Below are 57,671 nucleotides of genomic sequence, written 5' to 3' on the forward strand. Positions count from 1 at the left end.
TGGGGACGCTGCTCGTACCCGACCAGCTGGTCGACCGTACGAAGGCACGCGTCCACGTTCTACATCGAGACCTGGGCGGACGGCGTGGTCCCGAACGTGGTGCACCTGGGCTTCGCCGACCCGTACTGGCCCCGCGGCGGTCAGCCCTCATGGCGGCGCGCGAAGGGCTGGGAGGCGGTGGACGGCGGCACGCTGGTGGTCGTCGAGGGCCCCTGCTTCTCCACCCGCGCCGAATCGCGCTGGCACGCGGCGATGGGCTGGTCGGTGGTCGGGATGACGGGACACCCCGAGGCCGTGCTCGCCCGTGAACTGGGGCTCTTGCTACACCACGATGACGCTGGTGACGGACCTGGACGCGGGCGCGGAGGCGGGCGAGGGCGTCTCCCACGAAGAGGTGCTCAAGGTGTTCGCGGACAATGTCTCCTGCTGCGTTCGGTGCTCTTCGAGGCGGTCGCCGAGCTGCCCGCGGAGGCGGACCGCGACTGCGCGTGCCCACGCGCTCGACGGGATCGACACGGGGATCGAGCTGCCGTAGGGTGGTCGTGGGCGGCTCGGGTGGCGGTTGAACCGTCTCCGGGTGACCGTTGCGGTTTCCGGACCGCCCCACAGGGTGAGGGAGTTTTCCCATCGCCCGAGTCGTCCACAGGGCTCAGCGGGAAACGCGCGGGTGGTGGATCAGAGTGGTGTCCGCCGGTCCTCTCCGGACTGACACCACACTTCGGTTCCTCCGATTTCCCGTTCGCTGAACTCCCTGACCGCAGGCGGTGTTTGCCATGTCTCGTACGGCTCTCCCTCTCCCTCCCGCTCTTCCTCTCCCTCTCTCGGCGTCCCGCGGCCCCACCCTCCCGCCCCACCGCCGCCCCGCGGGTGCCGCCCTTCCCCTCCCGCTGCGGGTGCGCGGGGGCAGTGGGCACCGGCTGCGGAGGGCGGTGTGGCGGCAGCGGCGGGCGATGGCGGCGGGGCTGGCGCTGACGGCTGCCGCGCTGGGCCGCCTCGGGGCTCGGCGGGGGCGGGAGCGTGGGGGCTAATGACGGGGCCGGCGGCGGGCACGGGGTGCGGAGGCGACCGGTGCGGGCGGCGGAGCGGGCCTCGCCGCAGGACCGGCTGGTGTCCGCGCCCGTCCGACTGCCGACGCGGAGACCGTCCGGCTGCTGCGGCCGGGAGACCGGGTCGATGTGGTCGTGCTGCCGGCACCGCGGGGGCCGACGGCCGGGTGCTCGCCGAGGGGGCACGGGTGGACCGGGTGCCGTCGGCGCCGGCCGGGGCATCGGTGGAGAGCGGGGCGCTGATCGTGTTGTCGGTGCCGCGGTCGACGGCGGCCCTGACCGGGGGCGGGAACGTCTGCCGGACTTGCGGTGATCCTGTGTTGATTCGTACTGACGAACCATCACGTCACCTGACATCAGCCGTGAATGGGGTGGATCCTCTTGTGCTGCCGTAAGTTGCGGAACAGTTTGCTCCCTTACGGCACACACGAAGGACGGCCCCCGCGTGAGCGAGAAGAAAAAGGTCAGTCTGCTGGACGGCTTCAAGGCCTTCCGATGCGCGGCAACGTGATCGATCTGGCGATCGCCGTCGTCGGCGCCGCGTTCACGAACATCGTGAACGCGATCGTGAAAAGGCCATCAATCCTGCCTGTCGGCGCGTTCGGCAGCAAGGACCTGGAGAGCTACAGCTCCTGCCTCAAGGGCCCCTGTTGACGGACCCCAAGACGGGCGAGGTGACCGAGGGCATCCGGATCCTGTGGGGTTCGGTGCTCAGCGCCACCCTCAGCTTCCTGATCACCGCCGCCGTCGTCTACTTCCTGATGGTGCTCCCGATGGCGAAGTACCTCGCCAGGCGGCCGCCATGCAGGCGGCGAAGGAGGGCGTGCAGGAGACGATGGAGGTGAGCGAGCTGGAGGTCCTCAAGGAGATCCGCGACGCACTGGTCGCGCAGCGCCCGGCGGCAGCGGAACGAGCGGAAGCGGCAGCAGCAGCAACGACGGCCTGCTCCGCGGGGGCCTTGGCGAGGACCCGGGTCGGCCGGCAGGCGGACTAGCTGTTCTGTCCACGGAGGTTGGTGACAGTTTCACGGTGGGGTGATTCCGAACGAGTGAGGGCCTTCCGGGTTCGGTGTGGATTGCGACATCTACACGGAACGATCAGAAGGCCCTCATGCCCCACCGTAATGCACCCCTGACCGAGACCGGACGCCTGCGTCTGGCCCGCTGCGTCGTCGAGAACGGCTGGCCCCCTGCGGCGGGCCGCCGGCCGCTTCCAGGTCTCACCCACCACGGCTCAACGGTGGCCCGCTGCTACCGCGCCGGGCGAGGCGGGCATGGCCGACCGGTCCTCGCGCCCGCACCGCAGTCCACGCCGGACACCACCGGCCCGCACCGAGCGCCGGATCATCAAGGTCCGTGTACTGCGCCGATGGGGACCGGCCCGCATCGCCTACCTGGCTAGATCCGCCACCGTCCACCGCGTCCTGATCCGTTACCGCCTCGCCCGCCTGGCCCATCTGGACCGTGGCACGGGCCGTGTCATACGCCGCTACGAACGCGAGAAGCCCGGCGAACTGGTGCACGTGGACATCAAGAAGCTCGGCAACATCCCGACGGCGGCGGCCACAAGACCCTTCGGACGCACGGCCGGCAGCAAGACCCGCTCCGGCGTCGGCTACAGCTACATCCACAACGCCATCGACGACCACTCCTGCCTCGCCTACAGCGAGATCCTCACCGATGAGAAGAAGGAAACCGCCGTCGGCTTCGGCAACGCGCTCACGCCTTCTTCGCCCGGGCCGGGATCAGCGTCGAACGCGTACTGACCGACAACGGCGCCTGCTACGTCTCCACCTCTGGCGCAACACCCTTGTCCAGCAGGCGAAAACGAGCCAAACCCAACGACGCCGCAGGCTCGCCCCCGGACTCTTCGGAAACTTCACCACACAACCCGAAATAGCCCGTAAAGAAGCGTCACACTTAACCGCAGAGAACAACGGGATTACTCCACAAAGCTAGTCGCGCTCCTGCTAAGATTCACTTACAGGTAATCAACCGAGGTCACACTTTGCGCACCGCTCTGAAATTCAAAGCAATCGGGGTAAGTGCTCTGGCTGCTACGGCAGCGATTTCCTTCGCTACACCCTCGTTTGCAGGAACAGGGACGAACTGCAGCGCCACTTACAAGACGGGATGCATCAGCCTCTACTATAACAGCGAGTACGCGAATGGGAAATTCTCCGTTTGGGATCAAAAACATTCCCGACCTTGCCGGTTATAAGTTTGGAGGCGGAAGCGCCGGTTCAGGCCAAGCCGTAAAGAATAATGCAGCGTCGGCAAAGTTTTTCGGAACTAAAGACACTACCATCGGCTGGAATTACGTCAAGATACACTTCAACAGTAACTACGGCGGTCCGTGTGACATGATAATGGAATCACGGCGCACCCAAGCTTAATCGCCACGTACAACGAGAACGCTTCAATCGTTTTTGACTACGAAACTAAGTGCCACCTGTTCTAGTCCGCTGCAGAGGAAGGGCGCTTCGGTGAAAGGAAGCGCCCATCCCCTCTATAGCTCTTTATGCAGAGATTTTACCAACACGCTTACCGGGTTTCCCCGTGGGGACACGTGCTTCGCTCGAGAAATTTGCATGACATGCATGTCATGCAATTCGCCGAGCTCCTTCAAATGATTTTTATCATTCTTTCCTGGATCTTAACCTCCACTGAAAACCAAGTGGCTAGAACATTACCCTTCTTGCATTCCACATCCGCTACAGCCGTAGCGACCTCTAAATTCCTGTGAGGCTCGCTCCGCATGAACCTCTTATCCTCCAGCGCCTTCAGTGGAGACGTATACAAATAACCCCGGTTCTTCATGCACGTCGACCACGATTTAAAAGAGCTGAAGCGGCGCACGAAAAACGCGAAAGCGTTTCACGATAAATGCGAAAACAAGGTTACACAAACCCTGGACAAGGGTTAAACACCCAAATCTGATAACTGAACGAAGCATACCGAAAACGCCGCGGAGACATGACGCGGAGTGACTGCGTCACTCCCAAGGGGGCCGCGCCGCGGCGCGGCGCCAGGTGAAGTGGTCCCGGCTGGCAGTCACCTGCGGTGACTGCGGGGCCGGTCCCGGTTGTTCCGGGTCTACGGCCGTTCTGGGGTGCCGGCCTCTCCGCCTGCTCCCCTAACAGTGAGTCATAATCCCTGTTCAAAAGGCTAATCAGCCGCTGATCCCGGGCTGTGACTTTCCCTCCGGCCCTGCGGGCCTCCGGTCACCGGGTTCGCGCTCCCGGGCTCCCGGGCAGTGACACATGCCTCCGGAACTGACCCGGCGTCAAGCCCAACCGCACCCCTGACCATCCATCACACGTAGCCATGAACCTCATACCTGAAGTCCGAGAGAATGGTCTACACCATCAAGGAAAGCAATAAACAAAACTTATATCGAGAAGAATTTCACCCTGAAATCCAATCTGCACAATCCTGAAACCGAAAGACGCACCAACGAGAAGGGGGTGCGGAGCCGACGCGGAATCCTCAAAAGCACCCGCATGCAGAAACAGAAAAGGGTGCGCCGGGGCCGATGCCGAATCCGCAAATCCGCCCGCATGCAGAAACAGAAAAAGGGTCCGACACACAATCAGTGCCCCGGACCCTTTTGAATCCCGTTCAACCGCTCATGCCCTCCCGTGCCTCGGTGTCAACACGCTGGCCAGGACGACCTGGTCGCCGTGGAAGTCCCGCGCCGACGGCCACGAGCACCAGGACCACGTCCTCATGGCGGGCCCAGGCGCCGCTGCGGCCTCGGGCATCCGCGCACAGCAGCAGAGCTCCTGCGCCTTCCGGTGAGGGCGCCCGGTCGGGTGCCCTCACCGGAAGGCTGCTTGTCTGGCCAACCTCCAAGTCCCCTGCTCTCAGGGGCAATGCGTGGTGGATCTAATCGTCTAATGTGCCCACATGGCTGCTGCTCGACCACTTGTTTCCCGCGCTACCCGCAACGCCGTGCGCCGGCTGATGAGCACCTTGTACGTCGCGGCGATCGCGGAGTACTGGGAGAACGAGAACTTCGCGCGGAGTGAGACCTTCACGCCTCGCGAAGGCGGAGTCCGCAAGCAGACCTACGACGCGTACGAAGCCTCGGTTGACTGGACCGACGAGGGCCATGCGCGCCGTGCTCTGCGCGTCTTCGAGAGTCTGCTGCGGAGGCTGGATCGCGACATCAGGAACTTCGGTGCTGACGGTCTGGACCCGACCGAACTCGATGAGCTTCGTGAGGCGTTGGAACGCGACGGATACCTCCTGGACGGGGAGCTGCGTGTGCGGCCTGCTCCCGTGACCGGGGATCCAGGACGGCTGGCCGCGGTGCCTGACGACGCGCGGAACATCACTCAGGTCACCCGCAGACGGCTCTTCAAGCACTTGGCGAAGAGAGGGGTGCAGTGGTTCGGCGATCTCGACGAGATCGACTTCCTGAACCGGCTCTACGACCTCCATCTCCTCCCCAGCACCGACATGAGGTTCACGGACGCGGAAGACGACATCAGGCAGCACCGATACAACAACTACGACTGGGAAGACGACTGGATCTACCTCGATGAGCGCTTCGGGCTCTGCGACGGCCCGGATGCCGTGCTCCTGAAGTTCCTGTCGGAGATGCTCCATCCCGAGGTTCGATCTGATGATGCCGAGGCAGCCGCAGTCGCCGAGTTAGTGGACGAGATGGTGCGCCGCGATGGGTACGCGTTCACACCCGTGGCCGACATCAGCGGCTATCCCATCTACGGCGCGCGCCCCCAGACCAGCCACGCTGGCAGCCTCGCAAATGAGGGCGCCCAGGCTTCGGGTCCACTCCTGCAGGCCAAGCATGTCGGGGCGCCTGCGACGCCTGATCAGCACGGGATTGAGGGTGGCGCTGGCGAGGACACTCTGGCCGGGGACCTGCCGGTGCTCTCCGAGGGCTCTTACGCAGCCGTGCAAAGCGCAGCCCGGGGGCACCGCAAGGACTACGCGCTGGACCGGGTGCGCATGGAGATAGGCGGGCAGGCAGAGGTCTTCGGCGCTACGCACAAGGCCACCGGTGTTCGTGTCGCCTTCAAGCGCCGCCTTTCGCAGCGGGAGACTCCAGCAGCGCGCATGCGGCGCGAGATCGACGTCGCCCAGATCCTCAACGCGCACCCGAATTACGTGCCGATCCTTGACGCCAACCCTGCTGAGGGCTGGCTGGTCATGCCGATGGCACAGGGGACCGCCGCAGCCAATCGGGAGCAGCTGAAGGACCCAGGAGCTCTCCGGGAGCTGGTGGACGCCCTGCTCAGCGTGTTAGAGGCCGCGCATGGTGGGGATTGGCTTCACCGGGACGTAAAGCCCTCCAACATCCTTCTGCTCGACGGACGGTGGCGCCTGGGCGACTGGGGCGTCGTGCGCCGGCCCCGTGGACAGACAACCTCGGACCGCACACGCGCGGAAGTCGGCACCGATGGGTTTGCTGCGCCAGAGTTGTTCATCGACGCCCACGAGTCCACGCCGGCTGCTGACATCTATGGCGTCGGTCGTGTCATCGCCTGGGCCCTGGCCGAGGGGCATCCCGTGATGCAACGGCGTCTGCTGCCCGCGGCCGGGCCGTGGAGGGACATCGTCCGCGCGACGACGGCCCAAGACCCGAACCGTCGCCCGCAGACCGCTGCTGACCTCCGCCAGCTGATGCACGAGAAGCTGACCGGCCCGGTACAGTCTCCGGCAGAGCAAGGCGAGCACCTGCTCGCCGCAGCCCTCAGCGGAGGCACCGAGGCCGTGGATGCCTTTCTCACCTTCACCGCCGACCACCCGGACGCACCCGATCTGTACGTCGGCACGCTGACGCAGCTGAAGCCCGAAACAGCGGCCGAGGGCCTCATCCGCCTCCCGGCCGAGGCCGAGCTGCTCATCGAGGCGCTGAGTGCTCATGCCGTGGACCGGCAGCTTCGTGCCCGGCAGGACGAGATCCATCGAGCTGTGCTCTGGCTACAGCGTGTCTCTGCCTTCGCCGCCTCCGCCGGCTCATGGGACCTGATGGACGAAGCAGCTCGCGCGATGTGTGTATGGGACGGTGCCTGGAGTCCGGTTCGAGCGCGCGACACCGTCGCTTCGTGGCTGCTCACCCTGCGCGGCGAGGCCGCTGTCCTCATGGCGTCAGCCCTGGAAGACCACCCCCGCTGCGCGATCCGCTACCGCTCTTTACTCAACGAACCGGCCTTGGCCCTACAGATCCGTTCGGCCATGAGAAAAGGGACCCACTAGCCAGATAGCCACTCCGCTGCTCGAGGGCTACTTACCCGGGCCTGCGCGCAGGGCTTTGCGCAGGCCCATACGGCCGGGTCGGTGGCGTAGTAGTCGACCAGCTCGGCACACAGGTCCGGCAGGGTGCGCAGGTCGGGCGGCTCCCAACAGGAGCGGCAGTCATGCGCGGTGTTCCTTCCGGGCCGGGCTCAGGTCGGGGGTAATCAAGTCAGTTGTTTCCCAAAGAAGTTGGGACTTGATGTACTTGACTGCTCAGAGGACCAGGACGGCGCGTAGCGCCTGGTCGGCGCGGGCCATCGCGGCGAGGTCGACGGTGCCGCTCGCTGCGAGCGGAGCTGTTGGAGGTTCACCGTGACGGCGGTGGAGCCGATCGGGTCGCTGGATGACAACCGACATCGCGGTGTCGGGGTAGTAGTGCCCATCGCTCCTGGCTCCTGCCGTCTGCTCAGGCGCCGATGCCGACGGAGGAGACGTAGGCGTAGGCGGCGTAGTCACTGTCGAGGTCGGTGATGATGTCGTCCCAGATTTCGTCCATCAGGCCGGCGTCCTGGGCGGCCCAGGCGTCGACCAGGTCGGCCCAGACGTATCGGACGGTGATCGAGCGTTCGGTGACGTTCGACCGCGCGCGGCTTTGAGGGACGGCGGACTGGTCGACGGGGTAGATCTCCATGCGGCGGCCTTGGCCGTCGTTGTCGAGGTGGCGCTTGAGCGAGCCGGAGCGGATCAGGTTCTCGCGGCGGCGGACCCAGTACGCACTGTCGAGGCGCTCCAAGTTGGCTTTGGAGGGGCGGGACTTGCCGTTGAACCACGAGCGCATGGCGCGGTCACTGACGCCTTGGGCGCGGAGCTCGGCGCGGCCGGCCTTGCTGTCGAGGTAGCGGATGCGGGCCCTCTGGCCGCGAGTCGAGGTGATGGGCGAGGAAAAGCCGGACTCGTAGACGATGCGGTTGAGTTCCAGGATCAGGGCCTCGCCGCCCTTCATCCCGCGCGTATCGAATTTCTTCCAGTCGCCCCAGCGTGCCCACAAGTCTGGCGACCCGGCCACTATCGCTTACCCCCGAGCGTGTAGAGCTTCTTTTCCTTGACCTGGTTCAGGTCGCGACCCTCCGCGAAAACCGGGCGCCAGTCCCCCGCAATGTGGAGTTCGTCCGTTCCGGAGATTTCCACCACCGTCAACCCCGCCCCGTGTGCCTTATAGGCCTTGCGCCACAGGTTCGTGAATGCCTTGGCGCGGATGATGTGCATCCAGTCCGGGCGGCGAATATCCGTATTCGCACTGGACTCGCCGATCGTGGACACGAACTTAGAGTACATGGATTTCACGTACTCCACGGCGACTTCATCGCCATCCGCGACAGCGGTTTTACGGGCCTGGGCCAGAGCACGGCGCAGCTTTTCCAGAAGGCTTTCCGTGCCGCCGGACAACAGGGCCCGGTGGATCACGGGCGCTTCGCACAGGTCCCACTGCGCGCAGTCGAGCAGGAGACGCACCAGGGAGTCAGGAACCCACAGCGGCCCGGGCTCCTGCCGGTTCCCCAGCGGGTTGGGCAGGTTGGCGTGTGTCCACTCAGCCGGGGTGATCTGGTAGACACCGGACTTTCTCGGCTCGTGCACGCCCGTCGTGTCTTCCACCAGCTTTCCGACCGGGAGCCAGCACTTGAACGCGGACAGGTAGGCCGCATTCATGTCCAGGGCGGTCACCTCGATCTGCTCGCCCTTCTTCGCCGCGTCGAAAGCGGTCTTGTTCCGCCACTTCGGGCGGCCCTCCCAAATGTCGTCCGCACCCTTCTGGGACTTCTTCCGCAGAATGTCGTCCGTGGGCGGGAACTTGGAGTGCGCGTAACGGCCACCGACCCGGGAGCGCTCGAACAACGCCATCACATCCGGGATCGCACGCTTAATGAGAGCCGCCTGCGCCGCCTCGACGTCTCCCTGATGCTCGTTCAGGACGTCCCGCACGCGGGCGTGGATCTGATCGACCAGCGACCCCGAGGCATAGCCCGGCACCCGAGCGACCGAGGCTGTCGGCTGCCTGCCCTCCAGCTCGGGTGCGGGTGCCGGCACAGCAGGCGCCGCAGTCGGAGCCGACTGGTCGACGGCGCCCCCCGTGGCCGCCACCGCCGAGGCAAGCTCCGGCGCGGGCACCTGCTGGACGGGCTCACGCGCCACAGAGGCAGCCGAGGCCACGACGACGTCCGGGCCGACAGCCGCGGACTCGGGCTGCGCGTCGCCGGGGTTCGGCGCCGCAGACTCCACGGGTGCCGTAGGTGTAGCCGCGGGCGCAACGAAGTCCACGTCGGACTCTACGAGGCCCTGTTGCGACTCTTCCGAACCCGGCAGGACTGACTCCCCCGGGCCGGCGGGCGTGAACTCCTCCTCCCGGTGCTCGCCTTCGGCGTAATCGGCCAGCGGCGCGAGCGGCGCAGCCGCGTCCAAGGCCTCGGCGCATTCCTCGCTCGTCAGGTGCTGCCACATGCCCTCCACCGCCTCCGTGGCAGGCTCACCACACAACACACACGGCCCACCCAAAGCCTCACCGCGCGGCATTGGCGCGTGACTTCGCGTGGACTCTGCGGGCGGCACAGCAAGCGGAAGCGAGGCCTGCGCGGCACCACCGTCGCGGTCCGCGGACAGAGCTGTCACAGCGTGCGTCGGACCGGCCAGCAGATCCAGCACCCCCAGCCCGTAATGCGCCGCCAGACGGTCCACATCATCCAGAGTCCAGTGCTGCTTACCCGACTGCTTACGCGACACCTGCGCCTGCGCCTGACCCAACGCAACCGCAAGATCCCCCTGCCGCTCACCCACGCGACTCATCAACGCCGACACCGTCAGCCTCAACAGTTCCTCAGTACCCAGCGACATACATGACACACTAACATTTTCAATACTGAAATCGCATCAGAAATGCGTTTTCTATCGAGGTTGAGGTCATGTCTCCAAGCAGGAGGCGGCGCGTCGCCGGTAAGTCGGGCGGGGAGTGCGTTGGTGGCCTGCTCGCCCTGCCCACCAACGTGCCAGCGAGACGCCTGGGCGTCCGCGCCCAGTTGGGCGATGACGTCCAACGCCGTGAGGAGACGCCGCCACATGCCGTGCCGGGCGTGCGCACGTCCTACGCGTCCTAGAGGACGCCTGTTGCCATCGCCCGGTCCCGTAGCGTTCGCAGGCTGACGCGTTCTCCTGTCGCGTCCTCGACATGCCACTCATTCATGCCCTGGCAGGTCTTGGTGCCTCGAACTACGGCGCCGGCTTCGTCTACCCGGCCGTAAGGGGTACCGCCGGTTGCCGTGAGGACGATGCCGCCGTCTTCGTCGATGGCCGCCCAGTGGTCGACGGAGCGGTAAGTGAGCACGATCTGCGTGCCTGCCTTCAGGACATCGGCGTCGAGCATCCTGGCAACGTCCGTGCGGCGACGTCTGGCGCCCGCCTTGCGCCGCGTCTGCGTCTGCGTCTGCGTCTGCGTCTGCGTCTGCGTCTGCGTCTGGCGAACTTGCTGAACCGGCTCTTCAGCACCCTCATCCTGCGTCTGTTCCGCGCGTGGGAATCCAAGGCGTTCCGGGTCCCAGATACCGTGGAACAGACGCAGGTACAGCTCCTGGCGGGTCTGGACGACGGAGGTCATCGACTCGCGCGGCCCGAACGATCGCAGCAGTCTGTCGAGCTGGTGCGTCTTGATGAACTCGCGTAGCAGGGGGTTACGGCGGTCGTATCCGGGGGCGATGACGCCCAGGAGGACGTTGCTCCGTGCGTACAGCGGAGCCTTCTCATGCAGCGGCAGGTCGTTGATGCTGGAGTTCTCGCGGCCTGCCAGCAGGCCGAGGCCGCCGAGCTGATTGCGGCGACTACGGAAGACCACTGGGTCCGGGATTTCGCTTGCCACCCGGTGATGGTGGTTGGCCCACAGATGCTCGATGTGGAACCTGTCCCGGTCGAGGAAGGCGAGCACGTCAGGCGAACGCTGGCACGACTCCTCCACGAACGCGGCGGCCCTGGCCAGCAAATACCGGATCTGATGCGCGTTGTTGCCACGCAGCCCGAGCGTGACCGCTTCGCTGATCGACAGACCGTCTCGCTGGATGAGGTCGCCCAGGGCGGAGGCGACGTCGGCGGGCGTGCGGCAGGTGCGCAGCAGCGGAACGAGGGTGTGGTGGACGAGCGTGTCGGCGTCGGCGGACTGCACGGGTAGGTCGTGCAGGACCCGCAGGGTGTACCAGCGGTCCATGTAGGCGGCTACCAGGCGGCCCTTGTCCTTCGCGTCGGACGGGCGGTCGTCGGGGTCGATGACGGCGACGATGGCCGCAGTCTGGGCTCCCAGTCCGTTGCGCTCGTTGAAGAACACCGCCTCGAGCCGGTCGTCGGTTTTGGGGTGGCGGCTTGCTGCGAGGATCGGACGGAACAGGCGCGCCGACTTCAGCAGATCCTGGACGAACTGGAGGAAGTTCTCAGGGCGGCCTTTCACCAGGCCGAGGTACTGGGACTGCTGGCGTACCCAGACGTTGAGGTTGTTCTCGATCTGGCGGCGGTCGTTGTCCCGGTCGGTGCGGGCGTATCGTGCCAGAAGGAAGGCTTTGATGAACCGGGATACCGCTCCCGCATCCTCCCGGTCCGTTGCCAGTTCCCGCAGCATCTCCTGCCACTGAACGTTGAGCTGGTCCTCTCCTGCTCCGACATTGGACAGCAGGTGGCTCTTGAGGAGGTCGACCGCGGTGAGACGGGCGCCGCGGTCGTTCATCGTCTCGAACATCCGGTAGCCGTGGTCGGAGTTGGCCGCCCGGATCCCGACCAGGATCACCCGGTCCAACAGCCACTCGGTGAACCGATGGAGACTCTCGGCATCAAGATCTTCCGCGAGCTGGGCTTCGACCTGCTGGCTGCGGGCCCACAGGTTGCGTCGGGAGAGGGAGTCGCCCGGCACGGGTTCGTAGGCGCGTCCCTCGCTGACCGCGCGCAGGACCGGCTCGTGATCGCTGATGCCGACAGAGAACTGGCCGCGGTCAGTGATGATCACGCGGTTGAGCCGGTCAGTGATTCTGCGGTGCTCTGGGGCCTGTGCCATCAGGCGGAGTTGGACAAGGACCAGGTGCAGCGTGACGAATCGCTGTTGGCCGTCGACTAGGCAGCGCCTGTTCCGTGACTGCTCGTAGTAGACGAACGGGCCCAGGAAGTACTGCGGAGCGGTCCCGGGGCGGCGTATGAATGCAGGGTTCGCCGACCAGTCCTTGAACGAATCACACAAGTCCCTTAACAGGACGCGTACTTCTCCCTCGCCCCAGGTGTAGTCACGCTGGTAGTAGTCGACCTCGTAGGTCACTTCACGAAACAGCTCCCGCAGGCTCAACCCCTGGGACTTGATCTCGTCTACACCCATGTTGCCGCCCCCAGCCCGATCTCCGCTGCTCGCCCATGGTCCCAACCCAGCGCCGAGCAGTACAGACAGCGTGCAGCTCAGCCATCCACAACTCGCTCACCGGCAGTGGGCCGCCCAAGAAGTCGGTCACCGATCGCCGTCCCGGAGCCAGGGCTCGAAGCGCGAGCCGGTGGGGGTATCTGCTCCAGCTCGGCAACAGCTGTACCGACGGCACGAAGCGCCACCCCACGTCCCCTCACCGGGCGGGCCGACGCTCCACTGGTGGTTGTGGGCGTCTTTGAACCGGGCCTCGACCAGAGTGGGCTGGGGCGCGCCGGCGACACAGCGGACAGCTTCGCAGCGCCAGAACACCATGCTCACGGCTTGGCATCTCGACTTCCAGGCGAGCAGCCGATTCCGGCCCGCTGCCTGCGCCAGGTGGGGGGCAGGGGGCCTTCGTGTCCGGGTTAGGCCGGGGACGCGGCGGCTGGCGGTCGAGGGTCGGGCAGTTCTCGGAGGGCCAGGAGGAGGATGGTGATCGGCTGGTCGCAGTGCTGGTGCATTGCAGCAGGTCGCCGTGGGCTCCAACGGGTTGTGGACGCAATGTTGTTGGCAGGGTATGGACCGTGGCAGCGGGAGTTGGACCGGTCGCGCGAGCGGTTTCACACCGAGGCGGGGCCCTGTGCCCTCGTCGCGGGTCTGGCCAGTTGCCAGTCGGCGTCCTGGCGGCAGAGACCGGCAAACCGTCGGCAGTACGGCTCCTCACTTTGTCGCAATTCCGCTGTCTTTACCCGCGCCAGGCACATCCCTGGGCCGCTGAGCAGCACACCATAGACCGGGGATGCTTGTGTTCGGCCTGGCTGCGGTGGCCTGATCATTACCTGCGCAGGACAGATCGCTCTTGTGGGCGCTGCCGGCTGTCAGACCCGGCCGCAAGGATGCGGGGCTATGAGTCTGACGTCCTCGCTCGCTGATCCCGCCTCGCCCCTGTCCCGCTTCCTCGCCGACCATCTGCCGCGGCCCCAGGGGCTGTTACCCGACTTACGCAGGCGGCTGGCCCCCTTTCCAGCCCCCGTCAAACCGGAATCCGAAGGGGTGCGCCCGGACTACGCCCTCATCGGCCACTCCATCGACCACCGGCTGCGCATCAGCCTGGGCGCGCCCACCGGCGGGCCCATCGCCTGCGGTGTCGATCTGGCCCGCATCGACGACGACGGCTGGCCGAGTCGGGAGGTGACCCTCGCCGTTCAGGCAGCCGGCCATGACCTGCTGGCCGAACTACGCAGCTACGACAAACGCGAAGGCGTGCCGCTGGCACTGGCCGGTGAGGCGGAGGACCGGCTGGTCCGCCTGTGCCACGTCGCATCCGGCTTCGAAACGATCTACCGGCTGGGCGGCTTCGTACGCGGCAACAGCCTGGGCCGATGCGCGCCCGATGCCGGCCTCGAGGACCTGCTGGCAGCGGTGCCCGCCACCGTGGTGGACGATGTCCGGCGCCAGATGATGCTGGCCGCGGACCCCGGCCCGTTCCCCGCCCTGCGGGAACTGCCCTCCGGGCAGCGGATCTGCGGTCCCGTCTTCGAGGGCGGCGCGGACGCGGACGGCGCGGACGCGGACGGCGCGGACGCGGACGGCGCGGACGCGGACGGCGCGGACGCGGACGGCGCGGACGCGGACGGCGCGGACGCGGACGGCGCGGACGCGGACGGCGCGGACGCGGACGGCGCGGACGCGGACGGCGCGGACGCGGACGGCGCGGACGCGGACGGCGCGGACGCGGACGGCGCGGACGCGGACGGCGCGGACGCGGACGGCGCGGACGCGGACGGCGCGGACGCGGACGGCGCGGACGCGGACTTCATCCTGGGCGGCTGCCTCATCGACTGCAAGGCCACCATCCGGCCCGAGCAACTGGGGCGCGCCGCGCTGTATCAGCTCGCCGGCTACCTCCTGCTCGACTACCACGACACCTACCGCATCCGCCGCACCGGCCTCTACCTCTCCCGGCAAGGCGCCCTCATCGACTGGGACATCGACGAGTTCCTGCGACTGCTCGGGGCGCGTGTGCCCCTGCCCGACCTGAGGGCTGCCTGCCACCAGGCCCTGACCGGCACGGCTGTGGCCAACACGGCCCGGGACACCACACCCGCCGAACCCTGCCCGCCACCACCACCGCGGGCCCCGCTCCCCCGGCCACGCCATCAACACCCCATCCAGGAAACCCTCTTCGACTGACCCGACCACTCGAGCACGCAGGCAGACCGGCGCCGGCCCGGGCAGCACTGTTGACCATCACACGGCTGGCCGCCGGCCCCACAGCGCTACCGGCCCCGGTGCCGACGCCGTGGCTGTCTTCGGATCCGATGTCGTATCGGCCCCGCCCTACGAGAGAAAGGCCCCTCAGCCATGCTGATTTCCCCTGCAACAGCCCAGCAGATACTCGCCGACCTCACCGGCAGCAGTGCCGTCCCCGCCGCGTGCGAGGGCCTGTCGCGTTACTGGTTCCAGGAGAACAACCACGTCATGATCGGCGAGGTAGCCGTGCGCGGCTACAAACACAAAGGCGCGTGGCGGGTCGACGACCGCGACATCCGGCGCGCCGCCCATGCGCTGGCCCAGCTCGATCTCCGTCCGGAGCGCACCGTGCCCGTCACCCTGCCCCGGCAACGACGGCGGGAGGTGAGTCTGCTGCACGACTGGCGGGCCCGACTGCTGGACTGGATCGAGCAAGCGCAAGATCTGCACCAGCACAACCACAGCTGCGGTTGCAGCGACTTCGTGTGCCGCAAGCCGCTCAATGAACGCATCGCGGTCGAGGACCTGACGGATCCCTTACTCCTCGAAGCTCTGCTGGCACGCCCTCGTCCGCCCGCGCTGGCCGGCACCCGCCCCTTCCCTCTGCTGTCCTGGTCAGGAACGAACTGGCTGCTCCCTGACGCCTATGCGGCCATGCTCACACGCGCCGAGACCACTGCCTCGGATCTCACAGTGAACGCAGCGGCATGTACACGGTGCGGTGTACACGGGGACTGGCCGCGCAGCTCGACCTCGAGCGGGTTCGTCACCCTCTGCCCGGCCTGCGCCCAGGCCGTCTACCAGGTCTACAGCGGGCATCTGGCAGGCGTGTTCTACGCATCGCTGTCACCCAGAACCCGAGCCGACGCCTACCTGTGCTGCCTGTGCACCCAGCCACGGCGCGCCTACTACTGGGACCACTGCCACGAACCCGGACACGGGAAGGTCCGCGGACCGGTCTGCGCCGGCTGCAACACACTCGAAGGCGGCGGATGGCACTACCTCCAGCACCCCGAAGCCGTACCCCACCTGCTGCGCTGCACAGACTGCCGACGCAAGAACACCCTGCCCGCACGGCACCGCGCCACCCTCGTCCGCGACCTCCACGGGGCCTTCCCCGTGATCGTGGACACCGGTTGTCATGCGGCGGTGGCCAGCGTAGTTGATCGATGCTCGTAGGTGATCGGGCTGATCTGGCCGAGGCGGGAGTGCCGTCGGCGGGTGTTGTAGCGGGTCGCCCAGCGGAAGACCGCGAGGCGGGCCTCACGCGCCCCGTTCCACCGCTTCCGCCCCTGTAGCGTCTCGCGCTTCATGGTCGCGTTCAGACTCTCCGCGGCGGCGTTGTCCGCACTCGTGCCGACCGCGCCGCGCGATCTGGTCACGCCCAGCTCCGAGCAGACCTGGGCGAACTCCTTCGACACATATTGCGCCCCGTTGTCGCTGTGAAATATCGCCCCGCGCAGACCGTCCCCGCCGCGGGCCCTCGCTGCGGCCCTGAGCGCGTCGGTGACCAGCGAGGTCCGCATGTGGTCGGCGATCGACCAGCCCGCCAGGCGTTTCGAGCACAGGTCCAACACCGTTGCCAGATAAAGAAATTGGCCGTTGCCGATCGGGAGATAGGTGATGTCGCCCACGTACTTGGTGTTCGGCACCTGGGCAGCAAAGTCCCGCTGGAGCAGGTCCGGCACCGGTGTCGCCGACGGCTCGGGAATGGTGGTGCGGACCTTCTTGCGCAGGTGCAGCCCGACGATGTGGAACTTGCGCATGACGCGCTCGACCCGCTTGTGATTGACCGGCCTCCCGGCATCCTTCAGCTCGGCGGTGACGCGCGGAACCCCATAGGTGCCGTCCGATTCCTGATGGATCCGGTTGATGTGCTCGGCGAGCTCGGCATCCGCCCTCGCCCGGCCGGCCCGCGCCGATGCGCCAGCCAGCCACCGGTAGAAGCCGGACCGCGAGACCGCGAGTATCCGGCACAGCCGCTTGACGCCGAAGGCGCCACGGTGATCCTCGACGAACTGGAAGCGGCTGCTCACCAGCTGGTCTCGGCCGCAAAATACTTCGCGGCCCTCCGCAGGATCTCCCGCTCGAGCTCGAGTTCCTTCACCCGCGCCCGCAGCTGCCGGTTCTCCTTCTCCATCGCGGTGGCCTCCACCGCCCCGGGCCGGGCGGCCTGCCCGGCATCCCGCACCCACGTGCGCAGCGTCTCGTGGTTGACGCCCAGGTCCTTGGCCACCGACGCGTATGTCCCACCCGGGCTCGAGTGGTACAGCGCGACGGCATCGGCCCGGAACTCAGGCGAGTACTTCGACGTCCCCAACGGGAACTCCTGTCCTATGGATCATCACGATCCAATGATCAGGGTGTCCACGCTCAAGGGGAAACGCCCCACACCCCCGATCCGCACAAGAGCTGCACCAGCAAACCCCACAAAGAATTCGCCCGAACCGAACCAGACGGATCCGTAACGATCCACCTCACCTGCTACCCCTGCCCCGACGGACCGATCCGCTGGAAGCAGCTCGTACCTGCCGCTGAAGTGGACCGCATCGTCAAGGATTTCCTACAGAACACATCAGACGATCCCAAGTGAAGAGCTGGCCCGCTCCACGGGAGCGGGCCAGCCCACGCGCAGACCAGGTCTCCCGTGCCCTCTGGATAGACCTGTTCGGGGACGCTGCTGTCGGGGGTGTACAAGCACGTCAGAGGAAGGTGCTTCAGTGCTGTTTCGTCTGGCGCCAGATGTTCTGATGAGCCTGGTAGAGCTTCTGCAAGGCACCGGACGGTCTCTCGGGCCAGACGGTTTTGATCTGCCGTTCTCCCCAGCAGAAGGTGACGATCGCACGGCCGGCCGCATACTGCCGAAGAAGGTCGGCGCGTAGATACAGCAGGCCGCCCGAGAAGCCGGGAGGGGCTGCGAAGGACCGTGCGGCGCGGGTGCCGGAGGGTTCGGATTGGTCGAAGCCCGCCGGAAGGGCACGCAGGTCGAAAGCTTGTGAGAACAGTCGGCTGGGGACATAGGCAGTCGCCTGGTTCTGGCTGCTGTGATGGGATTCCCAGGTGAAGTGGTGGGCCAGCCGCTCGAAGCGGAGTTCCGGTCTGTCGTAGCGCAGCGTGTCGCTGTACAGGTCCTGGACGGCCAGTCCCGGCTCGGGTGCAGCGAATCGGGTATGCCAGGGGATCTCGCCGGCGAAGACGTAGTACTCGGCGGGCAGGTCGATCATGTCCCGGCCCGGGTGGGCCATGGCATCGAATGCACCCAGAAGTTCGGTCAGGTTCTCCTGGTCGACGAGGACGGTGTTGAAGAGGCCGAATGTGTCGCGTCCGGTGGTCACGTCCTCGGTGTCGATCTCTGCGTGCACGAGGAGCCACGGGCCTTCGTCCTCGTCGAGCCGGGCTGGTGCAAGAAAGTCGTCCGGTACCTTGACGATTCCGTGGCGCAGCCATTCGAGATCGTCGGCCGGTGTCCGGGGCGCCCACGTGATGAGAGGTACTGGGAGAGGGCGCGGAGGTTGCGGGAAGGTTGGGTCAATGTCTACTTCGAGGTCCTCGGGTGGCTGACCTCGGTCGGCCAGCATGCCCGCCATGATGTGGAAGCCGATCCAGCCGTACTTCTTGCCATAACGTTCGATCCTGCCAGTGGAGTTGTGGCGTTGCCGGGACGCTCCTGAGGTGATGCGGCGCTCCACCTCGTCGAACAGTTCGGGGCGCCAGCCCAGCGCATAGACAACGCCGAGGACGACGGCGGTAGCTTCCTGGTGCCCGGCATGGGAGTCGTCGTAGTTCCTGCGGTCTCGAAATAGACGCCCAAGGGTGTAGTTACCGAAGTCCATGTTGATCGTCCGGCTGACGTCTTCCCGGCACGGATCGCCCTCGGGTAGCGGTGCGATCGCCGATGCTGCGGCAAAGGTCACGGGCCGTTCGGACGCTGCGGGAACCGCGGCGGGATAGCGGTAGTGGGCAAGGTCGAACATTGAGGAAACGTAGTACCGGGTCAGCGCATGAAAGGTTGGGTGGGTCGCCTCGGACCCGGTGAAGGCGTTCAGCAGCCCTGCCAGGTAGTCCGGCAAGGCGGCTTCCAGGTCCGGGTCGTGTAGAGGGGAAGCCGTCGCGACGCCATAGCATGCAGCGACCATGCGTTCGCCGACGTAGGCATCGTTGACAGTGATCGCTTCCAGGGCCAGGGCGAACAGCCCGCTTGCGTCGTGCCGGCCGTACCAATACAGGGCGGCCGTGGCGTAGTCGCGGAGGTCTCGGTCGGTGGTCGTGAGCGTCCACATCAGCCACCGGGCTCGCAGCCGGTCGGATTCGGCGCGGTGCGGATGTTCGCTCCAGCGTGTGGCCAAGGCGGTTACGTCGGCAAGGAGGCGGCGGCTATTAGCGCGCTGCCACTCACTCCAGCGAAGGTCGCGGTCGGCGACTGTCCGGTCGCGCAGGATCCGGTCGAGGAAGTGCGCGTTGAGAGGGTGCCCCGGGGCTGCGCGGGCGGTGTAGAGCCGCTGGAGGATGTCGTTTCGTCCACGGAGGTCGTCGATGTGTGTGGCGATTGCCTCCACCGTGGCGGAGTCGAGTTGGGCTGCTTCGAGCCGAGCGGCATGCAGGAGAGCACGCAGGCGGAGCGGCTCGGCGACGGCCTGCCACAGTTGCGTGGTGCCGACGCGGGGCATGACGCCTGCCAGGGCTTGGAAGATGTCGGTGGCAAGTGGGTGCCGTTCGTCTGGCTTGCCGTTGAAGCGTGCCGTGGCAGTGTCCGCACTCAGGAGCTGGGCGATGCCACTTCCGTAAGCGCGCACGAGACTGGTGGCGATAACGTGCCCAGCCATCAGATCGTAGACGAACGACCAGGTAGCTCCGCCCGCGCCGTCGGGGTGGCGCAGGAGGACGCCTTCGTGTTCGAGGGCAGCGAGAAGGCTCTCCTGCCAGCGGCGGTTGGTGTCCTGGCACAGCTGCCTCGCCCGAGTGTCGGGAAGGCCGCGTGCCCGGTCCTCCCACAGGGCGTTGCCCAGAGAGTCGAGTGCCTGGTTGACGTCGTTGGGGTGGATGGACGGGGTGAGTTCATAGACGCGGCGGGCGGTAGAGGTGAGGTACTCACTGAAAATTCCGGTGAGGGAGCTGGGCAGGCCTGCGGCGCTGACGGGTTGCTTGCGGTCCCGGTTGGCCACGGTGCAATAGATCTTCAGTGTCAGCGGGTGGCTAAGGAGTTCGTGCGGCAGGTCGGCGCCATCGGACTCGATCTTGTAGTGGGCGAAGTAGCGGGCGATGGCCTCGTCGAGGCCATCATCGAATCCATCGAGCTCGAGGATGTCGTTCACCCCGGCGGGGATTGTGTCGTCGAGGAACGCCTCGCGAACCGTGCACACCACGAGCACGGACGGGTATCGCTTGAGGGTCACCTGCAGACTGCTCAGCAACGACGTCCACAGTGTGGGGGTTTCAGCCTCGTTCAGACCGTCGATGACGACGGGCAGGCGGCATCCGGCTCGCTGAGCCGCCGCGTCGACAGCGGCGAGGAGTTCCTCGAAGGAGGCCAGGGGCTTGCCAGCTACTTTGATCTGACCCGCGAGATCGTCGAGGTTCTGGCGGGCGCTCAGGTGTCTGCCGTAGAGCAGAATGCCGGCGGGGCGCTCCGCTGTCGGCGCGGTGAGCGTTGCGGACAGTTGTGTCTTGCCGAATCCGGCGTCGCCGGTGACGACCGCGAGCCGGGTCGAGAGGTGATCGGTGACGTGGTGGGCGAGGGCGACGGCGTCGCGGATGTGGGCGATCAGGTTGGTCAGCGGCAGGGCGGCTGCGTGCCCCAGGGCCCGCAGCCTCCGGAGCGCGGTGGCCTGCGCGGCGGGTGCCTGGGGCACGGTGCGGTCTGTGGCGCCGAGCAGCGGGGAGGGCTGGCTGTTGCGGATTTGCTGGTGTGCCTCGTGCAGGAGTTCGGCGACATCGCGTCCCGTGGCGACGATCGCCGCGGTCTCCTCGGTAAGAGGGGCCGGCAAAGTGGTGGCCGCGTCGTCGAAGGCTGCTGCGAAGCGGGAGATGTTGCGGTCGGCGTCGCCCAGGTCGTCCCACGCGTCGGGTTCGGCGAGCATCCGCCGAAGCCGGTGCTCGGCAGCTGATGTTTGATGCACCTCGGGGATCCAGCGTTCGCCGGCCTCGGCAGCGGCCCGCGCGTGCTGTTCGGCGAGACGCTCAGGGGTCAGGATGAGGGAGCCGAAGTAGGAATCGCGGAGCAAAACGGCATCGCCGATGAGCAGGTGGCCGAGTTCGACCTCTGTGGCCAGGTGCAGCTTCATCTGGGTGGGCAGGCCGCGGAACCATTCCTGGTCACCGGCGGTGAGGGTGTGCCGGGTCCAGAGCACGAAGTCGGTGATGCCCGGAAAGTGCTTTTCGGTCTTCCTGAGGGAGTCCTCGACGTCGCGTCGGCGGCCAACGCCGATGGCGCGGCCTGGCTGGAGGTCCCACCATTTGGTCTGCCATCCGAAGCAGCGGCCGGGATCGCCGAGCGGGCATCCGGGCTGGTCGATGTCGAGGTGGAACTCGACTCCGGGCTGCTGGGCCAGGGCAATGAAGCGGCCGTAACGGGCGTGTGCGTGGGTGATGGCGCCCCGGCACAGCAGTTCGAAGTTGTCCCGGGGGCTGCCGGGCAGCGCCGTGAACTTGTCCCAGTCCAGCGGGGTCATCGGATCGTCGCCTTCACTCGCCCCGGCCATGACCGGTGTCGGGGTAGTCGTGCGCGGAGTACACCTCGACGCGGGCGCCCTTGTCGATAAGGACTTTCAGCAGTGCCTGCACGTCGGTCTCATCGGTGGTCACCACGATGGAGTCACCGTTGCGACGCATGGTGAGGTCGTAGAGGAACTGCTCGAGTTCGCGCGGCCCGATGCTATGGATGTTGAGGTCGCTGAGCAGTTTCAGGACCTCGTCGCTGTAGCGGTCGTTCGGCTCGCCGACGGTGAGGCGGCCGGCTTCTTCCTCCGCTTGCAGAGCCGTCGTCAGCTTCTTAATGACAGTGTGGGTTCGTTCGGCGGTGGTGACGTCCTTGAACCGGCCGATCATGACGAGGTTCATGGAGTGCTCGGTGCCGTACCCGGACCAGATCTTCATGCGGCATCTTTCTGTTGCAGACGGTCGAGCGCGGCGAGGAATCCGCGATCGTCGACCGGTTCGCCGATCGAGTGGTAGGAGGTGCGCCGCAGTGTTCCGGTGGCGTCGAGGTGGGCGTAGGCGCGAAGCCCGGTTTCGCGGGGCAGCGGCCGGGCGAGGGGCAGCGGTCCGGTGTCGCCCTCGGCGATTGTCAGTAGTACCGGCCCCCGGTACGCGGCGGCCCACCGGTGCAGGGCAGCGATGATCTGCGGGCCGCTGCCCTGGCGGCCGCGCGCCGGACGCTCGGGCAGCAGCAGGAGTTCTGCTGCCCCGGTCGAGGCGGCCAGGTCGGCGACGGCGTCGAGATCCGGGAGAGTATGAGCGTTGACGACGCAGTTGAGCCCGAACCGGAACGTCTGCCCGATCCAGGTGAGCCGCTGTACAAGGTCGGAGAAGGGGCGGCCGCGCAGCTTCTCGTAGGTGGTGCCGACGCCGTCGACGCTGACACGGACGAAGTTGACCACTCCGGCCAGGGCGTCGATCAACTGGGGTGTGAAGCGGTGGGCATGCGTGGTCATCGTCACCGCGAGGCCGGTGTGTTCAGCAGCGTGGCGGCACACCTGGGGAAGGCGGCGGTAGAGGGTGGGTTCTCCGCCGCCGAACCCGACACCCAGGCAGCCCGCCGCGTCCAGTTCGTCGATCCATGCGCACAGCCGGGCAGCATCCAGCACGGCGGCGGTTTTGGGCGCGTAGCAGAATGGGCAGGCCAGGTCACAGGCATTGGTCAGGGCGATCGACACCTGACGCGGAGCACGGGCCCACTGCACCCTGGGCACGTCGACCTCATCGAGGAGCACGTTCAAGCCGGTGCGACGGTCGAAGAGATGCACGCCGTCGGGGCCATCACGACGTTTCACCCGCAGCCCCACATCCCACTCACGTCTTCTCGATTCACGTTCCTCATCAAATAATTACAGAACGCGCCAGCGCCCGTCACCCGATTCCTCACAGTTCACGGCAGCTTCCCGGCGCACCATGGGGACGGGCCAAGGGGCGCGTTTCGTCGCTTAAGGGCAAGAGCCTGCAGCCCGTGGGCAGCCAGCACCATCCGCAACCACACGCACCGACAGCTGACCGGTGCGCCAGAGAGCAGCATCAGCCGCGCCGCTACGGCACGCTCAGGACTGCGCACGCCTTGGAGGCAATCCGGGAGGCGCGCCGTGCAAAGACGGCCACGGCGGGCTCCGCGGCCGGTGCGTTGGGCTCACCGCGAGACCAGCCACACGAGCAACCCGGTCATGATGGTGCTGCCGGCCGCGTACGCGGCGCCGCGGAGCATGGCGAAGCCTGCGGCATGCAGCAGGCGGCGTCGGGTTCGGCGAACAGGTCGTGGCATGAATCCTCCTACGTGTGAGGGGAGTTGAGAAGGTCGCACCCGTCAGGTACGTGCTGGGACGGCGGGCGTGGACCCAGTAAGCCATCTCGGCAGCTGGCAACCGGGCGGCATAATCGCGGGGTTCTAACTAGAGTGTGGCCGTGGCGTGGAAGGGGCCGAGTGCGGCTGAGCGAGAGCTGTCTGAACTACTGCGGGCGCGGGATCTGTGCGTGAGCTGGGCCCGGATAAGGCGCTGGCGTGAGTTCGGGGCCCTGCCGTGGACCACCCGGCGCGGTCTGGGAAGAGGTGCCGGATCGGTGTCGGAACTCACGGCCGATACCGCCAGGGTGGCCGAGGCCCTTGCTCTGGCCACGGCCAGGAAGACGCGTCTCGAAAAGGCCGTGCTCCGCGTCTTCACCGTGCACCCGCGGTGCGAGGATGCGTTCGTCGCCACCTGGGTTCCGCTGCCCGAACGTGGGGTTCGTAAGGCATTGATGTGGTACCTCGGCCAGGACCGGTCAAGTGCGGTGACCGTCGTAGAACGGGCTGTCGAAGCCGTAGGCGACGATCCTGAGCGGCGTGCGGAGGCCGCGCATGCTGCCGCACACGCCTACTACACCAGGCGCTATCACCAGGCGCGGAGAATGCGCTCGGCAGGTGGCAACGTCTGCCCGGCTGATCCACACAGCCGGGCAGACGCTCAGGGACTGGCTACGTTCGCGGCAGCCGCAGTGCTCGGCCTGGAGGAATTCGGCGTGGACAGCGTGATGAAATCCCTCCAACAGTCACTGGGGTCAGAAGACGATGAAGCCTCGTCAGCTCAGGCGTTCGCCGAGATGACGGCCATCGCCGCGCAGCGCGAGCTCTCCGGCAACAGGCTGGCCGACCCGAGCTGGATGCTCACGGCCGACAGGGCACGCCGACTGCGCGAGACGGACTACAGCACCATCTGCACAGTCCGCCACGTGCTCGCTGTGCTGGTGGAGTCCGCCCTGCCGCTACGCCTGGCTTACCGGGCCTTCCTGCAGGATCCCGCACTGCAGCACATCGAGCAGGTCCGTGCGGCCAACCCGCGCGTACGCCACTACCTGGACTACACGGAATACATCAGCCGTCGCTCTCCAGCCGACGCCTGGGAATCGTTCACCTCTCTGCTGCTCAGCATCTGCACCGACCGAGAAAGGCTGGAAGCCTTCCAACAAGATGTCACCGCCCTAGACCCGGCCCTCGACGAGGTCCACGCCCTAGGCCGGCACGCGGCAGCCCGCCTCGCACCGGCCTCGGCGGCGGCGAGCCGCCCGGCCTGAAGGCCGCCCCGACGCGGGCGGGATCTTCCCCCAGCCGGTCCGCTGGTTGCCGTCATGGTCAATTCGGCAGTTTCAAGGGCTGCCTTGAGGCGGTCGAAGTGCCATGCCCGAAGGCAGCATTGGGCGTCTGGGCGGGCGGTATGTGCTGTTCCTTCGTACGCTCCCCTGCCGATCAGATCGTGTCGTCCTCTGCGGTCGGCCAGCCGAAGGGGTCTGTGTGCTCGATGTCGTCCGTCCTGGCTTCGTTCACGTTCAGCAGCAGCGTTTGTCGATGAGTTTCAGCAGCAGTTGGCGATCAACGCGCTCGCAGATGTTCACGGGAAATGACGGTGCTGCCGTCAGTGAGGGCGTTCGTGCCGATCACAGGGATGACCGGCACCTTCGGGGAAGCAGGCACGGTAATCTCGGGCCATGCCCGAGACATCGGTGGCGCACTTCTACGACGAACTGGCTGATGACTACCACCTGATCTATTCAGACTGGGACGCGAGCATCCGTCGGCAGGGGGGCGCCCTGGACGCCTTGATCGGCCAAGAGCGCGCGGCCGTCCTCGACTGTTCCTGCGGCATCGGCACGCAGGCCATCGGCTTGGCGCTGCACGGGCACCGGGTCACCGGGACCGACCTCAGCCCCCGCGCCGCCGCTCGCGCTGCCCGTGAGGCCGCCCGCCGGAACCTGAGCCTGCGCACGGCCGCTGCCGATATGCGACGCCTCCCGTTTCCTGATGGCCGGTTCGACACGGTCGTCTGCGCCGACAACTCGCTGCCTCACCTGCTGACTGAGCAGGATGTGCACGCAGCCCTGGCCGAGATGCGCCGTGTGCTGCGTCCCGACGGCCTGCTGCTGGTCAGCACACGCCACTACGACGACCTGCTGCGCGACCGCCCAGCTTCAACGCCTCCACAAGTCCACAGGAACGTCGACTGCGACGACGGCGAAGAACGAACCGTCAGCTTCCAGCTCTGGCACTGGCACGACGACGGCGAGCACTACGACCTGGAGCACTTCCAACTCCTTCCGGCATGCGGAGAATGGCGCGTCCAGGTCCGCCGTACTACTTACTGGGCACTCGGCGGGGACCGGCTGGCTGGCCTCGCAGCCGAGGCCGGGTTTGTCGACCCCGAGTGGCGGATGCCGCAGGAGACGGGCTTTTTCCAGCCGCTGCTCGTGGCCCGCGCCGGTGAGTAGGTGACTCCATCTCTCGGCGTGGGAGGGCAGGTGTCAGCTAGCCTTGGCGGGTTCCTCAGCGCGTGCTCGGGTGGTGGCGAGGCGGTATGAGTCGGTGCCGGTCTCGATGATGGTGCCGTTGAAGGTGAGGTGGTCGACGATGGCCGCGCAGAGTCGGGGGTCGGTGAAGGTTTTGGTCCAACCGCCGAAAGACTCGTTAGAGGCGATGGCGACGCTGTTCTTCTCCTCGCGTTCGGTCAGGACCTGGAAGAGGAGTTCGGCGCCGCGGCGGTCGAGTTCCATGTAGCCGAGTTCGTCGATGCAGAGCAGGTCGACGCGGCCGTAGCGGGCGATGGTCTTGTTCAACTGCTTCTCGTCGGCGGCCTCGACCAGTTCGTTCACCAGCTTGGTGGCGAGGGTGTAGCGGACGCGGTAGCCCTTCATCGCCGCCTCCGTTCCCAGGGCGATGAGCATGTGGGACTTGCCGGTGCCGGAGTCCCCGATCAGGCAAAGCGGCTGGCTCTTCTTGATCCACTCGCAGCTGGCGAGGGTGTGAATGGTGGCCGCGTCGATGTTCGGGTTGGCGTCGAAGTCGAACGCCCGAAGCGACTTCTCCCGCGGGAAGCCAGCCGCCTTGATCCGTCGTTCCGAGCGTCGCCGGGCCCGGTCGTCGCACTCGGTCATCAGCAACTCGGCGAGGAAGCCTCGGTAGGTCATCTGGTCCTTGACCGCCCGGTCGGCGATGTCGGTGAACTCGTTGCGGATCGACGGCAGCCGAAGCAGGCGGCAGGCGGTGTCGATCGCGGCGTCGGCGGCCTGCTCGGTCAAGCCTCGCTGGCGGGGCAGGGTCACTGGACTTCTCCCTCACGTTGGTCACCACCGCTGGTGCGGCGGCTTCGGAGCAGTTGGTCATAGGGGGTCACCGACGGCAGAGGTCTGGTGTCCGGCGGAAGGTGTGCCAGCCGCCACTCATGCAGGGATGTGACAGTTGCCGGGGCCTGCCCGGAAACCGCCGGGATGGGTGTGCCGACGGTTGGCTCGTCCTCTGCCTGGGCGGCCTTGCGGGCCTCCAGGGCGACCGCGTCGGCGGTCAGGGCGCCGGCCTGAAGGGCGGTGGCCAGGCCCGCGACCACATGTTCGTGGGCGAGGTGCCGGTTCAGCAGCAGGACCTCGATCAACGCCCGGGTACCGTCCCGCTCGCCGTGAACCTTGCGGGCCTGGGCCCACCAGGCGTCATGGACCGGGGTGAACTTGCCCGCTGACCGGGCCTGTTCCAGGGCCGTAGCACCAGGGAAGGCCCCCGGCTTGCGGATGAGGACTTCGAGATAGTGGTCCAGGTCCAAGCGGCAGCTGCCCTTCGCAATCAGCCTCTCGTGCCGGGCCACCTCGACGTTCCTGTCGTAAACCACCAGGTGAGAGGCGTGCAGGATGACTCGCACCCGCTTGCCGATGAGGCGGGTCGGGACCGAGTAGCGGTTGGTCCGGACGGCGATCTGGCTGTAGCGGTCGACGCGCGGCGTGAACAGCCGGCCGGTCTCGAACGGCTCCTCCGGCAGCGGCATCAACAGAGGGTGCTCGACGGCGAAGTACTCGTCGACGGTCCGCGGCCGTGAACCGATCCGGCGATGCCCGTCGTGCAGGTCCCACTAGTCGACCATCTCGTTCAGTTCGGCGAGGGAGCCGACTTCCGGGACCGGTGTGAAGTGGTTGCGGCGGAAGTAGCCGATCATCCCTTCGACGCCGCCCTTCTCATGGGCGCCTTCGATGCCCGGGCGGCAGTAGAAGCTCTCGATGTTGAAGTGCGAGCGGAAGGCGATCCACCGGTCGGTCTCCACCCGGGCCCGGTTCAGCCCCAGCACCTGGGCGACGGCCGACTTCAGGTTGTCGTAGCGGATCTTGCTTCGCGGGACACCACCCAGCGTGCGAAGGGCGTGCAGGTGTCCTTCGAAGAAGGCTTCCTGGCCGCAGGAGGCGAAGACCCGGTGGACGGCTTTGCCCGAGTAGGACAGGCGGAGCGAGAACAGGTAGCAGGTCACCAGCTCGCCGGCCAGGCGCACGGTCACGTCGCCGAAGTCGACCTCTGCCTCGTGGCCGGGCAGGTGGGTCTGCGGCACGAACGCTTCCACCGGGGCTTTGCCCGAGGCCGCGAGGATCTCCGGCTTCCTGTCAGAGACGTAGCGCCGGACCATCTGGTAGGACACATCGGCGCCGTGCTCCTCGATGAGCCGGTGAAAGATCCGCGTGATCGTATGCCGCTGCTTGCGCGGCGCGTCGAGGTCCGTCCGCAGCATCTCGTCGATCACCGGCTTGTACGGATCCAACGCAGTCGGCCGCGGCGGCAGCTTCTTCCGGGGCTCCGGCCAGACGGAGTCCACGGCCTTCTTGACCGTTCGCCACGACACGTTGTACTTGCGCTCAAGCTCGCGCATCTTCATGCCGGCACGGTGATCACGCCGGATCGCCGCGTACAGCTCGACCTTCGACATCTGCGGCATGACCAGGACCTTTCACCAGGAGCATCCCGATGCTGTCCTGGCAAGTACCGCAGTGCTGTCAAAACTCGTGAACATCACCCGACCGTGGATCTGGGTGCCTCCCAAACCCGTGAACAACTGACGTCACTACTCGTGAATAAAGCCATCCGTCCAGTAGCCGTACCGTCCGCCGAGCACCAGCAGCAGTGCCTGCGGGTCGAGCGAAGCGGATGACGAGGCCGAGGCCGCGCACGGTGCTCACGGCAGCCGCGGACAGGTGAGAGCGCAGGGCGTGTTCGGTGAATGCTCCTGCAGGAACAGGCAGGTCGTCGGAACGCCGGTACCACCCGAGACTCAGAACCGCTGGTGTCGCCCCACGGTTCGCAGCGGCGCTCTATAGGAAGTGCCACGAAGCTGTCCTTGACTGATGCCACTGCCTGCCAGCGCCTGATGCCACTAGACGCCATGGACCGAAGACGGTTTCACCACGTCAGAAGGCAGGCCCAGGGGATCCGATGATGCCAGGCAAGCGGCATGCGGCTACTGACACTGAAACGGCACTTCACAAGCGGCGCCAGGAGCTCGAGGAGATTGATCCGGCGTGGTGTCCGCAGTGGCCGGTGGACTGGCAGCGCTGTTTCCACCTGGCCTGGCTTCATGTGGCTGGCGGTGGGTCGCTTATGGCGGAGGCGGGTGCGGTTGTCGTGGCCGGGGACGACCTGGGCCGGTGGGCGCGCGAGCAGACGTAGCGCTGGGACGACTTGAGTGTGGCGCAGCAGTGGATGCTGAGTGAGGTGCTCGGGCTGCGGCCGGCCGCTGAGCCGGGTCAGCGGGCCGCTGAGCCTGTGCATCGGCGCAGTCGTGCTCAGAAGTGGGCGGCCAATCTTGAGGCAGCTCGGCAGTTCGCGGGGCGCGAGGGCCATTTGGAGGTGCCGAGGTCCCATGTCGAGATGGTGGACCGGGGTGCCGTCAGCCTGACGTACAGAGATCGTGGTGGGGCGCACGTCGTTCCCGGCCGGCTGGCCGTTGTGGAAGTGGCCGAGGGTGGAGAAGACGAACAGCCCGCCCGGCACCAGGGCATCGGCGACGGCGGGCAGCAGGATGTGCGGGTCGGTGAAGTCGACGGCCCCGAACACGGATTAGCAGATGTCGAACGCGACCGACAGCTGTTGATATCGTCGGCGGCCTTCGCGTGCAATGACGCGAAGGGACTGCAGTGAAGGAGAAGGACGCCTCCCCTGTCGTGCTGTCCGAGCGGCTACCCCAGGCAATCCTGACGTCACAGATTCTTCCGAAGTGGACCGCATCGTCAAGGATTTCCTGCAGAACACAACAGACGACCCCGAGTGAAGGGCCGACGCCCACCGTGACGTGGGACAGCCCACCAAGCGGGCCGCCTCCACTCCCCCACTTCAAGAATCAACACATCCCAGAACGTTCCACTCCCTCACCTTCAAAACCAAGACGCCAACCCGCACCCATGCCTTCATATCCCAGAACCGGCTGGCTGCAGCGCGGCGGGGGCCACGGCCCGGTGGAGGTCCGCCTCCTCGACGCAGCAGCGCAGGCCCAGTCCCACCGCCCGCAGCGCGCCCGGGCAGCGCACTGGGCCCTGCACCCTCTCTCCCGGCCCGCCCCGCGCGCTGCCGCTCGCCGCGCTCATCGTGGCTGTGCACACCCGCCCCGACGGAACCGGCACAGCCAAGATGGATCTCCACCTGTGTGGACAGACGCCCCATCAACTCTCCGATCCACTCAACCAGCTGGCTGGTTCATGCCTGTTCGCCTCGGGGCGATGCGCGCCGCAGGAGACCGAGGTCGCGTGGCAACTGTTGCGCTCCGGCTGAGCCGCCGAGCATGCTCAGTGCCCACCAGGCTCGGCGCCTCAAGGCAGGGTCGAAGTATCACCCAAGCTGTGCATGAGGGTTGACTCGATGAGCGGATCCTCCCGCACTCCAGCGGGCCACAGGAGTTGCGCTTCCCTCGTCCCGCCAGGCGTCTGACTCCACGTCTCGGGCGGAAACAGCGTCGCGGCATGGCGCTCTCAGGGCTCCCGGGCCGCTCCGCGTCAGCCTGAGGTCCATCGGAGGGAGCCGCCCCCCGGCGTGGAGCATGGCACGGCCCTCGCATGGTCGCGTCGCAGAGCTGTCGGCCGGGGCTTTCGCGCACGCCCGGACGCCGGCTCTTATGCCGCCAGGGCGGGTGAGGCTCCGAAGACCTCTTCGAAGGGATGCGCCCGGTGGGTGGCGACCAGGACCCAGGCCCCGCTGCGATGCGGCCGGGCGTGGGCGGCGTAGTTGTGGACTTCGGATGGCGTGAGGACTTTGAGATCGCCGAAGACGTAGTACAGGGGTGTCGGGAGGTGGGCGCCGGTGAAGAGCAGGCCCGCGCGCAGGGTGGCGGTGCTGATGGCGTACCGGTCGGTGTGGGTGCTGGGCATGCGGTCCTTGGCGTCGATGGTGACCACCTCGTCGCCGCGGGCGGCGATCAGGTCGGGGAAGTAGCGCAACGCCGACTCGGTGCGGGCCAGCGCCCGACGGATGGCGGGCGGGTAGACGCCCTGGCCGCAGCCGTGGACCGTCCATCCGTGGGCTCGCAGCGCCCGGGTGACGCGTTGTTCGTGGGCGTCGCCGATCGCTTTGCGGTCCTGCCAGTGCGTCACCAAGGTTGCCCCTCCGCAGAGTTCACGTTGCGTGATACGAACATTCCTCTTTTCGTGCTACTGCCTCATGGCTATGATGCCCCGCATGGAGTCATACGTAGACCCACGCTTTCGTCCCACTCTGTGGCCCGGAACGCCCGTCCCCGCCCCCGAGTTGAGGCCCGTACCCAAGGCACGGGCGGAGGGCGGATGGATCGTCTGGTCCCCCCACGTTCCGTGGAAAGGCGACACGGTTGCGCTGCCGGAGGACTTCTACCTGCACGAGCTCATGGACGTCGACTCCGCCGACCTCGACGCGATCGCCCGCCTCATGCGCACGTACGGGCAGCTGGGCGGCGACGTCGCCTCGGGCGGCTGGGACGCCGAGTACTACGAGTACTATGCCGGGCTCGAGGAGCGACTCCACCCCGTGCACGAATCGTTCGCGTTGCACGGCGAGCTCGCCACGCTGTTCATCTCCGAGGCGCAGGAGGCCGTGGCCACCTGGGTCGCCCTGCGACGCGAGGGCGGTCTCGACGCACTCGTCGACCAGGCGGTGTCCGAGGAGGAACTCGCCCTGTGGCGAGAGGACAACGCCGACCGGTCCGAGGTTTTCCCGCGCGACCTGGAGCATCTGCGCGAGGTGATGCTCGATGTACGGATCAGCGACCTCCGGAGCACTCTCAATGCCGCCCTGCAGCCGTTCAGCATCGGCATCGGCGACCTGGGCGACCGCTACCCCACCATCCTGTCGGTCGCCTTCCTGCAGCTGTACAACCACCTCGCCGAGGACGCCACGCTGCGCACCTGCGCCAACGAGACCTGCCGGCGCACCTTCGTCCGCCAGCGGGGACGCGCCGCCTACGGGCAGAACCGCACCAGCGGCATCAAGTACTGCACCCGCGAATGCGCCCGTGCCCAGGCCCAGCGTGAACACCGCCGTCGCCGCAAGCAGGCCGCTTCCTGATCGTGCCGGTGCGCAACGACCCTATGGTGACGGCGCGTTGCAGGAGCACCCGGTGGCCCGCACAGCCGGAGGTACCGCGGCCGGCCGCTGGGCACCGGCCCCGTCGGCCACTTCCTGGCCCTCCCGGTCGGCCGTGATCCTGTGGTCTGATACGCGGCATGTCGAAGCTGTGCGAGTCCGGTGACGGGAAACCTGCGACCCGGATGGGCGGCACGAGGTGTCAGGCCTGCTACCGGTACCACCGCAAGCACGGAACCTTCGAGAGGGCTGGCTCGCGGCCCCCGATCAGTATCGAGGTCGTGCTCCAGAACGTGTCAGCCACCAAGTCGGGATGCCTGGTCTGGCAGGGGATAACGGACAAGGACGGCCGCCCGCTGTACTACGACGGTGACCGCTACGCGGCGGGCGAGAATCCGCTCGTCTACGTTCAGCGATGGATGTTCGAGCGTTACTCCCGCAAGCCTCTCGCGGCGGGACAGACGGTCACACACGACTGCGAGAACAAGAAGCTGTGTGTCCATCACGCACACGCCGTTCTGTGGCGAGACTTGGGAAACGGGGCCTTCGTGAACCGTGGCGACGGCCAGAATGTCGGCGGCGCGGCCCCTGCCGCCCGGTGCGCGAACGGGCACGACTTCGACGACAACAACATCCCCTACGTGAATCCGACGTCCGGCGTGCGCAGTTGCCGGCGCTGCACGCGGGACTCGAAGCTGCGCGCACGCGGGATTGATCCGGAGTCGGTGCCCTATGTGCCGTATCGCAGAGGCAACACGCACTGCCGGACGGGTCACGAGTACGCCGTCTACGGTTTCAAGAACCGCGGAGAGGGGCGTGTCTGCAACGAGTGCGTCCGGATCAAGAGCGCGAAGGGCAATCTGAAGAAGGGCTACGGCCTGACGTTCAGGGACGTCGCCCGGATGCTGCAGGACCAGGACAACGCCTGTGCCACGTGTCTGACCGTCTTCACTGAGGCTGATCCCGACGACTTCCGGATGGGCGACGCCAATGTGGATCATTGTCACGTCCGCGGGCTCACCCGAGGACTGCTCTGCATGGACTGCAACATTGCGCTCGGCAAGGTCAAGGACAACCCGGAAACGCTCAGCAGAATGGTCAACTACCTGGGCAGGCAAGGGTTCATGCCCGCAACCTCAGGAGCCGGGTCGATGTCGGCAACGACTGGGCCCGAAGCCCGCCAGGCTGAGGCATCCGCCGCCAGTTGACGCGCCTTGTCACAGCTGGTGCGACTGGGCGCCCACAGTCTCGTGTGCCAGCGCTCAACCGACGAGAGGCCGCATCCTCTGCCCTTGCCGGCGGACATCGTTCCGCTTGAGGACTGAGACGTGTCCGATGGCCATGCCCAGATCCGCCTGTGCCCACTCAAGGGGTTGCATAATGCCTGCTTGCCGCCGCCCCGCGGCCGCACAGAGCAGGGCCACAGCTGCGTTACACGCGTAGAAGGCCGCTTCCACACGGGCCCCGCCCGGCGGGTCCAACGAGACGGCCGATCCGAGGCCAGGCACTCGCTCATCATGACCAGTCGGTCCTTCACCGATGAGTTCGCCGAGTGTGTACTGCACTTCCCGAAGCTGGGTAATGACGTATTCGTACGAAGCCATAACGTGCCCTCGTCTGCAGGAGAAAGCCCCTGGTCGGCTGATTCGTGGCCCATCGCATCTCCCTGGTCGGCGTCTTTCCATAGTGTTCCGGCCGTCAGGGCAGGGAGGCCGACCGAACGGAACTTCCCTCGTACGGGCCCCTATCGTGCTCAACTCGCCCGATCCGCTGCCGACTCGACTTCTGAAGTGCTAGGACACATCGAGTGAGCCGGCGAGGCTAAGAAGTGTCTCTTTTCCGCTCGCACGATCGTTCTTGGTCGAACAGGGTTCTGGATCGGGTGAGTTGGCTGCGGTGCGTGCATGAAAGAAGGGCCTCCTGGTAGCACGCGGGTGTCGAGTCCGTAAGCGCCACAGGAGGCCCTGTTGTCGCAGTTGTACGCGGTCGTGTCTATGGAGTCCAGCTCGCCCACTCGGGAGTGTGACTGTCTCGCCCACAGGTTCGGGAACGCGGCCGACCACCCGGACCGCTCATCCCGCTACGACTCGGACATGAGTGATGCGGAGTGGGTCGTGGTGCGGACCGCGCTGCCGGTGCCGGCGTGGATGGACGGCCGGGGCAGCCGCCCGGAGGGCTACTGCCACCGCCAGCTGATCGATGCGATCCGCTACCTGGTCGACAACGGCGTCAAGTGGCGGAACATGCCGGCGGACTTCCGCGGACTTCCCGCCCTGGAAGCGGGTCTACGCTTTCTTCCGCCGCCGGCGTGACCACGGCCTGGTCCGTGAGTTCCACGACCGTCTCCGCGAGCGCGTGAGGAAAACGGAGGGCCGGGATGCCGAGCCGACGGCGGCCATCATCGATTCGCAGTCGGTGAAGGCCGACGCCACCGTCAAGAACGACTCACGCGGCTTCGACAGCGGGAAGAAAATCAACGGCCGTAAACGGCACGTGGTCACCGACTGCCTCGGCCTGGTCCTGACGGTGCTGGTGACGCCCGCCTCCACCACGGACCGCGACGCCGCCCGCACGATGCTGCCCCCTTTGCGGGAGACCTGCCGGAAACTGAAGCTGGTCTGGGCCGACGGCAGTTACACCGGCTACCTCGTCGACTGGGCCGCCCAGACACTCGACCTCGCCCTTCAGGTGGTCAAACGCAGTGACGACACCAGCGGCTTCACGGTCCTCCCACGCCGGTGGGTCATCGAACGCAGCTTCGCCTGGCTGATGCGCAGCCGCCGTCTGGCCCGCGATTACGAAGCACGGACGGACAGCAGCGAAGCCATGATTCTCTGGTCGATGACCATGATGATGAGCCGCCGCCTCGCCCGCCGCACCCCTACGCAGCAACAGCGTCCGCGGATCCTGACGCGGGCAGCGTGAAACGACCCGGCCTCTCCTCCACCAGCCAGCCCCGCTCCACCAGCCGCTTCAGCTTCCCCCGAGCGCCCTCGACGCGGGAAGCAACGGAGCTGTCCCAGCCCAGGGCCACCGCCGTCTGCCGAGCGGTCAAACTGCCGTCGGCCTCACCGAGAACGGTCATGATCCGCCGATAGTCCGCACCGAGAACATCCACCGGCACCCCGTCCTCCTTGCGGGCCACCGTCCTGCGCGGCACCGCCACCACCGGCTCCTCAACCCCGGCCCCGGCCGCCCCGCCGGACTCCATATCGACGCACGCGTCCTGCTCGTCCAGGGCTTCCAGATACTGTTCCAGGCCGATCACCCGGTGGTTCAGCACCTCTTCGGCCTCCGCGAGAGCGGTCCGCACCCGCTCGAACTCGGCCCGCCGCTCCTCCACCCGCACGAGCGCGGACTTCTCACGGCTCTCGAGCACGGCCCGCATCGACGGCATCGGCCACCTCCACATCACCCAGGACGAACATGACGGCCTCAGCCTGCCTGAAACACCCAGGGATCACGCCTGACCTGCGGAAACTCGCACATCAGATTCGGAAAAGAGACGGCTTCTAACGGGGATATACAAATTGTCCAGCCTGGTCGGCAGGGCCCGGCGTCGTGGTCAAAGGTCCACGACCGAGAGGGAGTCGGACGCGGCGTTCGCCACATAGGCCCGTCGGCCGTCCCGTGAGATGGTCACGCCGTGTGGAGCGCCGCCGACGGGGATCGGGGAGCCGATGACGGTCAGGCTGGCGGGATCGACCGTCAACAGCGTCTTCAGGGCGGGCATGGTGACCAGGAGACGGTGGCCGTCCGGTGACACGGCGAGGCCGTTCGGGGTGCCCGGCAGCGCGATGCGGCCGGTGACGGTCAGCGTGTCGGAGTCCACCACCAGGACGGCGTCGGAACCGGCGTCGGCGATGTAGACCCGTCCCCCGTCGGGAGCGGCCGCCACGGTGGCCGGGGCCAGGGCGTCGGTGATCGCCTCACCGACGACGGCACCGGTCCCGGTGTCGACGACCGACACGGTCCCGGACCCCGCGTCGGCCACATAGGCGCGCGTGCCGCTGGGCGCGACGGCGATCGCGGAGGGGGTGCCGCCGACCTCGACCGGTGGGTCCAGCACGGTCGACGTCGCGGTGTCCACGACGATGACGTGGCCGGTGGCCGAGTCGGCGACGTACAGCCGTTTCTCGTCGTGGCTCAACGCGATCGCCTGGGGACGGCCGCCCACGGTGATCGGTGCCCCGGCGAGCGCCGTCGTGGTCATGTCGATCACAGACACCGTGCCGGAGCCGGAGTCGGCGACATAGGCGCGCCGACCGTCCGTCGTGAGGGCCACCGCTACCGGCTTGCTGCCCACCCGCACCGGCGTCGGGGATATCTCGATCACCGAGAGGCTACCCAAACCGCTGTTGGCAACGTAGAGGCGCCGCTGGTCCGGAGACAGTGCGACGCCCCTCGGGAGGGGCCCGACGGGAACCTTCGCGATCATGGTGCGGGTCGTGGTGTCGATGACGTTGACCACGCCTGAGTCCACCGCCGTGACGAACACCTGGCGTCCGTCATCAGCAAACGCCACCCCTCCCTCCCGGCCCCGGACCATGATCAACTCCCCGACCACCGACCTGGTGTTCGTGTCAATGACCGAGACGCTGTCGGAGCCGCTGTTGATGACATAGACGGTCCGCCCGTCGGGGCTGACGGCCACGTCGTCCGGATCCCGCCCCGGCGTGCCGATGATGGAGACTTGCAGACTGATCCCGTCGAGCACCGCGACGCCTTGCGAGTGGGTGTTGGCGATGTAGATCTGCCGGCCGTCCGGCGTCACGGCCACGCCCTTGGGACGGTCGCCCACGGCCACGGGGGCGCCGAGCACCGCGAGCGGGCTCGTGGTGATCACGAGTACCGTGCCCGCCGTGAAGTCGGTGACGAAGACCCGGGTGCCGTCGGGGCTCACCGCCACCCCCTGTGCGATCTGCGGTATGGGGAGGGTTCCGGTGACCTGGCGCATTCCCGTATCGATCACCGAGAGGAGGCCGCCTCCGACGACGTACACGTGACGGCCGTCCCGGGCCATGGCCAGCGCGAACGCCCCCGGCACGGGGACGGTCCCGACGACGCTCTCCCCCTGCGTGTCGACCACGCTCACCGTGCCTGCGTCGGAGTTCAGGACGTACGCCTGCTGTCCGTCCGGCGTCACGGCGACAGCTTGGGCGCCTGCACCGGTGGCGATCTGTTCGGGCTGGGTACGGACCACGGCGACTGTGTCCGACCCGGAGCAGGTGACGCAGACACGCCGCCCGTCGGGCGATACGGCCACCGCCTCGGGGTGTGCGCCCACGGTCGCGGTGTGGGACAGGGTGGGAAAGGCCTGGAGGAATTTGTCCTCGCTTGCCGAGGCGTAACCGCGCTGGCCGTCCGGTGTCAGCGCCAGCCGGAGCGGGGCTCCCCGGAGCGCGATTCTCCGAAGCTCGGACAGGGAGGCTGTGTCGACGACGACGATCCCGCCCGCGAAGGCGTCGGCGACGTAGGCCCGACGACCATCCGGTGACACCAGGACGTCGGTGGGAAACCCGCCCATTGGGAGGGTCGCGGTCACCGTGCGGGAGGCGGCGTCGATGACAGTGAGGGTGTTCGACTCCGGTCCGGCAGCGAAGACCATACGGCCGTCCGGTGATATGGCCACGCCCTGGATGCCACTGGCGACCGGGATCGGGGTGCCAACAACGGTGTCGGTCGCGGTGTCGATGACTGCGACGGCGCTCCCGAGCCCCACGTAGACGGGGCCGCCTGGCACTGGGGAGGCACCGACGGCGATGGTGCTGTCGTGGAAGGTGATCGTACGAATGACCGTATCTGCGGCGGTGTCGATCACGGACACCGCTTCGGCGGCCTGTGCGACATAGACCCGCCGACCGTCGGGGGTGACCGCGAGTTCGATGGGGCGTGCGCCGATGGCGACGGTGCGCACGAAGGCCTTGGCGGCGGTGTCGACGACGTGGACGGCGTTGGTCGTCGGGCTGGCGACGTACAGGCGTCGGCCGTCGGGGGTGAGTGCGACGACGTCGGCATCGCCGAGGGCTACCGTGCCCGTCACCCGGTTGTCGCCGGTGTCCAGGAAGACGAGGGTGCCATCGTCGAGTGAGATGTAGAGGGAACGACCGTCCGGAGAGATAGCCAGCGCGCCCGGTCTGTGGTCGAGGGCGACGACGGCGGGGAAGGTATCGATCACTCGTCCAGCATGGGCGCGGTCAGGGACGCCCGCAATCGGGACGGAACCCCCTCACGGACCGCATACCGACGGCGTTCAGCAATCGAACGTGGCCAGGCTGTTACAGGCCACGTTGGTGACCCAGGCGCGACGGCCGTCGGCGGAGACAGTGACCCCGTGCGGCACGCTCCTGACCGGGGTGGGGTCCCCCCAGGAGGCTCAGTGTGGCGGTGTCGGCCTGGGCCAGGGACCCGGCTGCGGGCAGTCGGCCGCGACGCGCACACCGCCGATCTGTGGACCTGGCTCATCATCGCCGCCCACATCCAGCTCCGCCTCGCCCGCCCGCTCGCCGAAGACCTCCGCCGCCCCTGGGAACGGCCAACCGACCCCGTGTCCTAGCGGCCGTGTTCGACGAACGCAACCAGCGGATGATGCCCGAAGGTCTTCTTCCAGGTCGCGGTGGCGTTCTGCTTCTCGGAGTGGGCCAGGACCGACACCCCCTCGATGTCCACGACCATTTTGTCTTCCGCGTCCGGGCCGCCTTGCGGGCCAACCGCCAGACAAGGTTGCGGAGTTCGGCCCGTGCACGCCGGATCGCGGCGAGCAAGCGCACACGGCCCGGTGCCGGCCAATGTGTCGATCAGGCGGGAGACGGTGGGTTGGAGGTCACCGAGCCGAATCTCCCCGTTTCGCGTCCACGCCTTCCCGGCGTGCGCCGCGAGGGCGCACGCCGCGAAGCCCACCTGGTCGGCAGGGCCCGGCGTCGTGGTCAAAGGTCCACGACCGAGAGGGAGTCGGACGCGGCGTTCGCCACATAGGCCCGTCGGCCGTCCCGTGAGATGGTCACGCCGTGTGGAGCGCCGCCGACGGGGATCGGGGAGCCGATGACGGTCAGGCTGGCGGGATCGACCGTCAACAGCGTCTTCAGGGCGGGCATGGTGACCAGGAGACGGTGGCCGTCCGGTGACACGGCGAGGCCGTTCGGGGTGCCCGGCAGCGCGATGCGGCCGGTGACGGTCAGCGTGTCGGAGTCCACCACCAGGACGGCGTCGGAACCGGCGTCGGCGATGTAGACCCGTCCCCCGTCGGGAGCGGCCGCCACGGTGGCCGGGGCCAGGGCGTCGGTGATCGCCTCACCGACGACGGCACCGGTCCCGGTGTCGACGACCGACACGGTCCCGGACCCCGCGTCGGCCACATAGGCGCGCGTGCCGCTGGGCGCGACGGCGATCGCGGAGGGGGTGCCGCCGACCTCGACCGGTGGGTCCAGCACGGTCGACGTCGCGGTGTCCACGACGATGACGTGGCCGGTGGCCGAGTCGGCGACGTACAGCCGTTTCTCGTCGTGGCTCAACGCGATCGCCTGGGGACGGCCGCCCACGGTGATCGGTGCCCCGGCGAGCGCCGTCGTGGTCATGTCGATCACAGACACCGTGCCGGAGCCGGAGTCGGCGACATAGGCGCGCCGACCGTCCGTCGTGAGGGCCACCGCTACCGGCTTGCTGCCCACCCGCACCGGCGTCGGGGATATCTCGATCACCGAGAGGGTGTCGGAGCGGTTGTTGGCGACGTAGAGCCGGCGCTGGTCCGGAGACTGTGCGACGTCCGTCGGGAGGGACCCGACGGGAACCTTCGCGATCACGGTGCGGGTCGTGGTGTCGATGACGCTGACCGAGCAGGAGTTCCGTGCCGTGACGAACAGGTGGCGTCCGTCGCCGCCGACCGTCACCCCCTGCGGGCTACGCGGGACCGAGATTGGCTCCCCGACCACCGTCCGGGTGTTCGTGTCGATGACGGAGACGCTGTCGGATTCGAGGTTGGTGACGTAGACGGTCCGCCCGTCCGGGCTCATCGCCAAGCAAGACGGGAACTGCCCCACGGCGATCACGGCGGAGACCTGCAGGCTGAGCCCGTCTATCACCGCGACGTTGTTGCTGCTGGTATTGACGACGTAGATCTGTCGACCGTCCGGGGTCACGGCCACGCTCTGCAGGCCGCTGTCACCACCGACGGCGACAGGGCCGCCGAGCACCGCAAGCGGGCTCGTCGTGATCACGACGACGGTCCCCGTCGACGAGTCGGTGACGAACAGGCGGGTGCCGTCGCGGGTCACGGCCACCCCCTGCGCGCCCTCCGGCACGGAGAGGGTTTCGGTTACCTGGCGCGTCCCCGTGTCGATCACCGAGAGGAGGCCGCCTCCGACGACGTACACGTGACGGCCGTCCCGGGCCATGGCCAGCGCGACCCCGGGTGCAGGGACGGTGGCAACGACGCTCTCGCCCTGCGTGTCGACCACGCTCACCGTGTCCTCGGCGGAGTTCACGACGTACGCCTGCTGTCCGTCCGGCGTCACGGCGACAGCGCTCGCACCCGCACCGGTGGCGATCTGCGCGTCCTGGGTACGGACCACGGCGACCGCGTCCGCTCCGGTGCAGGCGACGTAGACCCGCCGCTCGTCGGGCGATACGGCCACCGCCTCCGGGCGAGCGCCCACGGTCGCCGTGCGCGTGTGGGTGGGGAACTGCTGGAGGGAGCCAGGCTTGAGGGCCGCGGCGTAGCCACGCAGACCGTCCGGGGTCAGGGCCAGCCGGAACGGGGCCCCCTGAAGCGGGTTTCTCCGCAGCTCGGAGAAGGTCGCGGTGTCGATGACGGAGATCGCGTCCGCGTCGAATGCGGCGACGAAGGCCCGACGACCGTCCGGCGACACCACGACGTCGAGAGGGCCACCGGGAACCGGGATTTTCGTGATCAGTGTGCGAGTGGCCGCGTCGACGACGGCGACCGACTCGATTTCGCCGCCGGCGGCGAAGACCAGGCGGCCGTCCGGTGACACTGCCGTGCTCACGATTTCCACGTCGACCGGGACCGGGGTGCCCACCACGGTGTCGGTCGCAGTGTCGATGACCGCGATGTTGACGGTGTCCATGGCCACGTAGACGGGGCCGCCGGCCACCGGGGAGGCCACGAGTCCGGAGACGTCGCCGCTGAGGGGGATCGTACGGATCACCGTGTCCGCGGCGGTATCGATCACGGACACTGCCTGGTTGTCCTGGGCGACATAGACCCGCCGGCCGCCGTGGGTGACCGCGAGTTCGCGGGGCTGTGCGCCGACGGCGACGGTGCGCAGGAGGGTCCTGGTGGTGGTGTCGACGACGTGGACGGCGTTGGCCGTCGGGCTGCTGACGTACAGGCGGCCGTCGGGGGTGGGGGCGACGAAACCGCCTTCGCTCAGGGCGACCGTGCCCGTCGTCCGGTTGTCGACGGTGTCCAGGAAGAGGAGGGTGCCGTCGGTCAGCAAGACGTAGAGGGAACGGCCGTCCGGAGAGATCGCCAGCGCGTCCGGTTGGTGGGCGAGGGCGACGACGGCGGGCAGGGAATCGATCACTTCTTCAGCATGGGCACGGCCGGTGATGCCCGCAATCCGGGGCGCCCCCCGCCCCAAGGTCTGCGTACCAACGGACGTTCAGCAATCAACTACCGCCAGGGAGTTGGAGGCGGCGTTGGTGACCCACGCGCGGTGTGTCGACGGCCGTGACCGTGCCCGCGTCGGGCTGCGCCATGTAGAACAGGCGGCGCGACGCTGTCGCTCGGCGCTTCCGAGTCGCTCATAGACGCGGCGCCCGTCGGGGAATGGGGCCGGTGCTCGAAGTCGGCACGTCTTCAGAATGAAACCGGGCCGTCGGCTCTGCAATCTCGCAGGTCCACCGCATCCTCAATGGTGTACGAGAGTCACGAGCTTCAAAGGTCTACGAGAGTCACGGTGCCCGAGCCCGCGTTCGTCACGTAGGCCACCAGGCCGTCGGGCGCGACGGCGACCCGGTGCGGCGCCGCGCCCACCGGGATCGGTGGCTCGCGCAGCTGTAGGGTCGCGGTGTCGATCACTGCGAGGGCGCCGAGCGCGGGGAGGGCGGCCATGAGGCTCCGCCCGTCCGGGCCCAGGGCGAGGCCCTGCGGGGCCGCGGGCAGGTCGGCGCGGCCGGTCACCGCGAGCGTGGCGGTGTCCGTGCTGAGCACCGCGTCCTGGCCGGGGTCGGCGACGAAAAGGCGGCCTCCGTCCGCGGTGACCACCAGAGCGGAGGGTGCGACCCCGACCGGGGCGGGTGCGCCGGTCACCTGGCCGAGGGCCGTGTCGATCACCGAGACCGTGCCCGAGCCGGAGTCCGTCACATAGAGGTGCGCGCCGTCGGGCGAGAGCGCCAGGTCCGCCGGAATGCCGCCGACCGGGATCGGCCGGCCCGCCACGGCGCCGGTGGCCGTGTCGATGACGACGACATCGCCGGAGGCCTGGTCAGCCGCGTACAGGCGGCTGCCGTCCGAACTGACGGCTACGGCCTGCGGGCGGCCGCCCACGGCGATCGCCGGGCCGGTGGTGTGCGGAAGCGAGGCGAGATCGATCACGGACACGGTGCCGTCCGAGGAGCCGGCGACGTAGGCGCGCTGCCCGTCCGGGGCCGGCACGACGTCCAGGGGCCGGCCGCCGACGGGTACCTGCGTCACGTTGGTGTCGACAGCGGTGACCACCTCCGCCTCGGAGCCGAGGACATAGGCGCGTCCCCCGTCCGGGCTCAGGGCCAGCGCCGCCGGGAACGGGCCGGCGGGCAGGAACTCCAGGGAGGTACGCGTGGCGGTGTCGACGACCTCGACGGCTCCGGCCCCGGCGGAGGCGACGTAGAGCCGTCGGCCGTCCGGGCCGACCGCACAGGCCTGCGGGGTCCGGTGAACGGGGATGGCGTCCCCGGTCAGGGTCCGGGAGACCGCGTCGACGACTCTGATGGTGTTGGCGCTCGGACAACTGAGGTACACGTGCCGTGCGTCGGGACTCACGCACACGTACTCAGGTCCGTCGGGCACCTCGATGGTGGCGGTCACCGTGAGGCTCACGGTGTCGACGACGGTGACGCCAGTATCGGAGTTGCAGACGAACGCCTGTCTGCCGTCGAGGCTCACCGCCAGCGCGGGCGTGTTGGAGCCCACCGGCACCGGCGCGCCGACGACGGTGAGCTGAGCGGTGTCGACCACGAGGAGCGAGTTGGTCGCCGCGTCCGTGACGTAGACATGTCGGCCGTCCGGGCCGACCGCGACGGCCGTGGGGCTCCCCACCGGGAGGGTGCCGGTGACCCGGGCCGTGGCCACCTCGATCGCGGACAGCGCGCCGGAGCCCGCCACGTACACATGTCTGCCGTCCTTGGAGGCCGCCACCGACTGCGCGGCCATGACCGGGACCGTGGCGGTCACCGTGCCGGTGCGGGTGTCGATCAGCGACACGTCGTTCGAGCCGGTGTTGGCGACGAAGAGCGTCCCGCCGTCCGGCGACACGTCGATCGCCACGGGTGCCTGTCCCGCGGTGAACTGTGTTTCGCCCGTGCTCATCACCGCGAGCGCGTCCGCACCCGTGGTGGCGACCAGAAGCCGCCGGCCGTCGGGCGAGAGGGCCACGCCCTCGGGCTGTGGTCCCACGGGCCGGGAGAAGGTCCGGGTGTCGAAAGGCACCACGAGCTTGGTCCGGAATCCCGCGGCGTAAGCCCGGTGCCCGTCCGGGGTGCGCACCATCTCGGCGGGCGGCCCGCCGACCGGGATCGTACGGACGACCACCAGCCGTTCGGTGTCGATCACGGAGACGGAGTCATCCTCCGCGTTGGAGACGTACAGGCGTCTGCCGTCCGCCGACATCAGCGTCTCCTTGGGGAAGTCGCCGACAGGGATCGTGGTCAGTACGGTGCCGGAGGCGGGCTCGACCACGGAGACGGTGCCGTCCTGGCCGTGCACCACGAACACCCGCCGACCGTCCGGGGACACCGCCAGGGCACGGGGGAACGGCATGACGGCGATCGGCGGCATCGCCAGCGGCGTGTCGGTCTCCGCGTCGATCACCCGGAGGGTCCCCCCGGTCAGGTCAGTCACGTACACCTGACGGCCGTCGGGGGCGATGGCGACGCCGAGCAGGTCGCCTCCGAGGCCGATGGTACGGATCACCTGGCCGCTCGCCGTGTCCACCACCGCGACCTGGCCGACGTCGTTGTAGGTGATGTACAGGCGGGTGCCCGGGGGTGTCAGCGCCATTTTCAGTGGTGCGGCGTCCAGGGCGACCGTTTCGACGATGGTGTCGGTGCGGGTGTCGAACACGAAGAGTTGGTTGCCCGGGTCGCCGGCGACGTAGAGCCGGTCCCCGTGGGGGCTCATGACGGCTGCTCTTGCGCCTGGGCAGGCCAGCTTCGCGATGACCGAGTGGCTCGTGGTGTCGACCACGAACACCGCTCCGGTGTCGTCGGGGCTCGTGAAGTACAGGCGCCGGCCGTCCGGTGCGATGGCCGCGCCGAACGGCCGCAGGTCGAGCGGGATCGGGGCGGTGCTGGGGTTCACCATCTGCCCACCGTGAAGTCCGTCCGCCGACCGGTGGGCGCCGACACCCCGGGCGCGGCCAGTCGGCTCCGGTCCGTCGCCGGAACGTGTGAAGCCGCGGCGGGCGGCGTGTCGGCCGCGACCGGCGCTGGTACTTCGTCTGTGCTGCGGCGGGCGCCGCATGCCGCGCGAGGACCGGAGGGAGATCTGATGCGATTTCGCGACCGCATCTTGCTGCGCCTGCTCGATGCGGGGGAATGCGCAGCCCTCCTGACGCCCGAGGTGGGTGACCGGCTGCTGCACGCGGCGTTCACCGCCGAGGAGGCGACGGTCGGGCCCGTCACCGGGGTGCAGGCACGGCAGGTGGCCCTCATGCCCACCTCCGGAGTGGTGCAGCCCGTCGAGGCCCACATGCACGGCGTGCAGTCGGGCCAGCAGTGGCGGTTGGCCGCCCAACTGCCACTCGCCGGGCCCGTGGTGGGCGCCGACGCGCGGCTGGATCTGACGCTGCTGGCGCCCCTGTCCGGGGTACGCACCTCGATCACCCAGGCCGAGATGCGGGACCTGCGAGGCATCGCCGACCTCGACGCGGTGGACGCGCGCATCGTGGCGGAGGACGGCGCCCTGCCGGCGCCGGGCGAGGCGCTTCAGCAGCGGCGGCTGAGCGCGCTCATCGCCTCTCTGGAGGACCGGTTCACGACCAGCGGCGAGGCGCCCCTGGGCACCCTGCTCCGCAGCCGACCACTCACCTTCGAACAGCTGCTGGCGGAACTCAGCCCACCGCGCAGGCCGCAACGGCTGAGCCTGAACTTCGTGGAGGACTCCACGAAGCCACCCGCACCGGCCGACTTCCCGGTGCAGTGCCTCGGCTTCGCCGTCGACGAGCCCTTCGGCGATCTGGCCGCGCGGCTCGCCGAGATCCAGACCGGCAGGGCGCGGGCCGCGCCACATGCCGAACCTCCGCGGCCACCGGTCGGCACAGCCGTACGGACACCGCTGCCGGCCCTGATGTTCTTCCCGCAGGCCGCCCTGGACGAGCCCGACCTGCCGGGGACGGCTCAGGGGCCCAACCCGGCCGACACCGCCGGCGTGCGCACCGCCCGCCTCGACGAACTCGCCCTCCGGCTCCGGCCCCTCGGCATCGTGCCGGTGGCGGTGCCCTGACCGCACGGGAGTGCCCACGATGGCCCCAACCGACGAGATCGCACCCGAGTACCCGTACATCAACGTCACCATCGACACTCGGGGCATGCAGCCGCTGGCCCGCCGCGCCACGGGCAACATCGCCATCGTCGGCGCGCCCGGCACGGGGGTCACCGTCACGCCCAACATCCCCGTACAGATCGGCAGCGAAGCCGAGGCGCGTGAGCATTTCGCCGTCGTCGACACCAAGACGCGCGCGGTCACGAGCGCGGGGCCGCTCTACCGCGCCCTGTGTGCCGCGCTGCTCCAGGATCCGGCGCCGTCGCGCGTCTACGCCGTTCCCACCGGCCCCGTGGAGACCCCGCCCGGCGGGGGCGGCCCGGGCGGGGAGCAGCCCGCTGCTGCGGCACCTGACTACGACGCCGCGCTGAAGGCGACGGAGTCCCTGCCCGTGCAGCTGGTGTGCCTGGCCGGCGAGACCGGCGTGGACCAGCTCAAGCGGCTCAAGGAGCACGTGGACAACGTCAGCGAGGCGGGCTCCGCCCGGATGGGGGTCGGCATGGTCGACCCCGACCTCCCTCTCGACCCCACCGACGAGGACAGGGCCACCTTCGCCGCGGCTGCCGCCAGCACGTACACGGACGTCAAGAGCGGCTCCAGCCGGATGATCCTGGTCGCCGCGCGCGTGGAGAAGGACAAGGAGACCGGTGAACAGCCCGATGTGGCCGCCGCAGTGACCGGCGCCATCGCCGGGTACCCCCCGCACGCGAGCGTGCTGATGAAGCAGGTCCGCGGTTTCGGGATCCCGCTGGCCCGGCAGTTCAGTGGTACGGAGATCAAGAACCTGGCCGAGAAGCTGATCATCCCGGTCATCGACCCCGAACTCATCCCCGGCGAGGGGCTGTTCCTCGGCTCCGGGCACTGTTTCACGACGGAAACCTCGAAGCTGTTCGTCGACATCGTCCGGGTCCTGGACCACATCGAGTTCCAGCTCAAGGCCGGACTGATCGGCTCGATCGGCGAGACCCGCATCGACCGACTCGGCATGCAGGGCCTGAAGTCGCGCATCAACGGCATCCTCAGCCCCCTCCTCACATCCGGGATCATCGCCGGCTACACGATCGACATTCCGCTGCTGCCGGTCCTGGAGGCGGAGGAGTCCGCCCGCACGCCCGGACAGACCAGCACCCTGAGCAGCGCGCGCCGGGACCGCACGGTCGAGGTGCTGCTCTCCGTCACCTACGCCGGCGCCGTGCACTTCCTCGACATCAACCTCGCGCTCAAGGCCTGAGTCCACCGGAGGACGCTGTGACCACTCCTGCACCCGCATCGAGCGACTGGACGCAGTCGCGGCTCGCCGTCATCGTGGAGGGGCAGACCGCGCATCCGCTGACCCCCGTGGACTCCTTCGCCCCCCAGTTCAACCTGGGCGGGGAGGTCATCCACTCCCTCGAAGCCACCCACGTCGGCTACGTCGCCCATCCGGCCAACTTCACCTTCACCATGACCGTGAAGGCGATCGGCGGCGCGTCCGCCTCGCTCACCCAACTGGCGATGAGAGGGCAGGAGTTCTCCATCGGGCTGTACGAGGCCAAGGGGAGCACCGGCCAGTGGGACTTCAAGTCCATCCTTTTCAACAAGTGCCTCATCACCTCGGCCAACCCGTCCAACGCGGTTCCCAACGCTGCGCCCACCGCGACGTTCTCCGGCGTCGCCCGCGAGGCCGTGGTCGACGACGGCATTGAGCGCACGCTGCCTACCCCCATCACCTGACAGCGCCGCGGCGCGGACGGCAACCATGATTCCGGCGCACCCAGGAGGACCCGATGAACGACCCGACCGGACAACCGGACGGCACCCGGCCTGACGGCCACGGCGCCGAGCCGTGGGGCGGCCGCGTCCGGCAGACCGGCACCGCTCTGGTACGCCGGGACGAACTGGTCGTGCCCCTGGAGGGCAGTCAGGCCGAACTGGCCCTCGCCGGACAGGACGGCCGGCACGACATCCACGTACATCTGCCGGTGACCGTCGAGGTCGTCGGCGCACTCGACTCGCTCGCGATCCGCGACGCGGTCGACGACGCGCTGCGCCGCGTCCGCCATGCCATGGACGCGTACACCGAGCGGGGCTGAAAGGTGTCTTTGCACGTGCACGTCCCCATCCGGGTCACCCTCGTGGAACCGGTCACCGGGCACGAACTGACGCTCCTGGAGCGGGCGGTCGGCGACGCCTGCCGCACCGCCCTGCTCACCGCGCGCCGCGAGGTCCTGGACGTGCGCGGATCGGGGCGCCGAATCGTTGTCGACCGCCCGGATCCGGTCTTCACCGGCCGACCGGCCCCACAGGAGCTGCGGGAGCGCGCCGCTCGGGCGGCCACCCGGGGCGTGACCGCCGGGATCTCGGCGTCGGGCCTGCTGCGACGCTGGCCGGCGCCGTCCGTGCGCGCCGAGCCGTTCGACGCGTCGCGGCTGGGACGGGACGAGGACGGGGCCACCTACCGGACCCCCTCCTACGACCGGCCCGGCAAGGAGGAGGCCGTCCGGTTCTTCCATCAGCGGGGCGACAGGCCGGCCCCGGGATCGTTGCGGCCCGCCGCCGGGACCGTCCTGACGGTCAACGAAGCCGCTGCGGTCGCCTGGAGCGAACACCTAGACCGGTCGGGCGCCGTGTGGCAGCCGGAGATCCATGGCTGCCCCGGCTACGCGGGACTGGTGAGCGCCGAGGGCCGGCAGCGGCGCGCTCTGGTGTGGATCAGCGACGTGACCGCCATCGATCCGGTCGGGCAGCTGCCGAAGGGCAGTTATCGCGAGAACTGGCAGGAGCTGGACTTGCTGACATGGCAGCCGCGCCCGGGGGGCCGCGTCGGGTTCCGCCAGGCCACGGTCACCGGCGGCCTGGCCCCGTATCACGACCTGGAGCGCACCGAGCGCCAGGGCACGGTGGAGGAGATCGAGAAGCTGATCACGGAGCTGCTCGACGCGGGCCACGAACCGGCCGGCCATCCCCTCCGCCAGGCCGCCGCCCGGCGCCGCTATGCCGAACTGATGCTGGGCGGGGCCAGGGAGCCGACGGTTCTGTTCCGCCTGCACGGCGATCGCCGGATGTTCGCAGTGCTGAAGGCCACGACTCCCTCGCCGATCCGTTTCGTCACCGCCCTGCCACCGGCCGGCCTGGAATCGAGGGCAGCGTCGCCCGGCTCCGGACCGGCTGCCTCCGGCCGTAGGCCCGCATCCGGTACCCCGGCCGCCTCCGGATCCGGGACCAAGGCCGCACCCGCACCGGCCCGCGCCCCCGTGCCCGGGACCAGGCTCGGCCCTACGCCCAAGCCCAAGCCCGCGCCGGCAGCACCCGCACCCGGGACCAAGCCTGCGGTCCCGGCCAAGCCCGAGCGCGGGGCCACACCGCCGGGCACCACGAAGCCTGAGCCACAGCCCGGTTCCGCGTCCCCGCCCGGACCCGGGGTCCCCGCCCCACCACCGACTCCGGGCGAGGCTCGGCCCGAGCGCGCCGTACCCGGTGCCGAGGACGCCGGCGGGGCCGCAGCGGGCGGCTCGCTCCCCGAAGGGCCGGAACGCGTCTGGCCGGGGACGGACGCCCCGGGCGAGGACGTGGTGTGCGCCGCGTACGAGGGCGAACCGGCGTTGACCGCGCTCGTCAGCCGCCAGGACGCGCTCGCCCAGAACATGCGGCGCGTCGCGCGCCTGCTCGACGTCGATGAGTGCGCCCATCCGGGTATGTTCACCCTGAACTGCGCGAGGGCGGTCGCCGTCCGCGCCCGCGGAGTGGGGCTGGCCTCCGTGCGCAGCCCGGTGACGACCCAGGTGGCTGTGCGGGCCGACGGCGGGGGCAACAACGGCTTCGTCGACGTCCGTCCCGGCCAGGCGCCCGAGGTCGAGCAGCTGCGCATCCTGGCCCGGGCGGTCGCCCTGCTGCGCCGGCTGGCCGACGACATCGTCGCGGCCTACCAACTCGCGGAGAACGCCCCGCTGATCCGGCCGCACCCCGGCACTCCCGGGCCGCAGGCAGCGGCCTGGGCCCTGCGGTTTCTCACGGACGTGCACGGCGTGCTGTCCGACAGCTGCATGCACCTGTACGCGGAGACCTGCCGCGTCCTGCTGCTCCAGCAGCTGCGCTCCTCGGGGGCCGCGATCGCTCAGCGCCGGGGGCCGAACGCCGAAGAGACCCTGGACCACTTCGCCCGTGTCCTGGACATCCTCGGCGGCAGCGCGGTGAAACTGCTGGTGCTGCGCAGGGCCGTACGGCATGCCGAGCGGATCGGAGCGATCGGAACGGTGCGAGAGGTGCTGTCCCGGCGACAGACCAGGTATCACGCGGGCGATCACGAGTACGACTACGCCAAACCCGCCCCCATCGGCGAGGTGAACCCCCGTACGCTGTCCGAACTCGTCGACGCCCGGATCGAACGCCGGGGCACCGGCTACGCGGCGGTGGAGGGCGGCCGGGTCTGGACGCCTGAGGATCTGGAAAGGGGCATCCTCTCCCGGCGCACTCTGGTCAACCAGGTCGACCCGCTCTACTTCCAGGTGGAGGACATCGAGCGGGTGTTTGCCTCGGCCCAGGGCGACCCCGGCTTCCTGCGGCGCCATCTCACGGAGCTGCTGGGCACGTTGGCCGCGGCCAACGAGGAGATGACACGCAAGGCCACGGAGGCGCACAGTGGCGCCTTCTTCGCCCTGGAGGCATCCCAGTTCGTGGCCCGGACGGGCGGAAAGGACGCCCGCGGGCTGTGGTTCGCGCTGTCGGGCATCCACGCGATGTCGGACGACGAACTGCGGCCTTACGCGGGAGACGTCCCGGAGTACGCGGAGGGGGTGAACCTCGCGATCGGCCGGAAGGCGGGCTTCGACGCGGTCAAGCAGGTGTTCGCCACCGCGGGGATCACTGTGCTCGCCCTGCTGTGCGCTCCCCTGGGGGCGGCGCTCGCCGGAGCAGTCACCTCGGCGGTGAGTCTGGGCCTGGCCGTGCACGAGAACCTGGGGGCGCAGGAGAAAGTGGGGCTGTACCGCGCCCTGGAGGATCCCGAGGCGCTCCAGCGGTGGCAGGACGTGGAGTTGGCCGAACTGATGGCGTTGATCGGCCTCGCCTTCTCCGTCTTCGACGTGGGCAGTGTCGCCGGGGGTGCGACGGCGATCGCTCGCGGGGCGACCGAGGCCCTGCAGCTGGGCCGGCAGGCCGGTGCGCGGGCCGCGGTGAGCACGGTGGCCGGGAGCGCTCGGCGCACCATCGTGGCCGATACGACCGAGCAGATGCTCAGGCACGCCCTGCGCGAGGCCGTGACGGCCTTCGCCGTGACGCAGGTGATGGACGTGCTCGCGGCCCGCGTGCTCGGCCCCGTGGTCACGGACTGGGCCCGTGAACAGGGGCTGCTGCACGGGACGTCGGACCGGCCGGGAGAAGGGGGCGCCTGATGGCCACGCTCGGCACTGCGGGCGTCGACCGGGGCGCCCTGCTGGAGCAGCTGCAGCGCTGGGGTCGTACAAGTCCCGAGATGCAGGGGATCATCCGGGTGCTGGGCGCTGCGCACGGCGGGAGCAGGGCCGAGGAGCTCGCATACGACCTGGCCAGGGTCCTGCTGATGCGCGCGGTGGGGGTGCACGAGCGCCGGCTCGACGTCACGTGCGGCACCCTGCACGACGTACTGAACAGACTCTTGGGAGACCGGGAGGCGCTGCGCGGGGCAGGGAGCGCGGCACGCGGCGCCGCGGCGCGGGAGGCGGACCTACGGACGCTGGTCTCCGCCCTGGACGAGCTGCGGACGCTGGAACAGACGGTCACCTGGATGCTGGGCGACAGCGAGCACGATCTGCGGACGGCCGTACGCAGTCAACTTCAGACGGCGGCGGGCCCCTCGCGCTCGTCCGCTCCCGTGCCCGAGCCGAGTGCCCGGGCCGTCCGTCCCGGCGGCGCGGGCACCACCGCGCCGCGTCCGGCACCGGGGACCGGAGAGGCGGCCGTGGCGGCCGGCAGGCGCCTGTTCGAGGCGATCGAGGCGCATCCGCCCGCGCCGAAGCGGGCCGGCCGCACCGGCCCCCACAAGCCGTACACGGCCGAGCAGTTGGGCCGGCAGTCGAAGGAGGTCAGCGCGGCGGCGCTGGCGTTGGTGGACGCCTTCCGGGCCGAGCACGGGGACCGGGCGGTCGCCGCCGCGGTCCGGAACATCCTGGCCGGTGCCGACGATCTGGTGGAGCGCAACCGGATGGCCATCGCGGTGCTGGTCGCCCATGGCCGGCTCAGGCCGGGACGTGCCGTCCCCCGGCGCGGGCCGCAGTATCGGGCCGGCGCCTATCAGGAGAAGGTGACCGGAACTCCCTTCGAATGCACCGGAGTTCTGCCCGCTCCGGTGGGGTCCTTCGAGACGGTCAGCATCGGCGGCATCGTCAACGGCTGGGTGCGGGAGGCAAAGCACACGCAGGCGCTGCTCTCGGAGTCGGGCCGCCCTCTGCGTGGCCGAGGCGGCCGGCCCTGGCAGCAGCACCGGACCGCGGACGTCGTGACCGAGATGCGCGGGCAGCCGCCGCTGACGGCGCGTGAACTGATCGCCGGGTACGAGGAGAAGGCAGGCATGCCGCTCGCCGCCGAGATGGAGCGCCAGCTCGTCTTCGCCCAGGACAACGGGCTGTACGGGGTGGAGTGGGTCACCAACTCGCCGGAGCTCAGGGACGAGTTCGAGCGGATCTTTACCTCCGAGGTGGGCACGCCCCGCTCGGCTGTGCGGATGTACTTCTCGGTGGTGAGGGACTGATGACCTCCTCCTCCCGGCTCGACGAGTTCCAGAGCCTGCCCGCGGCCATCATCACCGACGGCCTGCTGGCCGTACCGCTGTTCGCGGTGCAGCGGCTATCGCTGAGCGAGCGCTACACGCTGCCGCCGATCGGGACCCCCTCGTTCCGGGCCGCGGTGGGCAACGCCACGGAGACGGCCTCCCTGACGGCCCTGCTCATCGGGCCCCAGCGGCATGCCTGGATGCAGGCCCTGAAGCTGATGGCCGACTTCGCCAAACGCGGCGGAGCCCTCGGCCGCTTCACCGGTGGCAGGTACGCGGGGCTGGTGCTCGCGACCCGGATGGCGGTGCGCATGAACATGCACGTGACCGACCTGTCCTTCACGGCGTCGCCGCAACGCCTGGACACCACCGAGGTCACTATCGGACTGCATCAGGTGGCGCCGCCGGGTCCCGTCGACCTCCTCGTCGACGCGGGCGCCCTGGCGGCCTCGACCTTGACGGAGTTCCTGTGACGCGCGTCCTGCCCGCCGGGTACAGCCCGCTGCCGTTCAACCCCGCGCTCGGCCTGCCCCAGCAGGTTCAGGTCACGGCCGGCGGCCGGGCCCTCACCGTCAGCCTCGTCGCCATGACCGCCGACCTCGTGGCCACACTGACCATGGAGCCCACCGCGCTGGTCGTGGAGGGGGCGCAGGAGGAGGCCCGCCGCCCGACGTCCGCCGCGGACGCCCGGGCGGCTCTGGCCGCGCCGCCGCCGGAGAGTCTGACGACCGCCGCCGTGCGGCCGTATGTCGTCGTCGTGGACGCGGGCAGGGTGATCGGCTCGGCGCCCGTCGTCGTGGGGCGCCCGATGCCGTTCGGGACTTCCGCGAGCAGCAGCCTGCTGCTCGAAGTCCTTTTCCTCGATCTCCGGCTCGCGGCCGGTTCGCTGGTACAGCCCGGTGACGTGGGCAGCCGCGTTCTGGCAGGCGTACGGCTCCCGGCGGCCGACAGCCCGGTCCGGATCCGCCAGCCCGAGCACCCCGAAGGAGATCCATATGACCTTCTCGACTGACACGGCCGCCGGCCAGGTGGTCGGCTTCCAGGCCGGATGGGCCCTGGTCTTCCGCAAGGACAACGGCAAGGGCTTCCCGGACGAAAGCGCCCCCGCGCTCCGGCTGTCCCACGCCGACTACCCGGCCGAGCTCGCGATCGAGGCCGACAACAACCTGCGCGGAGCGACGTTCGACATCACCGTGGACGGCATGCGGGACCGCGACTACGACGCGATCGCCCACGGCGAGTACATGCACGTGGAGATCCGTCTCGGCTGGTGGGATCGCGGACTGGGCTTCGTACAGGCGGCCCTAGCGGCCGTCGGAGCCGTCCTGCCGGGCGCCCCGGGAGGCGAGAAGGACGGCCTCGAGACGGTCCTGCACGGCCGGGTCCTCAGAGTGGAGCGCGCCCACGGCGAGTTCACCTACCGGGCCAGGTTCTCGGGCATCGACTCCGCCTTCCACCGCATGCGGTGCCGGAAGCCGCAGCATCCCATCAACCCCAAGCTGCGCACCGTGATCGGGTACGCGACGGAACTGTGCGTGACGGACACCGCGGTCGGTATCCCGGTCGACGGCGAGGGCCAGGACATTCCGGTCGAGCGCAAACTCGAGGCCGGCGCCGCCCAGTCCGTGGTGGAGCTCCTCGGGCAGGTGGCCCAGCTCACCCACGGCGGCCCCGAGCGGTTCAAGGTGCCGATGTTCCTGCGTCTGGGCCGGCTGCACGTGGGGCGCGCGAAGGGCAAGGTCAAGGACGGCCACCGCTGGGAACTGACACCGCAGACCGGGCTGGTGGAGAGCCGTCCGCTGATCGAGCCCGACCCGGACGCGATGCTGCTGGGCTCACCTTTCGCCACGCCGAAGGTGCGGCGCTTCATCCTCACCCTCCTCGGCCGCCCGGACATTGCCGTCGGCGACGTGGTACGCGCCGATCTGCCCAACCCTTCGCCTGCCGGCCTGACCGGCACGCTGGCGACTTCGGCGATCGGCCCGCTGGGCGATGTCTTCACCGGCCCAAACGACCGAAACCCCCTCGACTACACCGTCGTCGGCTTCGTGCACAAGCTTGGTCCGGCCACGGGCTTCGTCACCCGGCTCACCGTGCAGTGCGGGCCCGCCGACGACCGCCCGGCTCTGGGCACGCGGTCGGGCAGCAGCGACGAGGCGTCCCGGCTCGCGGCCGCCCTCGCCGAAGAGCGCCGGCAGGCTGCGGCCGAGCGCCGCACCCACGAGGTGGGAATGGTCCGCAGACAGGACGTCGCCGCCACCTTCCGCGACGGCCACGACGTCCCCGCCCAGTCGCTCGCCGTCGACGAAGGGCTGGCCGACACGCCCTCGCCCAACGTCCCGGCCCGGGCCGCGCCCTCGACCACACCCACCCAGCTGGTGGACAAGCCCTACCTCACCCCGTACGCCTACGGCGGGACGGGCCTCGTCGTGCCGCACTATCCCGGGATGCGCGTGATGAGCCTGCACTACCGGGAGGAGCTCCAGAACGCCGTCGTCGCCGGCGCGCTCTGGGAGGACGGCGCGGCACCGCGCTCCCACCTGGGCGACTGGTGGCTGAGTCTGCCGACGAACCTGGCTGGCACCGATGACTCGGGCGAGTCTGCCCCGGACCCGGCCTCCGCCCCCCGCCCCACTGGCCCGGCCAGCCACGACCTGATCAACGGACTGGGCAACCGGGTGATTCAGGTCGGCGGCCTGCGGATCACCGTCGGCCGGGGCCTGATGAAGCCCGTGGGCCAGCGCCCCGACGACGCCGCCGACGGGGAGCTCATCATCGAACACGCCGTCGCCAATGCCCGGATCAGCATAGACGGGCACGGCAACATCGAGATCAGCACTGACGCCAACCTCACGCTGGCCGCCGAGAAGATCACTTTCCGTACGAACTCCGTCGTGGAGGTGCCCTGATGCCGCCCGGTCCCCTCCTCGCCCCGTCCCCCGCGAGCGCGACGGCCCTCAAGCGCCGATGGCTGGGCCACGGCCTGGCCCTCGCACCGGTCGGAGCCGACAGCCTCGGGCACGATCTGGTTCTCGTCGGCGGGCGCGAACTCGCGCTGGTCGAGGGCGAGGAGAACCTGGCGCAGGACCTCGCCGTCGCGCTGCTCACTCCGCCCGGATCCGACCCGCTCCACGTGCGCTTCGGTTTCGACGGGCTGCACGTCCTCACCCAGGGCCTCACCCCTCCCCTGGCCCTGGAGATGCTGCGGCTCTCCGTGCTGCGCACGGTCTCCGCCGACTCCCGGGTGGCCGAGGTGCTCGACCTCACCCTGGAGGAGACCGGCCCTGGCACCCGCCGCTGGAAGGTGAACGTCGTGGTGCGCACCGTGGTGGGCGGGGTTGTGGAGACGGTGATCGGTGAGGTCACGGCGGATGACTGAGAGCGTGCAGACGACGGACCTGGAGGACCTGGCGCGGATCAGCGGAACCGGCAAGGCCTTCGGGATCACGCCGGAGGGGTTCGTTCCGAAACCGCTGGCGCGGCTGCTGGACGAGAAGATGGCCGCGGCGCGGGTGCTGTTCGGATCCGACGTGGATCTGACAGCGGGCAGCGCGCTGCGCAAGATCCTGGAGATCGTCGCCCTGGAGGAGGCGCGGACCTGGGTGCATCTCGGGCTCGCCTACGAGGACACCCGGGTGAGCACGGCGGTCGGTGACGCCTTGTCCCGGCTGGGCGAGGAACTGGGGCTGCCCCGCCCGCACCACCGGGCGACCGGCCAGATCCGGCTCTCCCTCGCCCAGGACCTCCCGGCCGATGTCCCCCAGCTCCCCCTCCAGCGCGGCGCCCGCCTGCTCACGGACGGGGGCCTGGAGTTCTTCGTCGACCAGGACGTGTCTCTCAGCAACGCCGTCCGCCAGGCCACCGTCCCGGTGACCGCACTGGTGCCGGGGCCGGAGTCCGACATCGACCCGCTCGGCTCCCCGGCGGACCGGATCGTGGGCTTCCGCCCGGAGGACCCCGGCACGGCGCTGCTGCGCCAACTGGCCGAACGCCTGGGCGCCCAGCCGGTGGTCGTCGAGCACACCACCGCGACCAGCGGCGGTGCGACGTACTGGAGCGACGCTCGCTACCGCGATCTGCTGCTGTCCTACCCGCGCAACGTGTGGTCCCCCGACGCCGTGCGTCTGACCGTCGCCCTCGTTCCGGGCGTGCGCCAGGTGCTGGTGAAGGACCTCTACGGGGGGCTGGACATCAACCAGCCCATCTTCGGCAGCTTCACGTTCCTGGAGCGGCTCTTCTCCCAGGAGCGCAGCCTCGGCAATCCGTACTTCTTCACCGTCCTGGTGGCGCCTGAGGAAGGCGCCATCTGGGAGCAGCTGCACGCCCAGGTGGAGGCGGCCGTAGACCAGGTCCGGCCCATCGGCATCGCCCCGCAGATCGACCGGGCGCGACAGGTGAGCGTGGGATTCACCTGCACGATCTCGGTGGAGGGGCTGCCCATCCCGGTGGGGCCGGGGGCCACCGTCCAGGCCGCCCCCGAGGCCGTCGCGCTCAAGCAGCGCATCCTCGACCGGGTACGGCGCCGGCTGCTGGCCCTGGGCATCGGCGAGCCCGTGCGCTACAGCGAGGTGATGTGGGCGGTCATGGAGGAACCGGGGGTTGTGGACGCCCGGGACCTGGTGCTGCGGCGCTATCCGCCCCAACTGTCCGCCGGTGAGCTGGCGGCCGCCGAGCCCGGCGAGGACCAGCCCGGCGCAGACCAGCCCGGCGGGAGCGGCACCGTCCCCCAGGCCCTCCGGCCGCTCCGGCCACTGGAGGACGTCCTCGTCGGCCCCACGGAGATCGCACAGCTCGTCGGCTCCCCGGACGACATCCGGATCGTGTGAGGCACGCATGCCGATGTCACCCGACCCGAGGGACCCCCGATGACCCTGCCCGGCAACCGTCTGCTGACCGACTCCGGTCTCGAGAGCGCCCTCGCAGCGCTGCCTCCCGTATACGCGGCAGGCGCCCGCACCCGCCTCCTGCCGCTGAGCGGCGGCCGACTGTCGGTCCCGGAGCACATCCACGAGCCGCTGCTGCTGATGCGGCTGCGCACCCCACTGGCCGATCAGGCCATCGTCGTGAGCTGCGCGCAGACCGGCGCCGAGGAGCTGCCGCCGCTGGTCTTCGCCCCCTTCTCCGGCCCGGGCACCCTGCTGCCGGTGCTGCTGCCCGCGCCGGAAGCCGAGATCACGGTCGCCGTCCACGAGGTAGCGGCGCCGCGCTGCCACGACCAGGTGCCGGACGAGACGGCACACGGACCGGCCCTCGCCCAGGACCGGGCCGCGGAGCTCGTCGAAGGCGTCCTGCTGGAGGGGGTGCTCGCGCGGA

At 68.8% G+C, this 57,671-nt stretch carries 37 protein-coding genes and 5 pseudogenes (1 of these 42 running past the window's edge); 24 read left to right on the forward strand and 18 right to left on the reverse strand.

Going from position 1 to position 57,671, the window contains the following annotated elements; all coding sequences use genetic code 11:
* From OG456_RS49945 to OG456_RS49960, 4 genes and pseudogenes are all read left to right on the forward strand, one after another.
* Positions 1 to 535: pseudogene (locus OG456_RS49945) on the forward strand (5'-methylthioadenosine phosphorylase); the annotation flags it as partial.
* A 956-nt stretch (positions 536 to 1,491) separates the two neighbouring features.
* Positions 1,492 to 2,084 (forward strand): annotated as a pseudogene (locus OG456_RS49950) (MscL family protein).
* A 72-nt stretch (positions 2,085 to 2,156) separates the two neighbouring features.
* A pseudogene (locus tag OG456_RS49955) lies at positions 2,157 to 2,837 on the forward strand (leucine zipper domain-containing protein); the annotation flags it as partial.
* A 2,117-nt stretch (positions 2,838 to 4,954) separates the two neighbouring features.
* On the forward strand, positions 4,955 to 7,273 hold the full coding sequence (locus tag OG456_RS49960) for a serine/threonine protein kinase (RefSeq protein WP_266571821.1): 2,319 nt from the start codon (positions 4,955 to 4,957) through the stop codon (positions 7,271 to 7,273).
* Between the two features lie 252 nt (positions 7,274 to 7,525).
* Here OG456_RS49960 and OG456_RS49965 read toward each other — a convergent pair whose 3' ends face one another.
* The 4 genes from OG456_RS49965 to OG456_RS49980 all read right to left on the reverse strand — a co-directional run bounded on the left by OG456_RS49965 (position 7,526) and on the right by OG456_RS49980 (position 12,641).
* A complete protein-coding gene (locus OG456_RS49965; RefSeq protein WP_266571822.1) occupies positions 7,526 to 7,669 on the reverse strand; it encodes a hypothetical protein in 144 nt (47 codons plus the stop codon).
* Between the two features lie 49 nt (positions 7,670 to 7,718).
* Entirely contained in the window at positions 7,719 to 8,255 is a 537-nt protein-coding gene (locus OG456_RS49970) for a hypothetical protein (RefSeq protein ID WP_266571823.1), read from the reverse strand.
* Positions 8,256 to 8,317: 62 nt separating this feature from the next.
* Positions 8,318 to 10,138 (reverse strand): acyltransferase, encoded by a 1,821-nt coding sequence (locus tag OG456_RS49975; protein WP_266571824.1) that lies wholly within the window; start codon positions 10,136 to 10,138, stop codon positions 8,318 to 8,320.
* 256 nt (positions 10,139 to 10,394) lie between these two features.
* Complete coding sequence (locus tag OG456_RS49980) at positions 10,395 to 12,641, reverse strand: DUF262 domain-containing protein (RefSeq protein WP_266571825.1); 2,247 nt, start codon at positions 12,639 to 12,641, stop codon at positions 10,395 to 10,397.
* 927 nt (positions 12,642 to 13,568) lie between these two features.
* On the opposite strand from OG456_RS49980, the gene OG456_RS49985 reads away from it, so the two are divergent.
* Positions 13,569 to 14,855 (forward strand): pentapeptide repeat-containing protein, encoded by a 1,287-nt coding sequence (locus OG456_RS49985; protein ID WP_266571826.1) that lies wholly within the window; start codon positions 13,569 to 13,571, stop codon positions 14,853 to 14,855.
* A 171-nt stretch (positions 14,856 to 15,026) separates the two neighbouring features.
* Positions 15,027 to 16,094: an endonuclease domain-containing protein gene (locus tag OG456_RS49990; protein WP_266571827.1), complete on the forward strand. Its 1,068-nt coding sequence runs from the start codon at positions 15,027 to 15,029 to the stop codon at positions 16,092 to 16,094.
* Here the strand turns inward: OG456_RS49990 and OG456_RS49995 are convergent.
* The 5 genes from OG456_RS49995 to OG456_RS50015 all read right to left on the reverse strand — a co-directional run bounded on the left by OG456_RS49995 (position 16,055) and on the right by OG456_RS50015 (position 23,382).
* Positions 16,055 to 17,235, reverse strand: a protein-coding gene (locus OG456_RS49995) for an IS3 family transposase (RefSeq protein ID WP_266568492.1) whose coding sequence is annotated in 2 segments (ribosomal slippage) — positions 16,055 to 16,968 and positions 16,968 to 17,235 — 1,182 coding nt in all. Because the reading frame shifts where the segments join, the coding sequence is not laid out codon by codon here. The genes OG456_RS49990 and OG456_RS49995 overlap by 40 nt on opposite strands.
* Positions 17,236 to 17,632: 397 nt before the next feature.
* Positions 17,633 to 21,583 carry a hypothetical protein gene (locus OG456_RS50000; protein ID WP_266571828.1) on the reverse strand — a complete coding sequence of 1,317 codons (3,951 nt, stop codon included), beginning with the start codon at positions 21,581 to 21,583 and terminating at the stop codon, positions 17,633 to 17,635.
* A 13-nt stretch (positions 21,584 to 21,596) separates the two neighbouring features.
* A complete protein-coding gene (locus OG456_RS50005; protein WP_266571829.1) occupies positions 21,597 to 22,007 on the reverse strand; it encodes a DUF6375 family protein in 411 nt (136 codons plus the stop codon).
* Positions 22,004 to 22,903 carry a radical SAM protein gene (locus OG456_RS50010; protein WP_266571831.1) on the reverse strand — a complete coding sequence of 300 codons (900 nt, stop codon included), beginning with the start codon at positions 22,901 to 22,903 and terminating at the stop codon, positions 22,004 to 22,006. The genes OG456_RS50005 and OG456_RS50010 overlap by 4 nt, the downstream gene beginning before the upstream one ends.
* Before the next feature lie 347 nt (positions 22,904 to 23,250).
* Positions 23,251 to 23,382 carry a hypothetical protein gene (locus OG456_RS50015; protein WP_266571832.1) on the reverse strand — a complete coding sequence of 44 codons (132 nt, stop codon included), beginning with the start codon at positions 23,380 to 23,382 and terminating at the stop codon, positions 23,251 to 23,253.
* A 296-nt stretch (positions 23,383 to 23,678) separates the two neighbouring features.
* Between OG456_RS50015 and OG456_RS50020 the strand changes: the two genes are divergently transcribed.
* Together OG456_RS50020 and OG456_RS50025 are read left to right on the forward strand one after the other, a co-directional pair.
* Positions 23,679 to 24,668 (forward strand): hypothetical protein, encoded by a 990-nt coding sequence (locus tag OG456_RS50020; protein WP_266571833.1) that lies wholly within the window; start codon positions 23,679 to 23,681, stop codon positions 24,666 to 24,668.
* 411 nt (positions 24,669 to 25,079) lie between these two features.
* On the forward strand, positions 25,080 to 25,856 hold the full coding sequence (locus tag OG456_RS50025) for a class I SAM-dependent methyltransferase (protein WP_266571834.1): 777 nt from the start codon (positions 25,080 to 25,082) through the stop codon (positions 25,854 to 25,856).
* Between the two features lie 33 nt (positions 25,857 to 25,889).
* Here the strand turns inward: OG456_RS50025 and istB are convergent, their stop codons facing one another.
* From istB to OG456_RS50045, 4 genes and pseudogenes are all read right to left on the reverse strand, one after another.
* The gene (gene istB, locus OG456_RS50030) at positions 25,890 to 26,687 is read right to left on the reverse strand and encodes an IS21-like element helper ATPase IstB (RefSeq protein WP_266571835.1); all 798 of its coding nucleotides are present in this window, start codon (positions 26,685 to 26,687) and stop codon (positions 25,890 to 25,892) included.
* Positions 26,684 to 28,321, reverse strand: a pseudogene (gene istA, locus OG456_RS50035) (IS21 family transposase). The gene istB and the pseudogene istA overlap by 4 nt, the downstream one beginning before the upstream one ends.
* Before the next feature lie 470 nt (positions 28,322 to 28,791).
* Entirely contained in the window at positions 28,792 to 29,445 is a 654-nt protein-coding gene (locus tag OG456_RS50040; protein ID WP_266571836.1) for a hypothetical protein, read from the reverse strand.
* A gap of 1,049 nt (positions 29,446 to 30,494) precedes the next feature.
* On the reverse strand, positions 30,495 to 30,971 hold the full coding sequence (locus OG456_RS50045; protein WP_266571838.1) for a hypothetical protein: 477 nt from the start codon (positions 30,969 to 30,971) through the stop codon (positions 30,495 to 30,497).
* A gap of 85 nt (positions 30,972 to 31,056) precedes the next feature.
* Here OG456_RS50045 and OG456_RS50050 point away from each other — a divergent pair, with 85 nt between their 5' ends.
* From OG456_RS50050 to OG456_RS50065, 4 genes are all read left to right on the forward strand, one after another.
* Entirely contained in the window at positions 31,057 to 31,917 is an 861-nt protein-coding gene (locus OG456_RS50050) for a CGNR zinc finger domain-containing protein (RefSeq protein ID WP_266571839.1), read from the forward strand.
* Between the two features lie 299 nt (positions 31,918 to 32,216).
* Positions 32,217 to 33,143: an endonuclease domain-containing protein gene (locus tag OG456_RS50055; RefSeq protein WP_266571840.1), complete on the forward strand. Its 927-nt coding sequence runs from the start codon at positions 32,217 to 32,219 to the stop codon at positions 33,141 to 33,143.
* 786 nt (positions 33,144 to 33,929) lie between these two features.
* Positions 33,930 to 34,247 (forward strand): transposase, encoded by a 318-nt coding sequence (locus OG456_RS50765; protein ID WP_323136499.1) that lies wholly within the window; start codon positions 33,930 to 33,932, stop codon positions 34,245 to 34,247.
* Entirely contained in the window at positions 34,135 to 34,860 is a 726-nt protein-coding gene (locus tag OG456_RS50065; protein ID WP_266571841.1) for an IS5 family transposase, read from the forward strand. The genes OG456_RS50765 and OG456_RS50065 overlap by 113 nt, the downstream gene beginning before the upstream one ends.
* On the opposite strand, the gene OG456_RS50070 is transcribed toward OG456_RS50065, so the two are convergent.
* The 5 genes and pseudogenes from OG456_RS50070 to OG456_RS50090 all read right to left on the reverse strand — a co-directional run bounded on the left by OG456_RS50070 (position 34,817) and on the right by OG456_RS50090 (position 44,455).
* A complete protein-coding gene (locus tag OG456_RS50070; protein ID WP_323136497.1) occupies positions 34,817 to 35,332 on the reverse strand; it encodes a hypothetical protein in 516 nt (171 codons plus the stop codon). The two genes, OG456_RS50065 and OG456_RS50070, sit on opposite strands and share 44 nt — an antisense overlap.
* A 168-nt stretch (positions 35,333 to 35,500) precedes the next feature.
* Entirely contained in the window at positions 35,501 to 38,113 is a 2,613-nt protein-coding gene (locus tag OG456_RS50075) for a beta-propeller fold lactonase family protein (protein WP_266571842.1), read from the reverse strand.
* Between the two features lie 380 nt (positions 38,114 to 38,493).
* A pseudogene (locus OG456_RS50080) lies at positions 38,494 to 38,751 on the reverse strand (IS1380 family transposase); the annotation flags it as partial.
* A 110-nt stretch (positions 38,752 to 38,861) separates the two neighbouring features.
* Positions 38,862 to 41,477, reverse strand: coding sequence for a beta-propeller fold lactonase family protein (locus OG456_RS50085; RefSeq protein WP_266571843.1), 2,616 nt, complete (start codon positions 41,475 to 41,477; stop codon positions 38,862 to 38,864).
* Between the two features lie 353 nt (positions 41,478 to 41,830).
* Positions 41,831 to 44,455 carry a beta-propeller fold lactonase family protein gene (locus OG456_RS50090; RefSeq protein WP_266571844.1) on the reverse strand — a complete coding sequence of 875 codons (2,625 nt, stop codon included), beginning with the start codon at positions 44,453 to 44,455 and terminating at the stop codon, positions 41,831 to 41,833.
* Between the two features lie 186 nt (positions 44,456 to 44,641).
* Between OG456_RS50090 and OG456_RS50095 the strand changes: the two genes are divergently transcribed.
* The 12 genes in view from OG456_RS50095 to OG456_RS50150 are tightly spaced (at most 53 nt apart) and all read left to right on the forward strand, a layout consistent with a single transcriptional unit that may run on beyond the window.
* Positions 44,642 to 45,595, forward strand: coding sequence for a hypothetical protein (locus OG456_RS50095; RefSeq protein ID WP_266571845.1), 954 nt, complete (start codon positions 44,642 to 44,644; stop codon positions 45,593 to 45,595).
* Between the two features lie 19 nt (positions 45,596 to 45,614).
* Positions 45,615 to 46,865 carry a hypothetical protein gene (locus OG456_RS50100; protein ID WP_266571846.1) on the forward strand — a complete coding sequence of 417 codons (1,251 nt, stop codon included), beginning with the start codon at positions 45,615 to 45,617 and terminating at the stop codon, positions 46,863 to 46,865.
* 17 nt (positions 46,866 to 46,882) lie between these two features.
* A complete protein-coding gene (locus tag OG456_RS50105) occupies positions 46,883 to 47,347 on the forward strand; it encodes a hypothetical protein (protein ID WP_266571847.1) in 465 nt (154 codons plus the stop codon).
* A 53-nt stretch (positions 47,348 to 47,400) separates the two neighbouring features.
* Entirely contained in the window at positions 47,401 to 47,706 is a 306-nt protein-coding gene (locus tag OG456_RS50110) for a hypothetical protein (protein WP_266571848.1), read from the forward strand.
* 15 nt (positions 47,707 to 47,721) lie between these two features.
* A complete protein-coding gene (locus OG456_RS50115; protein WP_266571849.1) occupies positions 47,722 to 51,003 on the forward strand; it encodes a hypothetical protein in 3,282 nt (1,093 codons plus the stop codon).
* Positions 51,003 to 52,337 carry a hypothetical protein gene (locus OG456_RS50120; RefSeq protein WP_266571850.1) on the forward strand — a complete coding sequence of 445 codons (1,335 nt, stop codon included), beginning with the start codon at positions 51,003 to 51,005 and terminating at the stop codon, positions 52,335 to 52,337. Before OG456_RS50115 ends, OG456_RS50120 begins: the two co-directional genes overlap by 1 nt.
* Positions 52,337 to 52,831 carry a hypothetical protein gene (locus OG456_RS50125; RefSeq protein WP_266571851.1) on the forward strand — a complete coding sequence of 165 codons (495 nt, stop codon included), beginning with the start codon at positions 52,337 to 52,339 and terminating at the stop codon, positions 52,829 to 52,831. The genes OG456_RS50120 and OG456_RS50125 overlap by 1 nt, the downstream gene beginning before the upstream one ends.
* Positions 52,828 to 53,370, forward strand: a complete 543-nt coding sequence (locus OG456_RS50130) for a hypothetical protein (protein WP_266523966.1) — start codon at positions 52,828 to 52,830, stop codon at positions 53,368 to 53,370. The genes OG456_RS50125 and OG456_RS50130 overlap by 4 nt, the downstream gene beginning before the upstream one ends.
* Positions 53,354 to 55,267 carry a hypothetical protein gene (locus tag OG456_RS50135; protein ID WP_266571852.1) on the forward strand — a complete coding sequence of 638 codons (1,914 nt, stop codon included), beginning with the start codon at positions 53,354 to 53,356 and terminating at the stop codon, positions 55,265 to 55,267. Before OG456_RS50130 ends, OG456_RS50135 begins: the two co-directional genes overlap by 17 nt.
* Positions 55,267 to 55,737: a hypothetical protein gene (locus OG456_RS50140; protein ID WP_266571853.1), complete on the forward strand. Its 471-nt coding sequence runs from the start codon at positions 55,267 to 55,269 to the stop codon at positions 55,735 to 55,737. The genes OG456_RS50135 and OG456_RS50140 overlap by 1 nt, the downstream gene beginning before the upstream one ends.
* Entirely contained in the window at positions 55,730 to 57,184 is a 1,455-nt protein-coding gene (locus OG456_RS50145) for a baseplate J/gp47 family protein (protein ID WP_266571854.1), read from the forward strand. The genes OG456_RS50140 and OG456_RS50145 overlap by 8 nt, the downstream gene beginning before the upstream one ends.
* Positions 57,185 to 57,223: 39 nt before the next feature.
* A protein-coding gene (locus OG456_RS50150; protein ID WP_266571855.1) for a hypothetical protein crosses the window boundary here: on the forward strand, positions 57,224 to 57,671 show its 5' end (the start). Its footprint extends 1,859 nt past the window's final position; only the first 448 of its 2,307 coding nucleotides appear in the window; the start codon lies at positions 57,224 to 57,226; its stop codon lies beyond the right edge, outside the window.

Source organism: Streptomyces sp. NBC_01446 (assembly GCF_026340095.1).
Classification (GTDB): Bacteria; Actinomycetota; Actinomycetes; order Streptomycetales; family Streptomycetaceae; genus Streptomyces; species Streptomyces aureus.

Excerpts from the sequence above, each read along its gene's own strand:
- OG456_RS49960 (WP_266571821.1), top strand. The coding sequence starts at position 4,955 with ATGGCTGCTGCTCGACCACTTGTTTCCCGCGCTACCCGCAACGCCGTG.
- OG456_RS49965 (WP_266571822.1), bottom strand. The coding sequence starts at position 7,669 with ATGTCGGTTGTCATCCAGCGACCCGATCGGCTCCACCGCCGTCACGGT.
- OG456_RS49970 (WP_266571823.1), bottom strand. The coding sequence starts at position 8,255 with ATGAAGGGCGGCGAGGCCCTGATCCTGGAACTCAACCGCATCGTCTAC.
- OG456_RS49975 (WP_266571824.1), bottom strand. The coding sequence starts at position 10,138 with ATGTCGCTGGGTACTGAGGAACTGTTGAGGCTGACGGTGTCGGCGTTG.
- OG456_RS49980 (WP_266571825.1), bottom strand. The coding sequence starts at position 12,641 with ATGGGTGTAGACGAGATCAAGTCCCAGGGGTTGAGCCTGCGGGAGCTG.
- OG456_RS49985 (WP_266571826.1), top strand. The coding sequence starts at position 13,569 with ATGAGTCTGACGTCCTCGCTCGCTGATCCCGCCTCGCCCCTGTCCCGC.
- OG456_RS49990 (WP_266571827.1), top strand. The coding sequence starts at position 15,027 with ATGCTGATTTCCCCTGCAACAGCCCAGCAGATACTCGCCGACCTCACC.
- OG456_RS50000 (WP_266571828.1), bottom strand. The coding sequence starts at position 21,583 with ATGACCCCGCTGGACTGGGACAAGTTCACGGCGCTGCCCGGCAGCCCC.
- OG456_RS50005 (WP_266571829.1), bottom strand. The coding sequence starts at position 22,007 with ATGAAGATCTGGTCCGGGTACGGCACCGAGCACTCCATGAACCTCGTC.
- OG456_RS50015 (WP_266571832.1), bottom strand. The coding sequence starts at position 23,382 with ATGCCACGACCTGTTCGCCGAACCCGACGCCGCCTGCTGCATGCCGCA.
- OG456_RS50025 (WP_266571834.1), top strand. The coding sequence starts at position 25,080 with ATGCCCGAGACATCGGTGGCGCACTTCTACGACGAACTGGCTGATGAC.
- OG456_RS50050 (WP_266571839.1), top strand. The coding sequence starts at position 31,057 with ATGGAGTCATACGTAGACCCACGCTTTCGTCCCACTCTGTGGCCCGGA.
- OG456_RS50765 (WP_323136499.1), top strand. The coding sequence starts at position 33,930 with ATGGAGTCCAGCTCGCCCACTCGGGAGTGTGACTGTCTCGCCCACAGG.
- OG456_RS50065 (WP_266571841.1), top strand. The coding sequence starts at position 34,135 with ATGCGATCCGCTACCTGGTCGACAACGGCGTCAAGTGGCGGAACATGC.
- OG456_RS50070 (WP_323136497.1), bottom strand. The coding sequence starts at position 35,332 with ATGCCGTCGATGCGGGCCGTGCTCGAGAGCCGTGAGAAGTCCGCGCTC.
- OG456_RS50090 (WP_266571844.1), bottom strand. The coding sequence starts at position 44,455 with ATGGTGAACCCCAGCACCGCCCCGATCCCGCTCGACCTGCGGCCGTTC.
- OG456_RS50095 (WP_266571845.1), top strand. The coding sequence starts at position 44,642 with ATGCGATTTCGCGACCGCATCTTGCTGCGCCTGCTCGATGCGGGGGAA.
- OG456_RS50100 (WP_266571846.1), top strand. The coding sequence starts at position 45,615 with ATGGCCCCAACCGACGAGATCGCACCCGAGTACCCGTACATCAACGTC.
- OG456_RS50110 (WP_266571848.1), top strand. The coding sequence starts at position 47,401 with ATGAACGACCCGACCGGACAACCGGACGGCACCCGGCCTGACGGCCAC.
- OG456_RS50120 (WP_266571850.1), top strand. The coding sequence starts at position 51,003 with ATGGCCACGCTCGGCACTGCGGGCGTCGACCGGGGCGCCCTGCTGGAG.
- OG456_RS50125 (WP_266571851.1), top strand. The coding sequence starts at position 52,337 with ATGACCTCCTCCTCCCGGCTCGACGAGTTCCAGAGCCTGCCCGCGGCC.
- OG456_RS50135 (WP_266571852.1), top strand. The coding sequence starts at position 53,354 with ATGACCTTCTCGACTGACACGGCCGCCGGCCAGGTGGTCGGCTTCCAG.
- OG456_RS50140 (WP_266571853.1), top strand. The coding sequence starts at position 55,267 with ATGCCGCCCGGTCCCCTCCTCGCCCCGTCCCCCGCGAGCGCGACGGCC.
- OG456_RS50145 (WP_266571854.1), top strand. The coding sequence starts at position 55,730 with ATGACTGAGAGCGTGCAGACGACGGACCTGGAGGACCTGGCGCGGATC.